The organism is Microbulbifer sp. YPW1 (assembly GCF_013367775.1).
Classification (GTDB): domain Bacteria; phylum Pseudomonadota; class Gammaproteobacteria; order Pseudomonadales; family Cellvibrionaceae; genus Microbulbifer.
Map to the genome: position 1 here is coordinate 1151784 of NZ_CP055157.1, position 57671 is coordinate 1209454.

48 protein-coding genes and 2 tRNA genes (2 of these 50 cut by a window edge) are annotated in these 57671 nt (G+C 61.0%); 25 read left to right on the forward strand and 25 right to left on the reverse strand.

What is annotated here, in order from left to right; all coding sequences use genetic code 11:
- On the reverse strand, positions 1-682 hold the 5' portion of the coding sequence (gene bioF, locus HUW35_RS04915) for an 8-amino-7-oxononanoate synthase (RefSeq protein ID WP_181254513.1). 521 nt of this gene lie to the left of the window's left edge; 682 of the gene's 1203 nt are visible here — the first part of the coding sequence; the start codon lies at positions 680-682; the stop codon falls past the left edge of the window.
- A 15-nt stretch (positions 683-697) separates the two neighbouring features.
- Positions 698-1765 (reverse strand): biotin synthase BioB, encoded by a 1068-nt coding sequence (bioB, locus tag HUW35_RS04920; RefSeq protein WP_181255543.1) that lies wholly within the window; start codon positions 1763-1765, stop codon positions 698-700.
- Between the two features lie 225 nt (positions 1766-1990).
- Between bioB and HUW35_RS04925 the strand changes: the two genes are divergently transcribed.
- Entirely contained in the window at positions 1991-2698 is a 708-nt protein-coding gene (locus HUW35_RS04925; protein WP_181254514.1) for a ComF family protein, read from the forward strand.
- 198 nt (positions 2699-2896) lie between these two features.
- On the forward strand, positions 2897-4042 hold the full coding sequence (locus HUW35_RS04930) for a beta-ketoacyl-ACP synthase III (RefSeq protein WP_219932650.1): 1146 nt from the start codon (positions 2897-2899) through the stop codon (positions 4040-4042).
- Positions 4043-4070: 28 nt separating this feature from the next.
- Here HUW35_RS04930 and HUW35_RS04935 read toward each other — a convergent pair whose 3' ends face one another.
- Positions 4071-5924 carry a winged helix-turn-helix domain-containing protein gene (locus HUW35_RS04935; RefSeq protein WP_181254515.1) on the reverse strand — a complete coding sequence of 618 codons (1854 nt, stop codon included), beginning with the start codon at positions 5922-5924 and terminating at the stop codon, positions 4071-4073.
- Positions 5925-6125: 201 nt separating this feature from the next.
- On the opposite strand from HUW35_RS04935, the gene HUW35_RS04940 reads away from it, so the two are divergent.
- The 4 genes from HUW35_RS04940 (at position 6126) to HUW35_RS04955 (ending at position 9384) form a co-directional block, all read left to right on the forward strand.
- Positions 6126-6464 (forward strand): DUF4242 domain-containing protein, encoded by a 339-nt coding sequence (locus HUW35_RS04940; protein WP_181254516.1) that lies wholly within the window; start codon positions 6126-6128, stop codon positions 6462-6464.
- 162 nt (positions 6465-6626) lie between these two features.
- Positions 6627-7613: a serine/threonine protein kinase gene (locus HUW35_RS04945; RefSeq protein WP_181254517.1), complete on the forward strand. Its 987-nt coding sequence runs from the start codon at positions 6627-6629 to the stop codon at positions 7611-7613.
- Between the two features lie 25 nt (positions 7614-7638).
- Positions 7639-8457 (forward strand): serine O-acetyltransferase, encoded by an 819-nt coding sequence (gene cysE, locus HUW35_RS04950; protein WP_181254518.1) that lies wholly within the window; start codon positions 7639-7641, stop codon positions 8455-8457.
- 63 nt (positions 8458-8520) lie between these two features.
- Positions 8521-9384, forward strand: a complete 864-nt coding sequence (locus tag HUW35_RS04955; RefSeq protein WP_181254519.1) for a GNAT family N-acetyltransferase — start codon at positions 8521-8523, stop codon at positions 9382-9384.
- A 29-nt stretch (positions 9385-9413) separates the two neighbouring features.
- On the opposite strand, the gene epmA is transcribed toward HUW35_RS04955, so the two are convergent.
- Positions 9414-10367 (reverse strand): EF-P lysine aminoacylase EpmA, encoded by a 954-nt coding sequence (gene epmA, locus HUW35_RS04960; RefSeq protein WP_181254520.1) that lies wholly within the window; start codon positions 10365-10367, stop codon positions 9414-9416.
- A gap of 270 nt (positions 10368-10637) precedes the next feature.
- Positions 10638-11210, reverse strand: coding sequence for an elongation factor P (gene efp / locus HUW35_RS04965; RefSeq protein ID WP_181254521.1), 573 nt, complete (start codon positions 11208-11210; stop codon positions 10638-10640).
- A 129-nt stretch (positions 11211-11339) separates the two neighbouring features.
- Between efp and epmB the strand changes: the two genes are divergently transcribed.
- The 7 genes from epmB to HUW35_RS05000 all read left to right on the forward strand — a co-directional run bounded on the left by epmB (position 11340) and on the right by HUW35_RS05000 (position 23811).
- Positions 11340-12389: an EF-P beta-lysylation protein EpmB gene (gene epmB, locus HUW35_RS04970; protein WP_181254522.1), complete on the forward strand. Its 1050-nt coding sequence runs from the start codon at positions 11340-11342 to the stop codon at positions 12387-12389.
- Positions 12390-12566: 177 nt separating this feature from the next.
- Complete coding sequence (locus tag HUW35_RS04975) at positions 12567-14480, forward strand: hypothetical protein (RefSeq protein ID WP_181254523.1); 1914 nt, start codon at positions 12567-12569, stop codon at positions 14478-14480.
- A 236-nt stretch (positions 14481-14716) separates the two neighbouring features.
- Complete coding sequence (locus HUW35_RS04980) at positions 14717-16801, forward strand: EAL domain-containing protein (RefSeq protein ID WP_181254524.1); 2085 nt, start codon at positions 14717-14719, stop codon at positions 16799-16801.
- Between the two features lie 238 nt (positions 16802-17039).
- A complete protein-coding gene (locus HUW35_RS04985) occupies positions 17040-19028 on the forward strand; it encodes a M1 family metallopeptidase (protein ID WP_219932651.1) in 1989 nt (662 codons plus the stop codon).
- 261 nt (positions 19029-19289) lie between these two features.
- Entirely contained in the window at positions 19290-20375 is a 1086-nt protein-coding gene (locus HUW35_RS04990; protein ID WP_181254525.1) for an efflux RND transporter periplasmic adaptor subunit, read from the forward strand.
- Positions 20372-23491, forward strand: coding sequence for an efflux RND transporter permease subunit (locus HUW35_RS04995; protein WP_181254526.1), 3120 nt, complete (start codon positions 20372-20374; stop codon positions 23489-23491). The genes HUW35_RS04990 and HUW35_RS04995 overlap by 4 nt, the downstream gene beginning before the upstream one ends.
- 143 nt (positions 23492-23634) lie before the next feature.
- Entirely contained in the window at positions 23635-23811 is a 177-nt protein-coding gene (locus HUW35_RS05000) for a hypothetical protein (RefSeq protein ID WP_181254527.1), read from the forward strand.
- A gap of 25 nt (positions 23812-23836) precedes the next feature.
- Here the strand turns inward: HUW35_RS05000 and serB are convergent, their stop codons facing one another.
- Positions 23837-24850 (reverse strand): phosphoserine phosphatase SerB, encoded by a 1014-nt coding sequence (serB, locus tag HUW35_RS05005; protein ID WP_181254528.1) that lies wholly within the window; start codon positions 24848-24850, stop codon positions 23837-23839.
- Between the two features lie 140 nt (positions 24851-24990).
- On the opposite strand from serB, the gene HUW35_RS05010 reads away from it, so the two are divergent.
- The 5 genes from HUW35_RS05010 (at position 24991) to HUW35_RS05030 (ending at position 28689) form a co-directional block, all read left to right on the forward strand.
- Positions 24991-26079 (forward strand): hypothetical protein, encoded by a 1089-nt coding sequence (locus HUW35_RS05010; RefSeq protein ID WP_181254529.1) that lies wholly within the window; start codon positions 24991-24993, stop codon positions 26077-26079.
- Between the two features lie 290 nt (positions 26080-26369).
- Complete coding sequence (locus HUW35_RS05015; RefSeq protein ID WP_181254530.1) at positions 26370-26639, forward strand: hypothetical protein; 270 nt, start codon at positions 26370-26372, stop codon at positions 26637-26639.
- Positions 26640-26739: 100 nt separating this feature from the next.
- Positions 26740-27126 (forward strand): hypothetical protein, encoded by a 387-nt coding sequence (locus tag HUW35_RS05020; protein WP_181254531.1) that lies wholly within the window; start codon positions 26740-26742, stop codon positions 27124-27126.
- 112 nt (positions 27127-27238) lie between these two features.
- Positions 27239-28027 carry a 3-hydroxybutyrate dehydrogenase gene (locus tag HUW35_RS05025; protein WP_255463503.1) on the forward strand — a complete coding sequence of 263 codons (789 nt, stop codon included), beginning with the start codon at positions 27239-27241 and terminating at the stop codon, positions 28025-28027.
- Positions 28012-28689, forward strand: coding sequence for a response regulator transcription factor (locus HUW35_RS05030; RefSeq protein WP_181254532.1), 678 nt, complete (start codon positions 28012-28014; stop codon positions 28687-28689). Before HUW35_RS05025 ends, HUW35_RS05030 begins: the two co-directional genes overlap by 16 nt.
- Positions 28690-28711: 22 nt before the next feature.
- On the opposite strand, the gene HUW35_RS05035 is transcribed toward HUW35_RS05030, so the two are convergent.
- Together HUW35_RS05035 and HUW35_RS05040 are read right to left on the reverse strand one after the other, a co-directional pair.
- Positions 28712-29524 (reverse strand): LytTR family DNA-binding domain-containing protein, encoded by an 813-nt coding sequence (locus HUW35_RS05035; RefSeq protein ID WP_181254533.1) that lies wholly within the window; start codon positions 29522-29524, stop codon positions 28712-28714.
- Positions 29525-29575: 51 nt separating this feature from the next.
- Complete coding sequence (locus HUW35_RS05040) at positions 29576-30664, reverse strand: sensor histidine kinase (protein WP_181254534.1); 1089 nt, start codon at positions 30662-30664, stop codon at positions 29576-29578.
- A gap of 132 nt (positions 30665-30796) precedes the next feature.
- Here HUW35_RS05040 and HUW35_RS05045 point away from each other — a divergent pair, with 132 nt between their 5' ends.
- Positions 30797-31255 (forward strand): EVE domain-containing protein, encoded by a 459-nt coding sequence (locus HUW35_RS05045; protein WP_181254535.1) that lies wholly within the window; start codon positions 30797-30799, stop codon positions 31253-31255.
- Between the two features lie 21 nt (positions 31256-31276).
- On the opposite strand, the gene HUW35_RS05050 is transcribed toward HUW35_RS05045, so the two are convergent.
- The 3 genes from HUW35_RS05050 to HUW35_RS05060 all read right to left on the reverse strand — a co-directional run bounded on the left by HUW35_RS05050 (position 31277) and on the right by HUW35_RS05060 (position 34052).
- On the reverse strand, positions 31277-31945 hold the full coding sequence (locus HUW35_RS05050) for a nitroreductase family protein (RefSeq protein ID WP_181254536.1): 669 nt from the start codon (positions 31943-31945) through the stop codon (positions 31277-31279).
- 1 nt (position 31946) lies between these two features.
- On the reverse strand, positions 31947-32150 hold the full coding sequence (locus HUW35_RS05055; protein ID WP_181254537.1) for a DUF3094 family protein: 204 nt from the start codon (positions 32148-32150) through the stop codon (positions 31947-31949).
- A gap of 120 nt (positions 32151-32270) precedes the next feature.
- Complete coding sequence (locus tag HUW35_RS05060) at positions 32271-34052, reverse strand: acyl-CoA dehydrogenase C-terminal domain-containing protein (protein ID WP_181254538.1); 1782 nt, start codon at positions 34050-34052, stop codon at positions 32271-32273.
- Positions 34053-34417: 365 nt separating this feature from the next.
- Here HUW35_RS05060 and HUW35_RS05065 point away from each other — a divergent pair, with 365 nt between their 5' ends.
- Both HUW35_RS05065 and HUW35_RS05070 read left to right on the forward strand, forming a co-directional pair.
- Entirely contained in the window at positions 34418-34999 is a 582-nt protein-coding gene (locus tag HUW35_RS05065; protein WP_181254539.1) for a hypothetical protein, read from the forward strand.
- 30 nt (positions 35000-35029) lie between these two features.
- Positions 35030-36577, forward strand: coding sequence for a S8 family serine peptidase (locus HUW35_RS05070; RefSeq protein WP_181254540.1), 1548 nt, complete (start codon positions 35030-35032; stop codon positions 36575-36577).
- Positions 36578-36708: 131 nt separating this feature from the next.
- Here HUW35_RS05070 and bioD read toward each other — a convergent pair whose 3' ends face one another.
- Positions 36709-37416: a dethiobiotin synthase gene (gene bioD, locus HUW35_RS05075; protein ID WP_181254541.1), complete on the reverse strand. Its 708-nt coding sequence runs from the start codon at positions 37414-37416 to the stop codon at positions 36709-36711.
- Positions 37417-37736: 320 nt separating this feature from the next.
- Between bioD and HUW35_RS05080 the strand changes: the two genes are divergently transcribed.
- Positions 37737-38228: a murein L,D-transpeptidase family protein gene (locus HUW35_RS05080; protein ID WP_078082676.1), complete on the forward strand. Its 492-nt coding sequence runs from the start codon at positions 37737-37739 to the stop codon at positions 38226-38228.
- Positions 38229-38646: 418 nt separating this feature from the next.
- Here HUW35_RS05080 and dnaB read toward each other — a convergent pair whose 3' ends face one another.
- The 5 genes from dnaB to rpsF all read right to left on the reverse strand — a co-directional run bounded on the left by dnaB (position 38647) and on the right by rpsF (position 42356).
- Positions 38647-40092 (reverse strand): replicative DNA helicase, encoded by a 1446-nt coding sequence (gene dnaB / locus HUW35_RS05085; protein WP_181254542.1) that lies wholly within the window; start codon positions 40090-40092, stop codon positions 38647-38649.
- Positions 40093-40287: 195 nt separating this feature from the next.
- Positions 40288-40734 carry a 50S ribosomal protein L9 gene (gene rplI, locus HUW35_RS05090; protein ID WP_181254543.1) on the reverse strand — a complete coding sequence of 149 codons (447 nt, stop codon included), beginning with the start codon at positions 40732-40734 and terminating at the stop codon, positions 40288-40290.
- 34 nt (positions 40735-40768) lie between these two features.
- Positions 40769-41593, reverse strand: coding sequence for a hypothetical protein (locus HUW35_RS05095; protein WP_255463504.1), 825 nt, complete (start codon positions 41591-41593; stop codon positions 40769-40771).
- Between the two features lie 70 nt (positions 41594-41663).
- Positions 41664-41894, reverse strand: a complete 231-nt coding sequence (gene rpsR, locus HUW35_RS05100) for a 30S ribosomal protein S18 (RefSeq protein WP_010133305.1) — start codon at positions 41892-41894, stop codon at positions 41664-41666.
- 12 nt (positions 41895-41906) lie between these two features.
- On the reverse strand, positions 41907-42356 hold the full coding sequence (gene rpsF / locus HUW35_RS05105) for a 30S ribosomal protein S6 (RefSeq protein WP_181254545.1): 450 nt from the start codon (positions 42354-42356) through the stop codon (positions 41907-41909).
- A gap of 305 nt (positions 42357-42661) precedes the next feature.
- Here rpsF and HUW35_RS05110 point away from each other — a divergent pair, with 305 nt between their 5' ends.
- The gene (locus HUW35_RS05110; RefSeq protein WP_181254546.1) at positions 42662-43372 is read left to right on the forward strand and encodes a 2OG-Fe(II) oxygenase; all 711 of its coding nucleotides are present in this window, start codon (positions 42662-42664) and stop codon (positions 43370-43372) included.
- 315 nt (positions 43373-43687) lie between these two features.
- Here HUW35_RS05110 and HUW35_RS05115 read toward each other — a convergent pair whose 3' ends face one another.
- From HUW35_RS05115 to rnr, 6 genes are all read right to left on the reverse strand, one after another.
- Positions 43688-45007, reverse strand: a complete 1320-nt coding sequence (locus HUW35_RS05115; RefSeq protein ID WP_181254547.1) for a tetratricopeptide repeat protein — start codon at positions 45005-45007, stop codon at positions 43688-43690.
- Positions 45008-45103: 96 nt separating this feature from the next.
- Positions 45104-45709 carry a hypothetical protein gene (locus HUW35_RS05120; protein WP_181254548.1) on the reverse strand — a complete coding sequence of 202 codons (606 nt, stop codon included), beginning with the start codon at positions 45707-45709 and terminating at the stop codon, positions 45104-45106.
- A 50-nt stretch (positions 45710-45759) separates the two neighbouring features.
- Positions 45760-46434, reverse strand: a complete 675-nt coding sequence (locus HUW35_RS05125) for an anti-sigma factor (protein WP_181254549.1) — start codon at positions 46432-46434, stop codon at positions 45760-45762.
- Between the two features lie 32 nt (positions 46435-46466).
- Positions 46467-47027, reverse strand: a complete 561-nt coding sequence (locus tag HUW35_RS05130) for an RNA polymerase sigma factor (protein WP_181254550.1) — start codon at positions 47025-47027, stop codon at positions 46467-46469.
- Positions 47028-47430: 403 nt separating this feature from the next.
- Positions 47431-48189: a 23S rRNA (guanosine(2251)-2'-O)-methyltransferase RlmB gene (gene rlmB, locus HUW35_RS05135; RefSeq protein ID WP_181254551.1), complete on the reverse strand. Its 759-nt coding sequence runs from the start codon at positions 48187-48189 to the stop codon at positions 47431-47433.
- Positions 48190-48192: 3 nt separating this feature from the next.
- On the reverse strand, positions 48193-51060 hold the full coding sequence (rnr, locus tag HUW35_RS05140) for a ribonuclease R (protein WP_181254552.1): 2868 nt from the start codon (positions 51058-51060) through the stop codon (positions 48193-48195).
- A 292-nt stretch (positions 51061-51352) separates the two neighbouring features.
- On the opposite strand from rnr, the gene HUW35_RS05145 reads away from it, so the two are divergent.
- Positions 51353-51439 (forward strand) — tRNA-Leu (locus HUW35_RS05145).
- Positions 51440-51684: 245 nt separating this feature from the next.
- Here the strand turns inward: HUW35_RS05145 and ppc are convergent.
- On the reverse strand, positions 51685-54342 hold the full coding sequence (gene ppc / locus HUW35_RS05150; protein WP_181254553.1) for a phosphoenolpyruvate carboxylase: 2658 nt from the start codon (positions 54340-54342) through the stop codon (positions 51685-51687).
- Positions 54343-54573: 231 nt separating this feature from the next.
- Between ppc and HUW35_RS05155 the strand changes: the two genes are divergently transcribed.
- Positions 54574-54660: transfer RNA gene (locus HUW35_RS05155), tRNA-Leu, on the forward strand.
- A 78-nt stretch (positions 54661-54738) separates the two neighbouring features.
- On the opposite strand, the gene HUW35_RS05160 is transcribed toward HUW35_RS05155, so the two are convergent.
- A protein-coding gene (locus HUW35_RS05160) for a filamentous hemagglutinin N-terminal domain-containing protein (protein ID WP_181254554.1) crosses the window boundary here: on the reverse strand, positions 54739-57671 show its end. Its footprint extends 7477 nt past the window's final position; the window shows 2933 of its 10410 coding nt (coding positions 7478-10410); its start codon lies off the right edge, out of view — the gene reads right to left on this strand; the stop codon is at positions 54739-54741.

The window sequence follows — 57671 nt, forward strand, 5'->3', positions numbered from 1 at the left end:
TGCCGGCACAGGGGAATTGCACACTGCCCATGGCGCCAAACCCGTGGGCTTCGTCCACCATCAACCAGGCGTCGTAGGTCTCGCACAGGCCAGCCATTTCTGCGAGGGGCGCCGTGTCACCGTCCATACTGTAGACCCCGTCCACCGCGAGCAGGATTTTTCCGCCGTCACCACACTGTGAACGGGCGCGCTGCAACTGTCGCTCCAGGGCATCGAGGTCGTTGTGGGCAAAGCGCAGATACTGCGCGCCGCACAGGCGGCCGCCATCGATCAGTGATGCGTGATTCAACCGATCCTGCACCACAAAATCACCGCGCCCCACCAGGGCACCGATTACCCCCACATTGGCCATATAGCCACTGCCAAACAACAGCGCCGCTTCGCGGCCGGTGAGCTCGGCAATTTTCTGCTGCAGTTGCTGGTGGATCTCTAGGTGGCCATTCACCAGGTGGGAGGCGGTGGCACCGGCACCGAGCTCGGCGCCGCGCTGCTGCGCACGGATGACCTCCGGGTGCGCTGCGAGCCCCAGGTAGTCGTTGCTGCTGAAGGTAATCAGTTCACGGCCATCCACCACCGCGGCCGGATTGGGTGCCGCGGCGAGGATCTTGTGCTCGCGATACAGCTGCTGCGCCCGACGCTCGTCGAGGCGCTGCTGTACGTAGGATTGGAGACTCGTGGTCAAAACCGCTGACCGGGGTTACGCCTTGGCGGCGTCGTAAAAGAAGGGATCGTTCTGCTGCTCGGTGATCTGCGCCTGCAGGTCCGCCTCTACCGAAGCTTCGTCCTGGTACTGCTGGTATTCCTCCGGCTTGATACCGAGGCGCGCAAACAACTGCATGTCCTTGTTGGCTTCCGGGTTGCCGGTGGTGAGCAGTTTTTCCCCGTAAAAAATGGAGTTGGCACCGGCGAGGAATGCGAGGGATTGCATCTCGTCGTTCATGGACTCGCGACCCGCAGACAGGCGCACATGGGATTTCGGCATCATGATGCGGGCCACGGCAATACAGCGGATAAATTCAAACGGGTCCAGGTCTTCGTTTTCTGCCAGCGGAGTACCGGCCACTTTCACCAGCATATTGATGGGCACGGATTCCGGATGGTCCGGCAGGTTTGCCAGCTGCATCAACAGCCCGGCGCGATCCTTTTCTCCTTCACCCAGACCGATGATGCCACCGGCACACACCTTCATACCCGCCGCGCGTACATTGCCGAGGGTGGTCAGGCGATCTTCATAGGTACGGGTGGTAATGATCTCGCCGTAGTATTCCGGGGAGGTATCGAGGTTGTGGTTGTAGTAGTCCAGACCGGCGTCCGCCAGGTCCTTGGCCTGCTCGTCGGTGAGCATCCCCAGGGTCATACAGGTCTCCAGGCCCAGCGCCTTGACCTCTTTAACCATCTGGGTGACATAGGGCATGTCTTTTTTCTTCGGTGAGCGCCAGGCGGCGCCCATGCAGAAGCGGGTGGCGCCACCGGCCTTGGCCGCGCGGGCTTCTTCCACCACCTTTTCCACCTTCATCAGCTTTTCGCGCTCGAGACCGGTGTCGTAGCGGGCACTCTGCGGGCAGTAGGTACAATCTTCCGGGCAGGCGCCGGTCTTGATGGAGCAGAGGGTGCTCACCTGTACCCGGTTGGCGTCAAAGTGCTGGCGATGCACCTGCTGGGCAGTAAACAGCAGGTCATTGAACGGCAGCGCGAACAGGTCCAGGACCTGCTGGCGGCTCCAGTCATGGCGCACCTCGCCGTAAACGGAAGTGGCTTGGGGCATTTGCGGGTTGGCAGTCACAGGAATTACTCTCCTCGGGGGCGCGGGAACGGATTGGTTGCGGCGCCGGGATCGGTTGTACAACCGGGTTTCCATCAAGGCAGCCAGTTTAGCGGGGGCCATTTGGCTGTCAACCAACAGAACCGTTTCAGGTTTACAGGTCCCGACGACCGGGAATGGCCGCACACGGAGAAATACGTGCGGCCGGGAGAATCAGGGAGGAGAAGAATGGTCATGCGTCTGCTGGGGCAGCTTCTGGAGCGTTCGATAGATCGCCAGCTGGCGGTGTGCGTCCTGTGCCGCAGCGGCGGGGATATCGACGCCGGAATCTGCGCCCCGTGCCGCAGGGATCTACCAGCCCTTGGCCACGCCTGTGCCAGCTGTGCACTGCCCCTGCCAAATCCCGCCGATCGCCACTGCCCCCGCTGCCTGCAAAAGCCACCGCCACAATTCTCCAGCCGCACCTGCTGGTACTACGCCTACCCGGTGGCACAGCTGATCCAGCGCTTCAAATACCAGCGGGACCTGGCCGCCGGACGCACCCTTGCCGAACTGGCTGCGCAACAGCTAGATCCGGGATCGGAACGGCCAGACCTGCTGGTAGCCGTGCCACTGCACTGGCGCAAACAGCTCTCCCGGGGTTACAACCAGGCGCAACTGATCGCCGAAACCCTGGGTCACCACTGGCGTACTCCTGTGGATAACCGCGCCCTGCGCAAGGTCACTGCCACTGGCAACCAGCAGGAATTACGCCGCAGCGAGCGCCTGAAGAACCTGTCCGACAGCTTTAACGCCACTCCGGCGGTCAGCGGCCTGCATATCGGCCTGGTGGACGATGTCATCACCACCGGCGCCACCGTGGAAGTGGCCGCCCGGGCCCTGTGCTCAGCGGGGGCAATCCGCGTTAGCGTTTACGCGCTGGCCAGAACCCCCTAACACTCAGCCAATCCTCCCCGATGACCGAACGGTACTGCCGTGCCTGTTTGTAGACCGGCATGACCACTATCGGCACAATAGTCGCCCTTTTTGGCGGCTGCGCAAAAATCCACCGGCTGCTAACGTTATAAAAGAAGTCCACCTGATCCGGCCGCGCGCCTCCACAGGTGAACAGCACAGGATGATGGGATAGTGAACATGAGTGAATTCCAAATGCCCCGCGGCATCGTGATCAGCGGCACCGGACTGTGGACGCCACCGGACGCCATCAGCAATGAAGAGCTGGTACAGGCGCTCAATACCTTTGCGGAAAAGTACAACCGTGAAAACGCCGATGCGATCGAGTCCGGCGAGCTACAGGCGAAGCCCTATTCCTCCGCAGAATTTATCGAGAAAGCATCCGGTATCAAAAGCCGCTACGTAATCAGTAAAGAGGGCATCCTCGACCCAGAGCGCATGCGTCCCTATCTGCCGGAGCGCGCCGATGACGAGCTGTGCCTGCAGGCGGAGATGGGTCTGAAGGCGGCAAAACTGGCGCTGGAAAAAGCCAACAAGAAACCGGAAGACATCGACGCAGTAATCGTCGGCGCCTCCTATCTGCAGCGCGCCTATCCGGCCATCGCCATCGAGATTCAGGGCGCACTGGGTATTGACGGCTTCGCGTTTGACATGGAAGTGGCCTGCTCCTCCGCCACCTTTGCCCTGCAGCGCGCGGTGGATGCCATCAGCTCTGGCTCCGCCAAAGCGGTGCTGGTGATCAACCCGGAGCTGGCATCGCCTCAGGTGGACTTCACCGATCGCGACAGCCACTTTATTTTCGGTGATGTGGCAGTCGCCACGGTGGTGGAGCGCAGGGACACCTGCAACGCGGATAACGCCTGGGAGATTCTCGGCACCAAGGCGAAGACCGTGTTCTCCAACAATATCCGCTCCAACGTTAGCTATACCTCGCGTGCGGCAGACGTGGATCCTTTTGGCGAGGGCAAACTGTTCCGCCAGAACGGCCGCAAGGTATTCAAGGAAGTGTGCCCGATGGCGGCAGCACATCTGGAAAGCCAGGTGCAGGAACTGGGCTTCGAACCCAACGCGGTTGACCGCTGGTGGCTGCACCAGGCGAATATCAATATGAACCTGTTGATCGCGAAAAAGCTTATTGGCGACGACGCCACCCCAGAGCGGGCGCCGATCGTACTGGACGAGTACGCGAATACCGGCTGTGCCGGATCGGTGATCGCCTTCAATCTCAACAGCGACGACCTGCCGGTGGGCAGCAAGGGTGTGATCTGCTCTTTCGGCGCAGGTTACTCCATCGGCAGCCTGGCGCTGGAAAAGATCACCGTCTGAAAAGCGTAAACCTCTCGCCTCCGGCTGATCAATGGCCGGAGGCCACCTGCTCGGCGAGCGGCGTGTAGGCAGCGGTTTCGCGGAAGTCCGCCAGCTGCGGGTCCACGTTCAGAAACACCATAGAATGGGAATTCTGCGCAGCCGCCCGCTGCAGCCAATGAGCTACCGCCGACAGATCCCCGAGGGCCAGATAGGCCTTTGCCATTTCGTAGGATGGGATATACCCGTCCCCAGACTCGAGTCCGGCGAGCAGCGCGCTCGCCTCTGCGGCCTGGCCACCGAGAGCCAGCACCCGCGCCAGGGATGCCACGCCGATCGCACTCCCCTGTGAGCGGGATACATTTTCCTGCAGGGAAGCCTTGGCACCATCGAGGTCGCCCATGGCTTCCAGGGTCCAGCCGCGCCACAGATAAACCAGCTCGAAATCCGGATCCAGTTCCTGCGCCAGCGCCAGCTGTTCCAGTGCCATATCGTATTGCCCCGCGTGATACAGCACCCAGCCCAGCGCGGCATTGGCAATCAAAGACAGGGGATCGAGCTCCGTGGCCCTGCGCATTTCCCGCTCCGCCTCGCCAAAACGACCGGCGGCCACCAGCAGGTTGGCATACCATTGATGCGCCTTGGAGGAATCCGGTTTGAACGCAATCGCCTGCAGAAAATGGGATTCGGCCTGCTTCAGGTCCCAGTCGTAATACAGGGCCACGTAGCCCAGGTTGGCCTCTGCCGACGCATTGGCAGGATCCAACTGCAGTGTCCGGCGGGCTGCACCGCGCGCGCGGGTGAATGCCTCCGACGGCGCCAGGTAATCGTAGAAACCCAACACCGCGAGGGCATCCGCCAACCCCGCCCAGGCCGGCGCATAGTCAGGCGCCATGGCAATGGATTGCTCAAAATAATCCACCGCGGCAAGCAGGCCACTTTGCGAACGCTTGTGCCAGTAGAAGCGCCCCTTGAGGTAGTTATCGTAGGCCGCCGGGGGAATCCGGCTTACCGTTGCGTTGCGCTCGCCTGCGCCGTGCAACTCCCCCGCCAGTGCCCCGGCAATCTCCTGTGCGATCTCTTCCTGCACCGCAAAGATATTGGTCAGTTCCCGCTGGTAGCTGCGCGACCACAACTGATAACCATCGCGGGCATCGACCAACCGCACATTGATACGCAGCTGCTCCCCGTCCCTGCGCACACTGCCTTCCACCAGCGCATCGGTCCCCAGCCGCTGGCCGATATTGCGCGCATCCAGCTCGGTGCCGCGCAGCGCGAAGGACGAAGTCCGCGACACCACCCGCAACCCCTTGAACCCGGATAAGCGACTGAGCAGGTCGTCCGCCAGCCCGTCGCTGAAATAATCCCGCTGGTTGTTCTCGCTGGCATTCACGAATGGCATCACCGCAACGGAGCTGAGGGGTGCGCGCTCTACAGGAGGCGACAGCAAGTGAGGAAGTTGCGAATAGAGCAACAGCGACAGGCTCCCCAACAGCACGATGCACAGTCCCGCTAGGGCCAGGGGGCGGATTTGTTTGCGAGGTTGCGCGGGCGCGGTTTCCACCAGCGCCTCCATCGGCTGCGCCACGGAGATCACCGGCGCAATAAAGCGATAGCCTTTTTTCGGTACCGTCTCGATAAAGCGGGAGCTGCGTGCGGAATCATTGAGCGCCTGGCGCAACTTGCGCACCAGGGTATTGAGGTTGTCATCCAGCAAGCCACTGGTGTCTTGCGGCCAGAAGTGCTGGAACAAGGCTTCCCGGGTCATCAGTTCACCGGGGTGGGTTGCCAGCAGGACGAGGAGACGCAGCGGCAATTCCTGCACATTCACCGGCCTGCCGCGCCGGGCGAGCACAGGCTGATCGCAGTCGAGTTCAAATTCTCCGAATTGCAGCGTCGTCATACACCACCCGAACCGGGCCCTCAGGGATTTCCGCGCCCGTGGCGCGGTTCATGTGTACCGCTAAGCCTTTGATTTAACGGCATTCCCCAGTTCAGGTAAAGATCAGGCGCAATTCATTGCCGGTCGCTCACCGCACTGCTTGGATACCTCCCAGGCCACCGGCGGACCTCGGTGGTCACTCAACCAACGGAGAAAATGACCATGGGACGTTCCATTTTTACTGCCGTATTACTGCTGTGCAGCCTGGCCACTTTTGCGGCCGAAAACCACCAGTACATCATCGAGCGCACTATCCCCGGGGCACAGAAACTGACCGCGGAAGAACTCAAATCCATCTCGCAGAAATCCCGCGCAGTACTCGAATCCCTGGGGCCGGAAATCCAGTGGCAGCAGAGCTATGTCGCGGAAGACAAGTTCTACTGCGTGTACCAGGCCCCGAACAAAGAAATCATCGCCAAGCACGCCAAGCTGGGCGGTTTTCCCGCGGACAAGATCGTTGAAGTGAGTGGAATTATCGGGCCGCAGACCGCGGCGGATTGAACTCGCCTGACCGTCCCGGGGCGCCGCGCGCTCCGGGAGCCTTGCCCCCCAAGCTGTTCCAGCCCCGCCCTGTGGATATTGCCGTTTGGCGGCACCGGGCAACCGCGTTAGCATAGCGCCCCCTTATGACCAGAGCTTTGCGAAGCTTAGCGGAGCGCAGCCATGACCGAATCGTCACACCCTTACGACGCACTGACCCCGGATCGGGTAATCGACTGCGTGGAGAGTGTTGGGCTGCTGTCCGACGCCCGAATATTTCCTCTGAACAGCTACGAGAACCGCGTCTACCAGGTGGGAATTGACGAGGCGCAACCGCTGATCGCCAAGTTCTACCGCCCCGGGCGCTGGAGCGACGCGCAGATCCGCGAGGAACACCAGTTCTCGCTGGAACTGGCCGCGGCCGAGGTGCCAGTGGTCGCGCCGCTGGAAATCAACGGCGACACCCTGCACTCGGCGCACGGCTTCCGCTTTGCCCTGTTTCCCCGCCGCGGCGGGCGCCAGGTGGAGCTGGATAATTTTGATCACCTGGAACAGGTGGGCACCATGCTCGGGCGGATTCACGCCATCGGTGCGACGCGGCCTTTTCAACACCGCGCGGAACTGTCACTGCAGCGGTTTGCCATCGACAGCCGGGAGTTCATTCTCAGCGGCGACTTCCTTCCTCGGGAGAATGTAGAGGCCTACGCCACCACCACCGCGCACCTGATTGAACAGATTGCGCCGGTACTGGAGCAGGACTGGAAGCAAATCCGCCTGCACGGCGACTGCCACAGCGGCAACTTCCTGTGGCGGGACGAAACGCCGTGGTTTGTAGACCTGGACGACTGTATCAATGGCCCGGCGATCCAGGATCTGTGGATGCTGATCTCCGGTGACCGCGCGGAACAGACCGCCTATCTCGACGCGGTGGTGGAAGGCTACGAGACCTTCTACCCTTTTGATCCGGCCCAGCTGCAACTGGTGGAGCCCCTGCGCTGCCTGCGCCAGATGCACCACGCGGCCTGGCTGGCACGGCGCTGGGAGGACCCGGCATTCCCCATTGCCTTCCCCTGGTTCAATACCCCGCGCTACTGGGCGGAACATATTCTGGCCCTCCGGGAACAGCAATCAGCGCTGCAGGAGCCAACGCTCACCCTCGGCGCCGTGTGATCCACAGCAAAGGAAATTTATTCAGATGGAAAAGCTAAAGCCCCGAGTGGACCAGGACGAGCTGTGGAGTGGCATTCGCAAGGATGTGTCGGTGCAGGTGGAACGGGAACCGATTCTCGCGAGCTTCCTGCACGCGACCATTCTCAACCACAACACGCTGGAATCTGCGCTCAGCTTCCACCTCGCCAACAAACTCGACAGCCCGGTAGCCCCTGCGCTGCTGATTCGCGAAGTCATCGACGAAGCCCTGGAAGCGGATCCGGGTATCGGCGCTGCTGCCCGCGCAGACCTGGCCGCAGTAGAGCAACGCGACAGCGCCTGCCACTCCCTGTACGAACCCTTCCTGTACTTCAAGGGATTCCATGCCCTGCAAGCGTGGCGCGTCGCCCACTGGCTGTGGCAACAGAACCGCCGCTCCCTGTCCCTGTTTGTGCAGCACCGTATTTCCGTGGTGTTCGGCGTGGATATCCACCCGGCAGCGCAGCTCGGCCAGGGCATCCTGCTGGACCACGCCACCGGGATCGTGATCGGCGAGACCGCGGTGGTGGAGGACAATGTTTCCATCATGCAGTCCGTCACCCTCGGCGGCACCGGCAAGGAATCCGGCGACCGCCACCCGAAAGTGCGCTGCGGCGTATTGATCGGCGCCGGCAGCAAAATCCTCGGCAATATCGAAATCGGCCGCTGCTCACAGATCGCGTCCGGCAGCGTGGTACTGAAAGCCGTACCTGAGAAAGCGCTGGTGGCAGGCGTGCCCGCCAAGGTCATCGGCACCGCCAGCTGCGACCAGCCGGCGCTGTCCATGAACCAATGTGCCCTGTCCCAGGTGGATCGTTTGCGCTGATTCTGCTGTCACAGGTTGCGAACAATAGATACGGCCATCAACCGGCAGGACTATTCTGTAACCATGAAATACAGTCTCAGCGCGAAAAATCTCGTTTGCCGCAACCTGGAAAACAAAGCCGGGTACTGCGCAGACCTCCTGAACCCCAAACAGAGCAAGGAAATCACCGGCCTGCTGCGCACCGACAGTGGGCTGCTTAGCAGCCGCTTCAACCAGGTGGTCAGCAACTCGGTGATGCAGCCGCGTATCCTGCAGCGCTTTGTGGTGGACTACTTTGCGGAGCGGCACAGCCCCTTTTCCCTGTGGCACTGCGCCAGCAAGCCCCTAGATGACGAGGCCCTCGCCGAGCTGCACCTGATACGCAAGGCGCCGCAGATCGCCATGGCGTCGGAAGTAAAACAGCTAGCCGCGGAAGAAGTGCAACTGGAAGGGTTGGAAATCAAGGCGGTCACCACCGCGGACGGCATCCTCGCCTACGGCGACCTGATAGTTGCCATGCAGGGCAACCCGCGCGAAAACGCGCAGATCAAGAAATTCTACCAGCAGCTCTCCGAGCTCCCGGAACACAAGCACAGCCGCCTAAAACTGTTCCTCGGCGAATACCAGGGCACCCCCGTCGCCACCGGTTGCCTGTTTTCCTCCCCCGATTCCCTCGGCTTCTACGACCTCGGCACCCTGGCAGAACACCGCGGCCGCGGTATCGGCAGGGCCATGTTCCAGCATCTGGTCAACGAAGTGACCCACAGCCACCACAAGCACGTGGTGGCCCTGGTCGGCGAGGATCAACAGGATCTGTGGCTGAACGCCGGCTTCTATGCCGTGGGCGAAGTAGCCCACTACGAATTCACGCCGGAGCGCGGCAGCGCGCATATCCCGAACGGTCCAGCGGAAAACAGCGACCTGAGCGACGGCCGCAAGAGCGCATAGTCCAGATCATATAACCCAGAGCGCGTCGCTCAGGCGCGCTCGATGGGAAAGGCAATCACCTCGTCGATCCGGCTGGCGCCGCTGGCCAGCATCAACAACCGATCCACCCCCAGCGCCACCCCCGCGCAATCCGGCATGCCCGCCTCGAGCGCCTCTACCAGGCGCTCCTCAAACGGATGGACCGGCTTGTGGTTATCCTCCCGATAGCGGTGATCCGCCTCAAAGCGACGCAGCTGCTCCGGTGCATCGGTCAATTCCCAGTAACCATTGGCCAGCTCCATACCACCCACATAGGCCTCGAACCGCCGCGCCACCGGCACTCCAAGCTCGTCGTCCTCCACCCGCGCCAGCGCCGCCTGGGTCGCGGGAAAATCGTAAACCAGCGAAATCCCCTCCCCCATATTTGGCTCGATATGGTGACTCATCAACAGATCGAGACACTCATCCCGCCCCGCCGGCTCAAACGACAACTCCAGCACCTTCGCCACCGTCGCCTTCAGCTCCTCAAAAGACGCCCGGTGCGGGTCCACGTCCAGGTGCTGCAGAAACAGCGCGCGATAACTGTACGAGCGCACTTTTGAAATCCGCAGCAGCCAGGACAACAGCTCCCCCACCTCGATCATCAAGCGGTGGTCATCCCAGCCCACCCGGTACCACTCCAGCATGGTGAACTCGGGATTGTGCCGCCCTCCCGCCTCGCCATTGCGGAACGCCTTGCCCAGGTAATAACAATCCCCCATCCCCGCCGCCAGCAGACGCTTCAGGCCAAATTCCGGGCTGGTCGCCAGATACGCGGCGTTACCGCTGCAATCGGCAACAATCGAGTCGATATGCGGGTCGCTGGTGGCGCGACGGGAAAGAGTGGGCACCTCCATCTCCAGCACCTGGCGTTCGCTGAAGAAACGACGGATATCCGCGAGCAGGGTGGCACGGCGGCGGAGGTTTTCCAGGGGGGCGGTGGGGCGCCAGTTGGATTCAGACATTGAGGGTAGCGTCGTAATCGATAGATGATGAGTTTAGTCGCCAGCAGGCACGTATTCAGAACTGAAGGCAAAGCGCTGGGTGCAGCTTTTCGAAAGCGTCAGCGGCATGGACGCCGCTGACGCAGCGTACAGGGATGTATTCACAGCGGTTTCGAAAAGCTGCACCCAGTGCTTTGCCGCCAGGGGCTCAGAAGACCGGAGCCCACGGGGCGCAACGAAAAAGGGCGAATACAGAAGTATCCGCCCTTGAGATCAGCAATCCAGGAAAGATCAGTCTTCCTTGGCGCGCCCCAGGTATTCACCGGTACGGGTGTCGACCTTGATGGTCTCGCCGATTTCCAGGAACAGCGGCACCTTCACCACGGCACCGGTGGACAGGGTCGCCGGCTTGTTGCCACCCTGGGCAGTATCACCGCGCAGGCCAGGATCGGTATCGGTGATTTCCAGAATCACATGATTCGGCGGGGTCACCGCCAGCGGTGCACCGTTGTACAGAGTCACGACACAAATGTCCTGCTCCTTCAGCCACTTGGCCGCATCGCCAACCGCCTTCGCATCCGCCTGATGCTGTTCGAAAGTCTCCGGCTCCATGAAATGGAAGAACTCGCCATCGTTGTAGAGATATTCCATATCCCGGTCCATCACATCCGCAGACTCCAGGCTCTCACCGGAACGGAAAGTGCGTTCCCAGACCCGGCCGGTCTTCAGGTTGCGCAGCTTCACACGGTTGAACGCCTGGCCCTTACCGGGCTTCACGAACTCATTCTCCACAATGGAGCAAGGGTCGCCGTCCAGCATTACCTTCAGACCGCCTTTGAATTCGTTAGTGGAATAACTAGCCATGAGTTCCTCGAAATATCAGCATTGAGCCGTCAAATTGATTAAACTTCGCGCGCCCCTCACCGGGATACGGGCAAACATACCCGTCACAACAGCAGTACCGCCGCCGACCGCGCCAAAAAACAGCCGCATATGATACAGCACCGCCAGCCCACCCGTGAAATCACCGCAACGGAAATCGCGACCGACAGCCCGCAGCCGTCCGTCGAACGCCGCTGGCAGGAAGAGATGTCGGACCTGGTCAGCGACCCGCAGGAACTGCTCGAACTGCTGCAGCTGGACCAGCAACAGCTGCCACAACTGAAAGCGGCCGGGGAACTGTTCCAGTTGCGGGTACCGCGCCCCTATCTCAGCCGAATCCGTCCCGGCGACCCACAGGACCCGCTGCTGTTGCAAGTATTGCCCAGTGCGCGAGAACTGCAGCCCACTCCCGGGTTCAGCGACGACCCACTGCAGGAAGCTGCTGCCAACCCGGTACCCGGTGTGGTCCACAAATACCGCGGGCGCCTGCTGCTGATCACCGCCGGCCAGTGCGCCGTCAACTGCCGCTATTGCTTCCGCCGCGCCTTCCCCTACAGCGACAACCACCTGAACCGCAGCCAGTGGCAACAGGCGCTGGACTATATCCGCGGCCAGCAGGATCTTAGGGAAGTCATTCTCAGTGGCGGCGACCCGCTGGTGATGAGCGACAAACAGCTCGGCTGGCTCGCGGGCGAACTGGCAGCAATCCCCCACCTGGACAAACTGCGCATCCACACCCGCCTGCCGATTGTGGCACCGTCCCGGGTCAACCGGGAATTCCTCGACTGGTTTACCGGCAGTCACCTGAAACCGGTGCTGGTGCTGCACTGCAACCACGCCAACGAAATCGATGGGGCGGTGCGCAACGCCCTCGGCCAGCTCAGGGCAGCCGGGGTCACCCTGCTCAACCAGTCGGTACTGCTGAAAGGTGTCAACGACAGCGAGCAGGCCCTCGCGGACCTGTCCGAGACCCTGTTCGACGCCGGGGTACTGCCCTATTACCTGCACCAGCTCGACCGCGTGCAGGGCGCCGCCCACTTCGAGGTAAGCGATGCCCGCGCCCGTGCGCTGGTCGAGCAATTGCGCCAGCGACTGCCCGGGTATCTGGTGCCGAAACTGGTGCGCGAAATACCCGCAGAAAAATCCAAAACTCCGCTTTGAGGCGACCCGCCTGAATGGCCGGGAGCCAGCCCTAAAGAGCTAATACGCGCTAAGAACGCGAACTTTCTCGGATTTTATTGCAAAATAACCGACACTTTCGTCACCTATTTCAACCGGCACGTTTGTGCAAACTGCAGCGCCTCGTATACTGCAGGGAGTCAAACCCCGGTTATTGTGATGCAGGAAGCAGAAGAAAAAACAATCGGGCAGCAAGCCCGGTCCGGCAGTGAAGCCAAGCGGACACCCGCCAGTACTCAACCCCCATATCGCAGCCCCGCAGAGCCACTAGCGGACGGCCTTCGCTCACCCGGTGAAACGGATCGGCCGGCGTCGCCGACGAATGGCCCCGCATCGGCCAAAATCCTCGACCAGCTCTCCCCGGGCGCACGGGACCTGGATGCACTCACCTGCGGTTGCTACAACCACCGCCAGCTGAAACGCTGGCTGCAAAGCTACCTGAAACAAAACGCACCGGAGCAATCATTCCAGCGCAACGCGGGCACCCTGCGCAGCCTGCTGGCCGAAATCACCCGCTGGACCGCACCCGCCAGAATCCGCCTGGCCTCCCTTGAGGTCCTGCGGCCGGTAATCGCCAGCCACGCCAGCGAGTTATCCCTGTTGCAGCTCGCCCGGGATCGCAGCGGCAGTGTCGTGCAAACCCCGGATCAACGACGGGACCTGCTCACCGCCGTCATTCTCTACCAGCACCTCGCCCAGGCCTACAGCAGTATCTGTGTACAGCTCCTGTCCGAACCCCATACCCTGTTTTACCGCCGCCGCCTGGCGCGGGTACTGCACCGGGGTATCGACAGTTACCGGCGCCTGATCCAGATCAGCAGTCACTTTTATCTGGCGCCACCCAAGGGCAGCTGGGCACGCATACAGCGCCTGGTCGCCTTGGCAAGGGAACAAAAACTGGATCAGCGGCGGGTGCTGGACCCGCTGGCCGCCGACAGGCCCACGGCACAAAACAACGGCAGCGCGGCATCACTGACCTCACACCGCTGGGTAAAGCTCACCCAGCCCTATCTGCACAGCGCACTGTTCGCCAGTGCCAATCCACTGCAGCTTACCGTCGAGGAGCAACTGCAGTTGTGGTTGTGCTGTGCCCGCTGGGCCAACGGCGCGCGCCTGCTGGAGCGGGTCACCCCCTCCCTGAAAACACTACTCGCCAGCCTGCGCCTGGATCAGCCACCGATCCCGTCGGTGCGCTTGCAGCACAGCAATGTGGATATGAAGTACTTTTCCGCTCCGCTGGGCTGGACCATCGACCTGAGCAATCCACTGCGGCAACTCCAGCGCCGGCTGCATCGCCCCGGCGCGATTTCGCCAGATGTACTGCACCGGGTTCAGGACACCTGGGCGGGGGGGAAATCCCGTGAAACAAAGCGCACTCCGGTCAATATCCGCTGCGAGGTCGTTACCGGGCTCAGCGCCATCGGGCACCACCTCAAAAACGGCGGTGATGAAGCCCCGGAGCTGGCCAACACCTTCGCCGCGCCCGCGGCAGACAGCCTGGTCATGGAAGTGGATACCATTGATTTCCGCACCGGACGGCCACTGAAGGACTACGAGGTTTCGCTGCACGATCAATCCTCCCGCGCATTACCCAGCGCCCCTTCGGTATCCCGTAAAAGCAATTCTGACGGCGTGCAGAAGCGTTATCAGCCCATCCCCGCCACCCTGCTCAACAGCAGTGCCAGCGGTGCGGGCCTCAGAATGCCGCCCGACTGCCGCGGTCGCCTGAAGACCGGCGACCTGATTGCGCTGCGCGTCAAGGATCACTGGGAGCTGGCGCTGGTGCGCTGGCAGTTCGGACTGCCGGACCAGTGCCGCAGCGGGGTTGAATTGCTGGGTGGCCATACCAGCGCGGTGCGCGTGCGCCGCTACTCCCGCGACGGCCGTCGCACCGATCCCATGGTTGGCCTGCTTACCGGCCACACCGGACAGGCCGCGGAACTGATACTGCCAGCGCCCCTGTTTCAGCCCGGCGATACCGTCGACATCATCAACGCCGGGCAGACGCGATCGGTTACCCTGCACAAGCAGACACTCGCCACCGGCAGCTTCTCGATTTTCGAGTTTTCCTGAGGTAGTCCGCGCGAGAACCGTCAATTTTCTGCGACTTCCGAAAAGTGTGTGATCCAGTGCCGACTTTGCACTTGTTAATGCGGATTTACGCGGCCTACACTATCCGGTTCGCGGCCTCCCGGATTGGCTGACGGTTGTCCGGCAATCGCCAGTGGAGTCCCAAGTACGGCATGGAAGCGGTATAACAAACGACAGAATTACATAACGCCGCCGCGACGCAGTACAACAGGAATACAATGAGCAGCGAAAACACCATCCGCCTTCTTTTGATCAATGACGCTCCCGGCGAATCCCAGCGACTGGTGAGCATGCTGCACAACGCAGGCCGCCCCAATCGGGCCCAGCACGTCGCCAGCGAGGCAGCCCTCACCAAGCTCCTGCAGGAGCACGTATGGGATCTGCTGATCGCCGCCGAGCAGAGCAAACAGCTCGAAGCCGCCACCGCAATCCGCACCATCAACAAACTGCAGAAAGACGTCCCCGCCATCCTGCTCACGGAGCGCACAGGCTCCCAGCCGGTAGTGGAAGGCCTCAAGGCCGGCGCCCGCGATGTGGTCACCGTCGATGAAGACCAGCACCTTCTGCTGGTCATCCAGCGCGAACTCGCGGCCCTGGAAGAACGCCGCCAGGCGCGTCTGCACGATCGCCGCTACAACGCCACGCTAAACCGCGCCAAGGAACTGCTCGACAGCTCCAAAGATGCCATCGCCTATATCTCCGATGGCCTCATCGTCTATGCGAACGATTCTTTCGCCGAGCGCTTCGGTTACAGCGATCGCGACGATGTGGAATACCAGCCACTGATCGACATGCTCACCGAGGGCGAACAGCCCGACGCGCGGGAGTTCCTGCGCCAGTGCGCCATCAACAACAACGAGGTGGAAGCCCAGGTGTGGCAGTTCACCGCCAAAACCGCCGGTGGCACCCCGCTGCCCACCAAGGCCGAGGTGCTGTCCACCGTCTATGACGACGAGCGCTGCCTGCAGGTGCGCATCGCCGCCAGCAGTGGCAACACCGAAGAACTGGAAGCACAGCTGAGCGAGGCCAAGAACCGCGACGCGGCAACCGGCCTGTATAACCGGCAGCGCTTCGTACAGCTGCTGAACAGTGCCATCCAGTCCGCCGCTGGCTCCCAGCGCACCGGTGGCCTGATGCTGATTCAGATCGACCGTTTCGAAGAATCCGTACAGCAACTGGTGGGTGTCGCCGGCGCCGATCAGCTGCACAAGAAATTCGCTGAACTGCTGCAAAGCAGTGTCCGCCGCGGCGATGTGGTCGCCCGCTACGGTGAGGACAGCTACTGCCTGCTGATGCCGGAAACCACCCCGGACAGTGCCGAAGGGCGCTCCCGGGAACTGCTGCAGAAAATCGCCGATACCATTTTTGAAGGCGGCGGCAAAACCCTGCATATCACTGCCTCCATCGGCATCTCCCTGCTGAGCGAAACCTCCGGTAATGCCGACAAGGTGCTGGAACAGTCGAGCAAGGCCCTCGAACAGGCGGTGAAAAAAGACGGCGGCAATGGTTTCGCCCTCTACGAACCGGACAGCGACCAGCAGGGCGACGCCAACACTTATCACCGCGCCCGGGTTGTCCAGGCGCTGGAAGCCGGCAACCTCAAGCTGCTGTACCAGCCGATCCTCAGCCTGCAGGGCAGCGGCGAGAAGATGTACGAGGTGCTTGTGCGCCTGGTGGACGGCAAGGAAGAACTCTCACCGATCACTTTCCTTGAAGCCCTTGGCGATGCCGGCCTGTCCTCGAAAATGGATCGCTGGATCATCCTCAATGCCATCAAGGCCGCCGCCGCGCAGCGCGCCAAGGATCAGGAAGTCTCCACACTGATCCACCTCACTGCGGCGTCCCTCAAGGACACCAGCCTGCCGGCGTGGCTCGGCGTTGCCTTCAAGGCCGCCAAGGTGCCGCCCAATGCTGTCACTTTCCAGCTGCGCGCCGAAGACATCAACAGCAACCTCCACGCCGCCCGCGACTTCGCCAAGCAGGTGCAGGGAATGGGCTGTCGGGTTGCGGTGTGCCACTTCGGCACTGGCCTCAGCCCGTTCAAGGCGCTGGAGCATGTAAAAGTGGACATCGCCAAGATCGATGCCTCGTTTGTGCGCGAAGTACAGGATGAAGGGGTCGACAGCGAAGCGCTGGTGAATCTCGTCGGCCAGCTCAAGGAAATCGACACCCGGGTAATCGTTCCCCACGTGGAGCAGGCAAGCATGCTGCCCACCCTGTGGCAGACCGGCACGGACTACATCCAAGGCTATTACGTACAGCCGCCCGGGGATGAAATGGACTTTGACTTCAGCCTCGACTGATAAACCTACTGGGCAGCATTGCGCTACGAGAAAGCAACACAAGCCTATCCACGGCTCACCTTTCTGACACAAGAGTGTTTTGGAAAGGTGAGCAGATTCAGCAAGCCTTCCGGTTTCGACCTAATCTGGAAGCAATACAGAAATCCGATTTCCCCGCCGCCCCCTCAATTGGGTATTCTGTGCCGCGAAGAATTTACCCAGTTCTGATGTTTAAAATAAAACAATCACGGAGCCTTCCATGCTGCCCCAATTGTTCACCCCCAACCTCGGCCGCCTGATCGGCGCCGGACTGCTCGCCTGCAGCCTCGTTACACTGAGTGCGTGCAGCAAGAATGAAGATACGGCAAACGGTGAAAACACCGCAGACATTCCCGAGAGCGCCACCGAATACACACCGGAGAACCTGGAAAAAGACACCCCGCTCGCGGATAACGCCGAGCCGGAATCCGGTGTCGACTACCACTCCTTTGCCAATACCAGCGATTACCTCGTCAAACACCTGGATCTCGACCTCACCGCCGACTTCGACAACAAGATCCTGAAGGGCGAGGCCATCCTCGACATCAAGCGCCAGACCGCCAAGAATCCGCCGCTGATTCTCGACACTCGCGAGCTGGACGTTACCGCAGTGCGCGCGGGCATCGGCGATTCCCTGCAGCCGGTCAAGTTCAGCATGGGCAAGAAAGACCCGCACCTGGGCACCCCGCTGAAAATTCAGCTGCCCAAGGGCGCCAACCGGGTCGCGATCCAGTACCAGACCTCTCCCGGCGCCTCCGGGGTACAGTGGCTGGAGCCGCAGCAGACCGCGGGCAAGAAACACCCGTTCCTGTTTACCCAGGCCCAGGCCATCCACGCGCGCAGCTTCATTCCCCTGCAGGACTCCCCGCAGGTGCGCATGACCTACGAGGCCACCATCCGCACCCCGGAAGAACTGCGCGCCGTGATGAGCGCGAACAACGACCCGGAAGCGGAACTGGACGGTGTGTTCGAGTTTGAAATGCCCCAGGCCATTCCGTCCTACCTGATCGCCATCGGCATCGGCAACCTGGACTTCAAAGCCATGGGCGAGCGCACCGGCGTCTACGCCGAGCCGGAACTGCTGGAAGCCGCGGCCAAGGAGTTCGAAGACACCGAGTCCATGCTCGAGGTCACCGAGGAGAACTTCGGTCCCTACCGCTGGGACCGCTATGACCTGCTGATCCTGCCCCCCAGCTTCCCCTTCGGCGGCATGGAAAACCCGCGCCTGAGCTTTATCACCCCTACGGTAATTGCCGGTGACAAGAGCCTGGTGGCCCTGATTGCCCACGAGCTGGCCCACTCCTGGTCCGGCAACCTGATCACCAATGCCAGCTGGCGAGACCTGTGGCTGAACGAAGGTTTCACCACCTACCTCACCAACCGCATCATGCAGTTTGTGTACGGTGACAAGCGCTACCAGATGGAAATGGCTCTGGGTTACGACGACCTGAAGGCCGACCTGGACGACCGTGAAGACAAAGACGAGATCATGGCCATTGACCTGCGCGGCCGCGATCCCGATGAAGTCTTCTCCAATATCCCCTACGAAAAAGGCTCCCTGTTCCTGTACGAACTGGAGCAGAAAGTGGGCCGCGAGAACTTCGACAAGTTCCTGATGGAGTACTTCAACCACTTCGCGTTCCAGAGCATCACCACGGAAGATTTCGTGAAATACCTGGATGAGACCCTGCTCAAGCAGTACCCGGACCAGCTGGACCGCGCGCGTATCCAGGAGTGGATCTTCGAGCCTGGCATCCCGGAAGGCGCACCGCACCCGCAGTCCGATGCCTTCACCAAACTGGACCCAGTGCGCGAGCAGTGGCTGAACGGTGAGATCAAGGCGGGCGATATCGACACCAAGGACTGGACCTTCCACCAGTGGAAGTACTTCCTCGACGGTATGCCGGAGAAGCTCAGCGACGATCAGCTGAAGGCGCTGGACGAGGCATTCGACCTGACCCAGTCCAAAAACAACGAGATCGCCTTCAGCTGGCTGATGATTGCCGTGCGCAATGACTATGAACCGGCCAACGCGCGCCTGGAAAACTTCCTGGTGAGCATCGGCCGCAACAAGTTCCTGCGCCCGCTGTATCGCAATATGGTGGAAAACGGCAAAACCGACGAGGCCAAACGCATCTTCGAGAAAGCCAAGCCGGGCTATCACCCGCTGACCGTGAAAGTGAACAGCAAGATCATCTACGGCGACTGATCACTGGTGTAATCCTGAACACTCCCCGTCGGGCAATCCCGGGGAGTGTGCGGTTCATCGCTTTGCCTCCCGGCCCCAGCACACCGGGAGGCAAATTTATGTAAATATTCTCGCCCTTTCGTCCCCATCATTTAATCTGGCGTAATTGTTGCTTCGGCAATCTGTTCTGCATATGTCGACGTATTCCTTGCGATCGACGTATTTACAGCTGGCCGAGCGGCAGCCCAGCGAAATTCAGATATCCAGGTATTTCACGAACCCATGAACTCCATCGGCGTATTCGGTCCAGGCATTAGTCGTCTTGTGTGTGCAAAATTCGCACTCCTTGCCACCCTCATTTTCCCCACCACACTTCTCGCCCAGGGCGGCCCCGACAAGGCACCGGTGCCAGTGCGCGTCGCGAATGTAGAGCTTGAGCAGATCTCCAACCCGGTGGAAGCACTGGGTACCGCCAAGGCCTGGGAGTTTGTGTCCCTGCGCGCGGGCGTAACCGAACATATCAGCCGTATCGCGTTTGAGAGCGGGCAGCGGGTCAAGGCCGGGGATGTGCTGGTGGAGCTCAGCCACGGCGAGGAGCTGGCGGAACTGGCCGGCGCCCGCGCTACCCTGCAGCGCTATGAGCGGGATGCGAAGCGCCTGCGCGGCCTGGTGGGTAAAAACCTCAGCACCCGCGAACAGCTCGAGGCGGTGGAAACCCAGGTGGCGGAGACCCGCGCCCTGATCGACGGCCTGCAGGCGCGCATCGACGACCGCATTATCCGCGCGCCGTTTGACGGCCAGCTCGGGCTGCGCAATATCAGTGTGGGCAGCCTCGCCACCCCCACCACGGAGCTCACTACCATCCAGGAAATCGATCGCCTGAAACTGGATTTCACCGTGCCGGAGCGACAGCTGTCGGCGATCAGCGGCGGCATGAAAGTTGAAGCTGTAAGCCAGGCCCACCCCAAGCGGGTGTTCAACGGCGAGGTGATGATTGTGGAAGCGCGGGTGGACCCGCAGACCCGCGCGTTTACCGTACGCGGCCGCCTCGACAATCCCGACGGCCAGCTCAAGCCCGGCATGCTGCTGCGAGTGCGTATCATCAGCAACCCGCGCGAGGCACTGACCGTTCCCGAGGCGGCGCTGGTACCGCTTGCTGGAGACCAGTCTGTATACGTGGTCAAGAAAACCGAGGGCGGGCATATGGTGCAGCGTCGCGAGGTGGAGATCGGCCACCGCTACCGGGGCAAGGTGGAAGTGCTGTCCGGTCTCTCCCAAGGTGAGCGGGTCGTAACCCGCGGCACCCTGCATATCCGCGACGGCCAGCCCGTTTCCGTACAGGCGGAAAATGGAGCGGCCAACCAATGATCATCAGTGATACGGCGGTCAAACGCCCGGTCTTTGCACTGGTACTGTCGCTGCTGCTGGTGGTGTTCGGTCTGATCAGTTTCGACCGCCTGGCGCTGCGGGAATACCCGGATATCGACCCGCCCATCGTGTCCATCGACACCAACTACCCAGGGGCTTCCGCGGATATTGTGGAGACCCGTATCACCCGCCTGATCGAGGATCGCATCGCCGGGATCGAGGGCATCAAGACGGTCACCTCGTCGAGCACCGACGGGCGCTCGCGGATTTCCATCGAGTTTAACATCAACCGGGACGTGGACGGTGCGGCCAACGATATTCGCGACCGGGTTTCCGGGGTGATGAACAACCTGCCGGTGGAAGCGGATCCCCCCGAAATTGAAAAAGTCGACAGCAGCGACGACGTGGTGATCTGGCTGAACCTCACCTCCGACCGCCTCACCGTGCCGGAGCTCACCGACTACGCCAACCGCTACCTCGTGGACCGCTTCTCGGTACTCGACGGCGTGGCCCGGGTGCGGGTCGGCGGTGCCAAAGACTTCGCCATGCGTATCTGGCTGGATCGCGGCGCCATGACCGCACACAACGTTACCAGCGCCGATATCGAACAGGCCCTGCGTGCGGAAAACCGCGAGCTTCCGGCGGGCTATCTGGAATCCAGTGATCGCCAGTTCACCCTGCGCCTGCAGCGTCAGTTCCAGAGCGCCGAGGACTTTGCGCGCCTCGCCATTGCCACCGGTGACAGTGGCCATGTGGTGCGTCTCGGTGATGTAGCGCGGGTAGAACTGGGTTCCGCCGAGGACCGCTCCACCTTCCGCGGCAATGGCGAGCCCATGGTAGGTATCGGCATTACCCGACAGTCCACCGGCAATATTGTGGCGGTGGCGGAAGCGGCCAAGGCGGAGATGGAGAGGGTCAACAAGACTCTGCCGGACGGCATGCGCCTGAGCCAGAGTTACGATGCCTCGGTGTTTGTGTCTGAGGCGATCAAGGAGGTGTACACCACGCTCGTTATCGCGGTGATCCTGGTGACCCTGGTGATCTACCTGTTCCTGGGCAACTGGCGCGCGACCCTGGTGCCGGCGGTGACGGTGCCGGTGTCCCTGATCGCCACCTCCATTCTGCTGTATGCCTTCGGTTTCAGTATCAACCTGCTCACCCTGCTGGCGCTGGTACTGGCCATTGGCCTGGTAGTGGACGACGCCATCGTCGTGCTGGAAAACATCTTCCGGCGCATGGACGAATACGGCGAGCCGCCGTTACTGGCCGCCTACCGCGGCGCGCGCGAGGTAGGTTTTGCGGTGGTCGCCACCACCCTGGTGCTGGTGGCGGTGTTTGTGCCGATTACATTCCTTGAGGGGGATATCGGCCGGCTGTTCTCCGAATTCGCGCTGACCATGTCGGCGGCGGTGATCTTTTCCTCCATCACCGCACTGACCCTGTCACCCATGCTGGCGGCGAAACTGATCCGCCCCAACGACGAGCATAATGCGGCCACCCGCTTTATGGATAACGCGCTGGCCCGCATCCAGCGCCGCTACCGGGGCGGGCTCGATTTTATTCTGCGTAAACACTGGGTCGCCGGCTGTGTTTTTCTGGCGGTGATGGCATTCGCCGCGCTGTCATTCCGCCTGATTCCCACCGAGTACGCACCGCGGGAAGACCGCGGTTCCTTCTTCCTGCTGGTCAACGGCCCCGAGGGCGCCAGCTACCAGTACATGCAGGAGTATATGGACACCATCGAGGCGCGGCTGATGCCACTGGTGGAAAAGGGCTATGTAAACCGCCTGCTGGTGCGCTCACCGCGCTCCTTTGGCACCTCCGCCACCTTCAATACGGGCATGGTGATTTTCACCCTCGCCCCCTGGGGAGAGCGTCCCTCGGGGTTTGAGTTGATGAACCAGGTGCGCGCGGCGGTGAGTGACCTGAGCGGGGTGCGCGCCTTTCCGGTGATGCGCCAGAGTTTCGGCGGTGGCCTGGGTAAACCGGTGCAATTTGTCGTCGGTGGCGGCAGCTACGCGCAGCTGACCGAGTGGCGGGACCAGCTGAACGCCGCGATTGAGAAATCCAACCCGGGCCTGCTGGGTGTGGACTGGGACTACAAGGAAACCCAGCCACAGCTGCGCATCAATGTGGATTACGAGCGCGCCGCGGATCTCGGTGTACAGGTCAGTGATGTGGGCACCACCCTGCAGACCATGTTTGGTTCCCTGCGCGCCACCACCTTTATCAACAACGGGGAAGAGTACGACGTGATCCTCGAGGGCGAGCGCGAACTGCAGCGCACGCCGGACAGCCTGGAAAACCTGTACGTGCGCTCCTCGACCACCGGCGAGCTGGTCCCCCTGCAGAGCCTGGTGGAAATCAGCGAGTATGCAGACTCGCCACAGCTGCAACGCTACAACCGGGTGCGCTCCATCACCCTCGACGCCAACCTGGCGGACGGGCTGGTACTGGGCGAGGCGCTGGCCTACCTGAACCAGCTGGTGGATGAAAATATCGAAGGCTCACCGGTAATCGACTACAAGGGCCAGTCGAAGAGCTTCCAGGATTCCGGCAACACCATCCTGTTCGCCATCCTGCTGGGTGCGCTGGTGGTATTCCTGGTGCTCGCCGCGCAGTTCGAGAGCTTCATCCATCCGCTGGTGATCATGTTCACCGTGCCCCTGGCGATGGCCGGCGCATTGCTGGGCCTGCTGCTTACCAATCAGTCGCTGAACATCTACAGCCAGGTGGGACTGATCATGCTGGTGGGGCTGGCGGCCAAGAACGGGATTCTGATCGTGGAATTCGCCAACCAGCTGCGGGACCGCGGCGTGGAGTTTGGCGAGGCCCTGCGCCAGGCCGCCGAGACCCGGCTGCGGCCGATCCTGATGACCGGCATCACCACCGCCGCGGGCTCGCTGCCACTGCTGCTGTCCTCCGGCGCCGGCTCGGAGACCCGCGCGGTAATCGGTACCGTGGTGCTGTTCGGCGTGCTGGCGGCGACCCTGTTCACGGTGTACATCGTGCCGGTGGCCTACGACGTGCTGGCACGCCGCACCGGTTCGCCGGGTCAGGTAGCGCGGGATGTGGCAGAACTGGATTCGCAGTACCCCGTCACGAAACAGGATTGATTGGCGGGAGAATTTGCGCCGGGCTATTCATACCGGCGCAATTTACATAATCTTCACAAATTCAGCGCAACTTTTTCTCGCTAGCGCTCGTCTAACTGGCAGGAAACGGAAAGTTGCTATCAAATCGCAGACAGGGAACCCTCATGGGCAAGCGAATATTCGCCGTCATCGCACTGATCACACTGGCAATGGTTATGGCCGCCTGTGAGCGACAGACGTCCTGCTACCGGGACGGCAACCGCGAGCGCAAGCCGCCGATGCCGTTTGCCGCCCTGGACAGCGAGCTGGGCCCCACTCTGGCACTGATCCAGTCCTTCTAAAGCGGGGCAAATACATCCCGCCAGTTTACTCCGCCAGTAACTCCTCGATCTGGCGGTCATTCAGGCCAAACAGATACAGCGCCGCATCCAGCCCAAAGTCATCGATCGCCTGCGGCGCTTCCGCGCGCACCTTGGGCTTGGCGTGAAAGGCAATACCCAGCGCCCCCAGTGACAGCATCGGCAGGTCGTTGGCCCCATCTCCCACCGCAATCACCTGATCCAGTGACAGGTGCATCTCCTCGGCAATTTCCTGCAGCAAATGGGCCTTGCGCGCGCCGTCCACGATCGGGTCGATCACGCCACCGGTCAGCGCCCCGTCTTCGAACTCCAGCTGGTTGGCGTGGATCACATCCACCGCCAGATGATTGTCTTTCAGGTAACCGGCGAAATAGGTGAAGCCGCCGGACAGAATGGCGGTTTTACATCCCAGCGCACGCAGCGCACGCAGCAGTCGCGGCGCACCGGGCATAATCGGTAACTTGGGGGCAATTTCCGCCAGGCGCTCCTCGGTAAAGCCCTGCAGCAATCCCATGCGCTTGCGGAAACTCTGCTGGAAATCGAGCTCGCCGCGCATGGCCGCGAGAGTAATCTCTGCCACCTGTTCCCCCACGCCGGCAATCTTGGCCAGCTCATCGATGACCTCCGCCTGGATCAGCGTCGAATCCATGTCAAAACAGGCAAGCCGCGGTGTGCGCTGGGTACTGCCGGCCTGCAGTGTCAGTTCCACCCCCAGCGCTGCGGCCAGCTCCAGCAGAGCCTTGCGTGCGCTGTCGAACTCCAGGTTCGCATCCAGCTGCAGGCGAAGCGCGGTGCGCTCCGCACTACAAGCGAGAATATCCAGCCCGCTCACCGCCCAGCCGCGCTCGCCCAGGAATGTCTTCAACTGCGCGAGCTGTGTCTCCTGCACCTGCTCCGCGAGCAGGGTGAGGCACCAGGGCGCGGTCACTGCGGAGGGGGAATCCGGCATGCTTTCGCCTGCTGATAGTGAGAAAACCTGCTGGCAGAGAGCGGCGAGGGCGGAGTAAGTTGGTGCTTCCATGGCTGTTTCTTATCGACTCTGATGGGGCGCTCGAGCGGCTCGATCGCGGGGAAAAGGCCGCGCATTATAGCCCGGCGCCTTTTTTCGCTGAAGAAGTGGGATAAAATCAGCCCCTGTATCGCCAGCGAATCCATAACAAGATGAAAAACCTGCTCGCCAGCCTGTCCGAATTCACCAGCAACCTGCCCCAGCGGCTTGCCGGACTCCCCCGCAACCGGCAGCGCCAGCTGCTGGCGGCCGCCATCTGGCTGACCCTCGCCGGCTTCTGCCTGGCAACCCTGGGCCACGCCTACGGCCGGCAACAGTCCGATGCCGTCGCCCGCGACCGGGCCAGCGCGGAGGCGGCGGCCAAGCTACTGGCGAGCCAGAGCCTGGAACAGATCGTGGCCGGCGACCGCATCAGCCTGCAGATGCTGGCCCAGCAGGCCCTGGCTCTGCCCGCGGTGCGCGGGGTGACCATCCAGGATGTGGACTCCAGTCCGCTGGCCCAGGCCGGCGATCGCAACCGCGGCGAGATGATTACCGAACCGGTGGTACTGCACGACAGCCTGGCCGGCAGTGTGGCTCTGAATATCCAGCCCGGCGCCTCGGTCGCCTACCCCTGGGCGAGCCTGTTACTGTGCCTGATCTTCGCGCTGCCCTTCAGTGCGGCCTGTGCCCTCGCGGCCAGCCAGATCCGCCCGCAGTCGTCGCGCAAACCCCTGATCGTCCCCAAGGCCAAACCCAAGCCGCCGCCGGAAGTGACCGCCGGCCTGTACCTGCGCCCCCTGAACTGGGCCCAACTGGGCAACCAGCTCTCGCGCAGCGCCATGGATAGCCTGCAGAACGAGCTCGTGCAGCGACTCCAGTTGCTGACCCGCATTTACGACGCGCGCACGCTGCCCAGCGCCGGCCCGACGGTGGGCCTCGGCTTTGCCGGCGACGACGCGGCCTTTCGCGCGGTCTGCGCGGGACTGCTGCTGCGGGGACTGCAACAATCCAGCCGCGCCACCGGCCTGCAACTGGCACTGGCGGTACTGCCCACCAAGCCGGAGCAGTTCGATTTCGCTGGCGAACAGTTGCTGAGCCAGTCCCGCGGGCTGGCGCTGCATCCGCAGCTGCAGGACGACGATTCCCTCGCCGACCGCATTCAGTGCCATACCACCAGCTGGGGCGCAGAAGTGACCGGGCTCAATCCCAAGCTGCAGCAACTACTGGACAATCAGCTGCAGCAGCTGGTCTCCGCCTAACCAGCGCACTTCCGAACCTGTCACAGCGCCCGCCCGTAAACTCGGCGGGCTCCGGGCGCTCGCAACGCTCACGACACCCCCTGCCAGCCTTCCCGTTCTGCAAATCTCTTCTATCCGGCCCACCCCTAATTACTTATTGGTTGTTGATATTCATCGCAACGGGTCGTGATCGGGCTTCCGCGACCCTTAAATAACTTCCACTTGGGTTTCGGTTTGGCGTCGGCACATTTCGGCCAGCGACCGGATCGAAAATAAGAAGGTTCACCCGCCCTTGCGGCGTGGAGGTTTTCATGAAGTGCACATTCGCAGGACTGGCCAGCGGGCTCGGCGCAGTAGCCCTACTGACCCTGTCCGGCTGTTCCAGCATGGAGGATATGACCGATACCACAACGGCTATCAACCGAACCAATGAGGGACCCGGCTACTACTCGGTCAAAGGCCGTTACTACCACTGCCACCAGAACGGGCACTGTCACAACGCCCGGCATTCCGATTACTACATTCGCGGCGGTAGTTACTACCAGTCGATGCCTCGACACCGCGTGAATCAGCCCCGCTGAACCTTCTCAACTCTCTGGTTAAACACCAGACCCAGTAAACCGGTATCCACGGTGGATCGGCACCCTGGCAACCCTTTGCTTGCCCCCTCGGAGGTCTCTCATGAAGAGCATTGTCAAAAAAGGCCTGTTGGCCGCAACCGTATTCGGCACCCTGACCCTGGGCGCCTGTGTTTCCGACGGCTATTACAGTTCTGGTAGTACGGGTTACTCCACCTATCCCTACTCCCGCCCCTATGTGTACCCGTCCGGCAGCGTGTCCTTTTACTACTCATCGCCGCGCTACTATCGGTACGGCCATCCCCGTTACTATCGCGGCGGTTACTACCGTCATCACGGTCGCCACTACTACAACCGTCCCGGCTATCGTCCGCCCCACGGTCACCATCGTCCCGGCCGCCCCGGCTATCGCCCGAACCGTCCCGGACATCGCCCCGGACATGGCGGTGGACACCATCGTCACAGTGGTGGCGGACATCGTCGCCGCTAACCCCGGCCAGCTGACCAGGGTATGAGCCCGACTCATACCTTGGTCATACAGACCCGCAACTCCCGCCGCTGCTAGGATTTATCCAAAGAATAAGCATCTGCGGGAGTTCGCTGTGCAGCAGAAGAATCAATCACACGCAGTCCTGATCACCGGCTCCACCAGCGGTATCGGACTCGCCATCGCCCACTGTTTCGCGCGGGCAGGTCACCACGTGATGTTGCACGGCCTAGCCGACGACGAAACCGCACGCACCCTGTGCAACGAGTTTGCCGATTACCCCGGCAAGGTGGGCTTCAGCAGCGCGGATATCTCCAGTGAAGCCGGCTGCGCACAGCTGGTGGCTGACACCCGCGAAGCCATTGGCAATCCCTCGGTGTTGATCAACAACGCCGGTATCCAGCACACCGCACCCGCCCATGAGTTCCCCGCGGAGAAGTGGCACCAGATTCTGTCAATCAACCTCAGCGCCGGCTTTTTCCTCAGCCGCGACCTGCTGCCGGCGATGCGCGCCAGTGGCTGGGGGCGCATTATCAATATCGCGTCGGTCCACGGCCTGGTGGCCTCGGAGCACAAGTCGGCCTACTGCGCGGCCAAGCACGGCCTGGTGGGCCTGACCAAGGTGCTCGCACTGGAAAACGCCGACTGCAATATCACCGCCAACGCCATCTGTCCGGGCTGGGTGGAAACGCCGCTGATCCAGCCGCAAATCGAAAATATTGCCCGCACCCAGCAGGTGGACCTGGAAACCGCGCGCACCGAACTGGTGGGGGCCAAGCAACCAATGGCACGGGCCACCAATCCACAAGCGATCGGTGAACTGGCACTGTACCTGTGCGGGGAATTCGCCGGCACCATTACCGGGGCGGCACTGCCGGTGGACGGTGGATGGAGCGCACAGTAGTATCCATTGCACCCGATTCATTTATCCTTCAGGGTGCTGCCGTGAACTATCAATTGCTGATCGCCGACGACCACCCGCTGTATCGCGATGCGCTGGCGACCACACTTACGCCACATTTTCCCAACGCGGAATTACTGCAAAGCGAGGATCTGGATTCCACCCTGCAGCGGCTCGATCAGTCGGAAGTCGATCTGCTGCTGCTCGACCTGAACATGCCCGGTAGTGAGGGCTTCAGTGGCCTGGCGCGTATCCGCAACGATTTCCCTGCGGTGCCGGTGGTGGTGGTTTCCGGCAGTGACCGGCACGCGGTGATCCAGCAGGCCGCCGGGCTCGGCGCCAGTGGTTTTCTCTCCAAAACCGCGCGGCCGGATGAAATCCTCCAATGCATCGAGTGTGTACTGGCTGGGGATCAGTGGTTTAGCGAAGAGGCGCTGCAGGCAGAAAGCGAGAGTGCGCTGGCGGAAAAACTGAACCAGCTTACCCCGCAGCAATTGAAGATTTTCCAGATGATAGCCCAGGGCATGCTGAACAAGCAGATTGCCTACGATCTGGATATCACCGAACCCACGGTCAAAAGCCATGTGACCGCGATTCTGCGCAAGCTCGAGCTGCGCGATCGCAAACAACTGATCCGCGAGGCCCAGGCGCTGATCCAGATCTGACAGCACCGGCCCACTGCACACATCAGATAAAGTGCTGCACCTTGTTCTTGTAACTGCGGCTCATCTTCAGACGCTCACCGTTATTCAGCACCAGGTGATACTCACCGTTGATGTGCGCACAGATCTCACGCACCCGCTTCAGGTTGACGATGGTGGAGCGGTGGATGCGCTGAAATACTTTCGGGTCCAGCTGCTGCTCCAACTCCTTCATGGTGATGCGCATGACATGTGTCTCGCCGTTGGCGTGCACGCACATGTAGTCACCGGCAGCATCGATCCAGTCGATCTCCCGCGCCGGCACCAGGGTGATTTTGCCGGAATCCTTGATCGCGATTTTTTCCGGGTAACGACTGCTGCCCAACTCTCCCGCTGCCAGCTTGACCTCCAGAGACTCCGGGGATTCCTGGGTCAGGTCTGCCACGGCCTCAAGTAACTGCTCGCGCTGCGCGGCCAGGTTTTCACTGCCGAGCTTGTCGCGCACCCGCTGCAGCGCGCGGTCCAGACGATCCTCCTCAATGGGCTTCAACACGTAATCCACCGCGTTCACCTCGAATGCCTCTACGGCGTACTGGTCGTAGGCGGTTACGAAAACAATCTGGGGGATTTCATCTTTCGGCAACAGCTGTACCAGCTCCAGCCCGGTCACTCCCGGCATCTGGATATCCAGGAATGCGACGTCTGGCTTGAGCCGTTCGATCTGCTCTTTCGCCTCGCGGCCGTTGCCACACTCGGCCACCACTTCGACACCACCCAGGTTTTCCAGGCGCAGTCGCAGGCCGCGTCGGGCCAGGGGCTCATCGTCCACAATAATGACTTTCAGACTGTCGCTACTCACCGCTTATCACTCCGTTCATGCCTATCCTTCCCCTGTACTGTGCCGCTGCTATCAGTCCCGTTCAAATGGAATCCGCAGATGTACCGCCAGACCGCCTTCCGGGCGATTGCAAAAGCGGGTCTTCTGCTCGACACCGTACAGTGCCTGCAGGCGCTCGCAGGTATTGCGGATACCCACGCCGCTACCTCTGCCCAGCTGTGCCAATTCCGCCTCCGGAACACCGGGGCCGTTGTCGCTGATCTCAAGCAACAGCTCACCGGCAAACACCCGCGCCTTGATGGTGATCTGACCACCCCACTCGCGCTGGGAGATACCGTATTTGATGGCGTTCTCGACGATTGGTTGCAGCAACAGGCTGGGAACCAGCGCTTCGGGCGCATCGCCATCGAGATCCACATTCACCTGCAGGCGATCGGCAAAGCGTACCTTCTCGATATCCAGGTACAGCATCAGCGCCTCGACCTCTTTCGCCAGAGTCACCTTCTGCATCGGATCGTTGTCCAGGGAATGGCGCAGGAACTGGGACAGGCGCGTCACCATGCTGTTCGCCGTCTTGCCATCCTGCTCCAGGATCAGGGTGGAGATGGCGTTCAGGGTGTTGAACAGGAAGTGCGGATTGAGCTGGTAGCGCAGCATCTTCAACTGCGACTGGTGCGCAATGGACTCGGCCTTCAGGGCCTTTTCCTGCTGCAACAGGGAAGCCTGATAGTACTTGATCCCGTAGTAAAGTGCCGTCCAGGTCATGTAGATCAGGAAGGAATAGGAAAACCAGTAGACTGCCAGCACCACCGGGTGCTCATCGCTCTCCCGCCCGTACAGCCACAGGGAGCCGCCAAACTTGATCGCCGCCCACAGCGCCGCACCCACAACGATGACGCCAAGTGTGCCTAGCAGACGCTGTGCCGGCTGCTGGTTCCACAGGCGCTGGAAACCCCGCCGCATCCCCTCGGAGATCGCGATACCGGATGCGGTAGCCACGGCGATATACCCGGTGTACAGCCAGTGGTTCTCGACCCAGAAAAAGCCGCCGATAAACGTCAACAGCGTATAGCCGGCCCAGCCACTCCACTGCAACGCCCGGTACTGGTTGCGTTCGGACCCCAGCCATTCGGACAGCCAATTGAAAACAGAAGTACCCATAAATCTCCAAAATGCGCAGAAAGTGCGCCAATCTGGGAAAATAGACTAAATGACGTTGGCCGTGGACGAAATACCACCAAACGCAACAATCTGACGGACTGCCGCAGAAAGCGGCTGAGGAAGAGGTGCAGGATGAATTACTGGCTATTCAAGTCAGAACCGGACGAATACAGCCTCGCGGATCTCAAGAACGAACCGGGCCAGACCGGCCGCTGGGACGGTATCCGCAACTACCAGGCGCGCAATTTCCTGCGGGATGCGGTACAGGAGGGAGATGGTGTGCTCTTCTACCACAGCGCCTGCAAGGTGCCCGCTGTCGTCGGCACCGCCCGGGTGGTGAAGACCGCCTACCCCGATCCGGCCCAGTTTGACCCGGAGAGCAAATACTTCGACATCAAAGCCAGCACGGATAAACCGCGCTGGTTCTGTGTGGATATCCAGTGGCAGAGCGAATTCGCCCGCCCGGTGCCGCTGAAACAGATCAAGCAGGACCTGGCACTGGCGGAGATGGTGCTGGTAAAGCAGGGGCGTCTGTCGATCCAGCCGGTAACCCCGGATCAGTGGCAGGCACTGGTCCAACTCGGAAAATAGTCCCGATTCAGCCCCAGGTCTTCAGAGAAATTCCGCGATCTGGTCAAGCGGCTTTTTGCTAATTGCTGGAACCCGGGCGCCCTCCGCCGGCAAGCCGGCCACGACAATCATGTAAGGACGCTCATTCGCAGGGCGCCCTAGGATGCTGTTGAGAAACTTCATCGGGCTCGGGGTATGGGTGAGCGTGGCCACACCCGCATTGTGTAGTGCGGCCAGCAACATGCCGGTGGCGATGCCCACGGATTCGGCGGTGTAGTAATTTTTGCGCTGCTCGCCCTGCTCCCCTTCGGAAAATTTCTTAAGGAAAATCACGATCAGGTAGGGCGCGGTTTCCAGGAAAGGCTTCTGCGCATCGGTGCCCAGGGGCGCAAGGGCGTCCAGCCACTCCTCCGAAGCGCGCCGCTCATAGAACTCCCGCTCTTCGGCCTCCGCCGCCAGCCGGATTTCCCGCTTTAGCGCCGCAGATTCCACCACGCAAAAGTGCCACGGCTGCATGTTCGCGCCGCTGGGCGCGCTGCCGGCGGTGCGTACGGCGTCCTCAATCACAGCCCGGGGGACCGGTACGGCGGAAAAGTCCCGCACCGAGCGGCGCTGTTTCATCAGGTGATAAAACGCCCTGGCCCGCGCCGTCATGGAATCGCCATCGAGCCGCTCAAACTTCAGCGGCGTAAAACCTTCAGCATGGGACATATCAAACGACACCCTTGGTGCGCGCAATTACCAGGCTGAGCAGGGACAGTGCGGTGAGCACCACCAGTATCACCCCGAGCAGCAGGAACGGGCGGAAAGGTTTGCGCTCGACATCGTTGTAACCGCTTTTCAGGTAGGTATCGACCTTGGCCTGGTCTTCGTCGGAAAGCTTTTTTGGCGGGACTGTGGAGTCTTGTTCAGACATGAGGATCTGACCTCAAGGTTATTATTGTGATACCCCGAGTCTAGAAGAATCCCCACAACGAAAAAAGCCCCGCGGAGCGGGGCCTGATCGGCAGATCAATTCATCATGTTCTTTCTTGGCTTAGAACAACGCTTCTTCGAGATCCATCAGGGTCTCGCTGCCGGCGAGCACGCTGTTGGCCAGCGCGGTGGCCTGGGGCAGCAGGCGAGCGAAGAAGAAGCGCGCGGTCTTGACCTGGGTGCGGTAGAAGTCGTCCGCGTCGGCCTGCGGGGCCGCAACGCTCACCACTTTGGCCCACATGTAGGCGTAAGCCACGTAGCCGAACAGGTGCAGGTATTCCACGGAAGCCGCGCCCGGTGCATTGGGGTCGGTTTTCGCCGCCTCAATAACCGCCGCGGTAACCTCTTTCAGGCGCTGCAGCTCTGCGCCGAGCGGCTGGATGAATTCCGCCAGAGCTTCGTTATCCCCGTTGGCATCGATAAATGCCTGTACATCGGCGGCGAACAGATCGAAGAAGGCGCCGCCGTTGGCGACGGTCTTGCGACCGATCAGGTCCAGCGCCTGGATACCGTTGGTGCCCTCGTAGATCTGGGTGATGCGCACGTCGCGCACCAGCTGCTCCTGCCCCCACTCGCGGATATAGCCGTGGCCACCGAATACCTGCTGGCCAAGTACGGTGCACTCGAGCCCTTTATCGGTAAAGAACGCCTTGGCTACCGGGGTCAACAGCGCCACCAGTGCTTCAGCGTGTTTCTTCTCCTCGCCCTCGCCGAATTTGGCCAGGTCGAGCCACTTGGCGACGTAGGTGGACAGCGCACGGCCCCCGCCAATCAATGCCTTCTGGGTCAGCAGCATGCGGCGTACATCGGGGTGCACGATGATCGGGTCAGCTGCTTTTTCCGGCAGCTTGGCACCTTCCGGAGAGCGACTCTGTACGCGGTCGCGGGCGTATTCGATGGCGCTCTGGTAAGAGCGCTCGGAAGCACCGAGGCCCTGGATACCCACACCCAGGCGCTCGTAGTTCATCATGGTGAACATGGCGGCGAGGCCCTTGTTCAGCTCGCCAACCAGCCAACCCTTGGCGCCGTCGAAGTTCATCGCACAGGTGGATGAAGCCTTGATGCCCATCTTGTGCTCGATGGAACCGCAGCTTACGGCATTGCGCTCACCCAGGGTGCCGTCATCGTTGACCATGATCTTGGGCACCAGGAACAGGGAAATCCCCTTCGGCCCCTTGGGTGCATCCGGCAACTTGGCCAGCACCAGGTGAATGATATTTTCAGACAGGTCGTGCTCGCCGCCGGTAATGAAGATCTTGGAACCGGTAATGCTGTAGCTACCGTCTTCCTGAGGCTCCGCCTTGGTGCGGATGATGCCGAGATCGGTGCCGGCATGCGGCTCGGTCAGGTCCATGGCGCCGGCCCAGGTGCCGGCATACATGTTCGGCAGGTACTTCTGCTTAAGCTCTTCGCTGGCGTGCGCATCGATCGCCAGACAGGCACCGTTGGTCAGCACCGGATACAGGGCGAAGGAGATATTGGCGGAGCAGATCATTTCCTCTACCTGGGCGCCCAGCATCTTCGGCATACCCATACCGCCGAATTCCGGGTTGCCCACCAGCGCACCCCAGCCACCTTCGCAGTAGGTGGCGTAAGCTTCAGGGAAACCTTTCGGGGTGGTCACCACGCCGTCGTTCCAGTGGCAGCCCTCTTCATCGCCGGTGCGGTTGATCGGGTCGAGGGTATTCGCGGCCAACTTGGCCATCTCTTCGAGGATGGCATCGGCGGTTTCGCGGTCGGCGGTCTCTGCCAGAGCCGGTAGACGCGCCCACAGCTTATCGGCCTCAAAAACCTCGTGCAGCAGGAAGTTCATCTCGCGCAACGGCGCCTTGTATTCAGCCATTTTCTCGCCTCATTTTACGAATCTGGTCAATCTGGCGGTGAATTCAATCACCCGTTTCAAACATATGTTTGAATTTAGGGTCAAGCTTCCATTTTGTCAACGCGGCGACCAGCCAGCCTTACCGGAAAAACAAAAACTGCGCCTGTCAAGTTATATATGGGACAGATACTGGTTAATTTGACCATGACCAAATAGTCAGTTCTCCCGGGTAATTTTATTGAGGCGCGCCCGTCATGGCGCGTCATTTGGTTACAGTTGCAACCTTTCTCGCAGATGATTTATCCGGAAAGGCTGCCTGTTGACAGGCAAACGTGATCACATTCACGAATTTATAAAATAAAAATCCGTAAAGGAGCCATATCGTAATGAGACTTCCAGCTCTCAAAACCAGTACCACACTACTCGCCATCACCCTGGCTACTGCCGGCTGCGTCAAGATGGACGGCAAGGTCAACGGCGGCGGCACCATGAATTCCATGGGTGGCGCCGGCAAAGCAGTCATGACCTTCAACGCCGAGCGCTGTGACGAACAACCGGTTAAAGGGCAGGTGAACTTCCAGGATAAAACCGCCATCGATTGGGAAAACGACGGTGGGGTTAGTTTTCGCGCCAACGTGGTGGAGGCGGGTTTATGTGGAGAAGATATTGAATTTAGCGGGGACGCAGCGCTGGCCTGTGACCAGAGGTGCGGCCCCGGTGAATTCGAGGTGGCCTTCGAATACGACTCCACCAACCCGCAACTGCCCGGCGAGGGCACCGGTGTCGCCTGTCTGGTCGACTGGGGTGAGGGTGTCAATGCGTCCTACCGCATCAATGGCATGGCCAGCATCAGTGTCGATACCGGCCCATTCTCCAGCTATGCCAATCGCGGCGCGCTGAGCGGCAACGTGCAAACCCAGGAATGCCCTTCCACGAAAAACGATAAAAACGACGAAGAAAACGGCTGATCGCCCGCAAAAGAATAAAAAGGTGAATTCATGAAATTACACAACACGCTGCTCGCCGCGGCCATCACTGCCGCCATGAGCGCTCCCACCCTCGCGGCCGACACCATGCGCATGGTTCTGGAATACAAGCCAGGACAGGGCGACGCGGTCAAAACTGCACTGGAAGGCCGCGGCATTACCGTGCACCGCGAACTGAAGCGCTTCGACAGCCTGGCGCTGGAGATGACCAAAGAACAGTTCGTCGCCATGAAAGATGTCTCCGGCATCATCGGTATTTATGCAGACACCCCACGCGAGATGCTCGACACCGGCGGCATGGGTGAGATCTCGCCCTTCGGCATTGCCCAGACCCAGGCCGACCAGCTCAACTACGCTGGCGGCACCAAGGTGTGCATCATCGACTCCGGTTACGACTACGGCCACCCGGACCTGCCCGCATCGGCGGTAACAGGCGAAGAAGACGGCCTGGCTGGCCCCTGGAACCAGGATGGCAATGGCCACGGCACCCATGTCGCCGGCACCATTGCCGCGCTGGGCGGTAACGGCGAGGGCGTTGTCGGCGTCAACGATGACGGCAATATCCAGCTACACATCGTGCGCGTCTTTGACGACGAAGGTGGCTTTGCCTACGCCTCCAGCCTGGCGGGTGCGATCAGCGACTGTGCCGACGCCGGTGCCAACGTGATTTCCATGAGCCTCGGTGGAGCACTGGAAAACCCGATTGAAGAGCGCGCCATCAATCAGGCCGCGCGCGACGGCGTGCTGATGATCGCCGCGGCGGGTAACGACGGCGTCGCATGGCACTCCTACCCCGCTTCCTACGACGCAGTCATGTCTGTCGCGGCGGTAGACGGCGGCGGCAACCACGCCTCCTTCTCCCAGCGCACTGCGCAGGTGGAAATCGCCGCTCCCGGCGTGAGCACCCTGTCCACCGTGCCCCGCGGCACCGGCGAAACCGGCGTGGGCGCAGTTTCCCAGAACGGCGCCTCGTTTGAGTCCATCCCCATGGTAGGCGGCACCATTGGCACGGTCAGCGCTCCGCTGGCAAATTGCGGCATCGGCGATAGCGCCTGCGAGGACGCGAGCGGCAAGATCTGCGTAATTGAGCGCGGCGCGATCAGCTTCGGTGACAAGGTTGCCAACTGTGAAGCAGGTGGCGGCATCGGTGCCATCGTTTACAACAACGCACCGGGCATCTTCGGCGGCGACCTGGGCACCACCAGCGATCTGGTTGCGGTCTCCCTCAGCCAGGAAGACGGTGAAGCACTGGAAATGGATATGGAGGCCACCATCTCCATCGAGCCAATGGCGGACTACGACTACAAGTCAGGCACCTCCATGGCCACCCCGCACGTTTCCGGTATCGCCGCGAAAGTGTGGAGCCACTTCCCGCAGTGCAGCGCCAACGACATCCGCCTGGCCCTGCGTGCTTCCGCAGCCGACCTGGGTGAACCGGGTTACGACTACAACACCGGCTGGGGCCTGGTGCAGACCAAGGCGGCCTTCGACTACCTGGCGGCCAACGGCTGTAAATCGCCGAACAACATCCTGCGTGGCGGCGACGGCAGCGCGCACTGAGCCCTGCAGACTGTGTTTAGAGTGTAAAACCGTGAGTGGTTTAAGGGGCCACACCGAATCCCCATAACCAGCGCCACGGACGGCGCGATTCTGGCAGCCTTTTCAGGCTGCCTTTTTTGTTTGTGAGAAACTCAGTTTTCGCCACTGGCCGGCAACAACGGGGCGAGATCCAGATGCGCCGCGCCATTGCGGTAATCGCCCTGTTCATCGTGGGGAACCACGCCCAGGCAGGGCGCAGGCAGCAGTGCGTTCAGGGTCATCAGGTTCTGCTCCGCGCGCGGCATGTCTTCCATCGGCCCTCGGGCAAAGTTCGCCACCCAGCCCGCCAGCGGCAGCCCATCGCGATGGATCGCTTCGGCGGTGAGCAGAGCGTGGTTGATACAGCCCAGCTCCATATTCACCACCAGTATCACCGGCAGCTCCAGCTCCTTCGGGAGGTCCGAGAGGAACATGCGCGGCGCCAGCGGTACACGCCAGCCACCGGCGCCCTCAATCAGCACCAGATCCGCCTTGCCACTCATCACGCCGCGACAGATACCGACAAGACGGGAGGGATCGAGCCGCTTGCCCGCTTCCATCGCCGCAATATGCGGCGCCACCGCCGGCTCCAGGGCCACGGGGTTGACCTGCTGGTATTCCAGCTCCTGGGTCATCGCTTCCATCAAGGTCAGCGCATCACTGTTGCGCAGGCCCTCCGGCGTCGACTCGCAGCCGGACGCCACCGGCTTCACCGCCGCCGTCTGCAGCCCGCGCGCACGCGCCGCTTCGAGCAGTGCTGCGGTGATATAGGTTTTACCGACTTCGGTGTTGGTACCGGTCACAAAAAACGTACTGGTCACGGAATCTTCCTCGGTGTGTTCGGTCTTTTTTATTTGACGCCTCTTTAAACGTGGCCTACTTGGTGATAAATTGACCACTCAGAGCATTAATCATACAACCCACTTCGCCATAAAGCGGTTCGGGTTAGGATAATTGCCTAACAAATGCCCCGAACCTGGTTCGGGGCGACAGCGAAGGACAGCGCTGTCATAACGCTATTGCGTTACATAGTCGCACCGCGCAACCAGATTTCACGCCGCACTGCCGGCCGCTATCGGAAGCGCGAGAGTAAGGATGCTGACTGTTTAGCCCCGGAATGTCACAACTACCGATGAGAGCCATGCGATATTTAAAACTCAGTCTGATTGCCCTTCTCCTGACGCCGACCCTGGTTTTCGCCAAGATCAAACCAGTGGATGAGGTCGTGGTGTATAAATCCAAGCACCTGATGCAGCTGAAACGCAACGGCAAGGTTGTGAAAAGCTACAAGGTGGTGTTCGGCAAAAACCCGGTGGGCCACAAACAGTACGAGGGTGACTCGCGCACGCCGGAAGGCCGCTACACCCTGAACTGGAAAAAGAAGAACAGCACTTACTATCGCGCCATTCAGGTTTCCTACCCGAACGCGACTGACCGCGCACGGGCGAAAAAGCTGGGCCGCAGCCCGGGCGGTGCGATCATGATCCACGGCCAGAAACCGCACTGGAAAGGTATCGAAGAGTACCTGACCCGTATGAACTGGACCGATGGCTGTATCGCCGTAACCAACCCGCAGATGGATGAGATCTGGGCGATGGTCGATACCGGTACGCCGATTGAGATTTTTCCGTAATCATCTTACCTACAGCGTATAGAAGCTTGAATTGAAGGCCGGGGGCTGGGGCGAGTTTTTCGAACCGTCGTCGCCATGGATGGCGGCGCCGGAGCGTACATGGATGTACTCGCAGCGATTCGAAAAACTCGTCCCAGCGCCCGGCCGCTACTGCGCCTGCTTCAAAGCGCTGAGCCGCTGCAAACCAGCCAGAGCCCCGACTACCACCTACCTTTCGCGCTTCGCTACAACGCCTTGGCGGCGAATCACTGGGTGCGGGTTTTCAGGAGCGCTGTGAACCCATCCCTGGGCGCTTCGGCACAAACATCCTGTTTGTGACGATCCTGAAAACCCGCACCCAGCACTTCGCCTTAATATCTAAACACGCTACTTCGAAACTAATTTGGTCGGCACATACCTTCTGGCCTGCGCCTCCGGCTTAGTGCTCTTCCTGATAGTACTCCGGCGCCAGGTCATCAAACCGCGTGTACTTGCCCACAAACGCCGCGCGGCAGGTGCCGATCTCACCGTTACGCTGCTTGCCGATAATCAATTCCGCCAAGCCCTTATCCGGGCTGTCCTCGTTGTAATACTCGTCGCGGTAGATAAACAGGATCACATCCGCATCCTGCTCGATCGCACCGGATTCCCGCAGGTCCGAGTTCATCGGCCGCTTGTTCGGGCGCTGCTCCACCCCCCGGTTCAACTGCGACAACGCGATCACCGGACACTCGTATTCTTTCGCCAGCGCCTTCAGAGAGCGCGAGATCTCGGAAATTTCCTGGGTACGTCCCTCGGTGCTGCCCTTCACCTGCATCAGCTGCAGGTAATCCACCATCACCATCGCCGGCATTGCGCGGCGCTCCGCCTCTTCCCGGCTCAGCTTAGGATCTGCCTGCATCAGTTTGTTGGTATGGTCGCGCACCGTGCGCTTGACCCGCGCGCGCACCTCAGATGGTGACAGGCCCGGGGTGTCGTCGATATACAGCCCCTTGCCCTTCATCTTCTGCACCGCGCTGGACAGCTTGGGCCAGTCCTCTTCCTGCAGCTTGCCGTTACGGATACGGCCCTGGTCGATCTTGCCGATAGACGACAACATCCGCATCACCAGACTGTCGGACGGCATCTCCATACTGAATACCAGGGTGGGTTTTTCCTGGCTGAGCATGGCCGCTTCCACGAAGTTCAGGGCCAGCGCGGTTTTACCCATCGATGGACGGGCGGCGAGGATAATCATCTCGCCCGGCTGCCAGCCGGAGGTACGCTGATCCAGCTCGGTGAGACCGGTGCTGAGCCCGGTGAGATCGCCCTCGGACTTGAACAGCTCGTCAATGCGCTCGACGGTTTTCTTCAGCAGCGTATCCACGCCGACAAAACCGCCCTCTTTGGCGCGACCTTCGGCGATCTCTGCTACACGGCGCTCCGCCATCTGCAGCAGGTCAGCGGAGCCGAGGCCGCCGGGATTGAAACTGGTACGGCTGATTTCACCGGCGGCGGCGATCAGCTGCCGCAGCATGGAGCGCTCGCGCACGATCTTGGCGTAGGCCACGATGTTGGCCGCGGACGGGGTGTTTTCGGCCAGTTCCGCCAGATAGGCGGGGCCACCAATGTCTGCCAGCAGGTCGCGATTGGCGAGCCCCTCGGCAAGGGTAACGATGTCCAGCGGCTGCTCGCCGCCGGACAGCTCCAGCATCACACCGAAGATAATCCGGTGGCTGGCGACAAAGAAATCTTCCGCACTCAATTGCTCTGCAACCGCATCCAGGCGGCTGGCATCGAGCATCAGGCCACCCAGTACCGACTGTTCCGCCTCCACCGAATGAGGCAGCGGCGAACTGGACTGGGACTCCTGGGTATCTTCTTCTGGCGGGACGTATTCGTTCATGTTGTGGAGTAGCTACTGGTTTTCCGGGCGCAGAAAGGATTTACCGGACTCAGAAACAAGTCAGGCGCTGGCTTTCCACCGTCAGCCTATGGCCCACAGGGAAAATCCAGCGCCTGATTGTAGCGCGCCTCGGGCCGGAACGGGTAAAAGCGTTCCATCCCGAGCGCGCTAAGGCGTGCAGGAAGCAGCAGAAGCTTATTCGGCTTCTACAACAACCTTCACAGCGGTGATCACGTCGGCGTGCAGCTGTACGTCTACGTCGTACTCGCCCACTTCGCGCAGCGCACCTTCCGGCAGTTTCACTTCGGCTTTCTCAACGGCAACGCCAGCAGCGGTGATCGCTTCGGCGATGTCGCGAGTACCGATGGAGCCGAACAGCTTACCTTCGTCGCCAGCATTGGCAGCGATGGTTACCACGACGCCTTCCAGCTGGGCAGCGCGGCCTTCAGCTTCGCTTACTTTTGCAGCAGCAGCTGCTTCCAGTTCAGCGCGCTTGGCTTCGAACTCAGCAACGTTCGCTGCGTTGGCCAGTACGGCTTTACCGGTAGGCAGCAGGAAGTTGCGGCCGAAACCGGCTTTTACTTCAACGCGGTCGCCCACGTTGCCCAGTTTGCCTACTTTGTCGAGCAGAATAACTTCCATCTCGGAACCCTCAGTTTCAGTTCTTGTGCGCCGCTCAGCGTTTGTCGCTCGAGCGCGCGCGAATATCAATCCAGCTATCTATCAGGGCCAGTCCACACAGGAACCCTGCCAGTGGCAGCGCGGCGATCACCAGCATCACATACATGGCAATCAGCGGGCCGCGCCCCCAGCCCTTGCGGGCCACCAGCCAGTGGATCAGGCAGATACCCGCCACCATGATGGGGAAGGCAGCTACCGCGCCCCAGAACACAAAGTGCTCACTGACGAGGCAGTATATCCACAGCAGCATTCCTGCGGCGGCAACAGGCAGAGGCATACGCAGTGCGTGCATCTCTTCCCGGAAACCGCCGGGGTTGTACAGCAGCGCCTGCCACCAGCGCCCCAGCACCAGGGCCAGGGTAGCGCTGATCACCGATACCCAGGTCAGGTATCCGGTGGCCTGCGCCTCGCTGGCAAATGCCTTGCTCAGCTGCTGTGCCTCCGGGGTGGACGCCCCACCGGCTGCCTCATTGACCGCCTGGATCAGGTTGTCCAGCACACCGCCGGTGACTTGTGAGGACACCAAAATGCCCACACTGGTCGCGACGGTAAGCGCCACCAGCGCCCAGCTCCAGGCGCGAGTAGCACGCAGAACCAGCGCACCGGCCAGTACCCCCACAAAGTGGGTGATTGCCATACCGGCCATCAGCGGGGACATGTACCCCGCACCAGCGGCGGCAACCACCGGCAGCAACGCCCAGGCCAGAACAAACAGGCCGTCGCCACTGCCGCGGCGCAACCCCACCAGTGCAAGCACGGCGGGGCTGATCAGCGGAATGCCCACCAGAGTGAGGATCACCGCGCGTACGCGCGATCGCATGGCAAATTCAGCGATAGCGCGCACTAGATAGCTTCTCTTTTAAAACAATGCTTACGAAGCAAAGCGCAGCTTAGGCTTCGTGGCTGTCCGTGTACGGCAGCAGTGCAATGTAACGCGCACGCTTGACCGCGGTGGCCAGCTGACGCTGATACTTGGCTTTGGTGCCAGTGATACGGCTCGGTACGATTTTGCCAGTTTCAGAAACGTAGGCTTTCAGGGTATCGAGATCTTTGTAGTCGATACGCTTGACGCCTTCGGCGGTGAAACGGCAGAACTTACGACGACGGAAAAAACGTGCCATCTGACTATCCCCTTACTCTTCGTCTTCAGTTTGTTCGGAAGACTGGTCTTCCTCGGCGCCGCGGGAAGAAGACTCTTCCTTCTCGGCGCGCTCGCGACGCTCAGAGCGTTCTGCGCGCGCAGCTTTGCGCTCGCGGGACTCTTTCTCGGCCTTCATGATCGGGCTTTCTTCGGTGATGGCTTCGTCTTCGCGAATCACCAGGTTACGCAGCACCGCGTCGTTGTACTTGAAGTTGGTGGTCAGTTCCGCCAGCGCTTCTTCAGTACATTCAACGTTCAGCAGGATGTAGTGAGCCTTGTGGATCTTGTTGATCGGGTATGCCAGACGGCGACGGCCCCAGTCTTCCAGACGGTGAACTGCACCGCCGCTCTCTTTGATGGTCGCAGTGTAGCGCTCGACCATGCCGGGCACCTGCTCGCTCTGGTCCGGGTGAACCAGGAATACAATTTCGTAATGACGCATTTTTGCTCCTTACGGGTTAACACAGCCTCCTGGCGTGCCCCTGCGTAATTGCAGCGACTGCCCGGTGAGGCAAGGAGTACGCAATGGCAACCCAGACGGGTGCATTGCGGGCGGCGTATTCTATGCGCACCGCCAACTGGTTGCAAGTTGATCGATCCGTTCGGTACCCGCCAGTCAGCGCCCCGACCGAAACTGACTGAACTGGCATGTTCAGTACTCACTAAGCGCACCCTTCTTTATGAGGGACGCTCCGCGCCAGCCGTCTCCACATAACGAGATATAGCAACTGCCGGGGAGGGCACGCAATGGATCCGATGATCGTTCAGTTCGATGATGCCGCACCTGCTGACTACTGCAGCGATTTGATCGAGCGTTTCCGGGCATCTCCCGAACGCTCTGCGGGCCGCACCGGCTCTGGCGTGGACACCAGCAAAAAGCAAAGCTTGGATCTTTTTATCTCCGCACAGTCCGACTGGCGCGATGAATGTGAACAGCTGGACAACCTGGTGTACCAGGCACTGATGGGCTACTGCCGCCGCTACCCGCACCTGCTGACCGGTGCGATATCCCCGACCATTGCGGACGCGTCCGGCAACGGCGTGCGCAATCTCGCGGCGGAGGACATCGCCGGGCTAAACGAACAACAGATGCGGCAATTGGTCACCGGCATATTCCGCCTCGATGGCATCAATATGCAGCATTACACCCGAGGCAGTGGGGGCTACCACCACTGGCACTCGGAGCACTACCCGCACCCAAGCGACCCGGGGCAAAAGTCGCTGCACCGGGTTTTGTTCTGGCTGCTGTATCTGAACGATGTGGAACAAGGTGGCGAAACAGAGTTTTTCTACCAGGGCGCAAAGATAAAGCCCCGACAAGGCCGACTGATACTCTCCCCTTGCAGCTTTACCCATACACACCGCGGCAATGTCCCGGTGTCTGATGACAAGTACATCCTGACGTCCTGGGTGATGTACCGCCCGGCACCAGAGCTTTACGGCCAATCGGCAGCGTAGAAGGCCGGCACACAAGATAAAAAAGCATCCAAGAAAACAACATGATTGACGCCGGAGTCACAAATTTATCGACTGCGGGTTGAGGGGGTGCACGGGTCGCACGTCTAACCACTACAGGGTCGCAAAATAACGGGAACAACAATAATTACGACTGAACAATCCCAGTAACAATAACAATAATCTGCAGGGACCGAAGAATAACAATCAGGACTCAATGCCAGAGGGGCCCCAAGGCCCCTCAACTTTCTTTTCCCAGCCTCTCCGACACCCCGCTAAACACGCCGCGCTTTCACATCCTCCGCAAGCGCTCCTGATTCAGAATACGTAACGAACGCTCAGGCTGGCTTCGGTTTTGTCGTAGCTGTAGATATCAAAGTTTTCGTCATTGTCCGTGCGAATGATCCTGGCTTCCAGTTGCAGTCGCGGCAGCAGTTGCACCTCCGCCCCTATCCAGCTGCGCAGACGGTTTCCATCCCTTGCCTGACTCTTGAACTCCCCATCGCTGTCCTGCAGCCGGTTATTGCCACGATAATGGCTAAGGCGGTAATGGCTACCGGCATTGAGCGCCCACCCCGGCGCAAGTGGCAACTCGGCTTCAACTCCGAACGTCTGGCGGCGTGGTGAATAGCTGTAAAAGCCGTCATCCACGGTGGTCAGGTCTTCCCGACTGTCCAGATCCAGGCGATACAGTAGATCGACATCCAGCGTGGCCAGGGGGGCCGCCCAACGCGCCTCAAAACGCTGCCGCCAACCATCGAGGTAACGATAATTCTCGGCACCATTGAAATAGCTCGGCAGGTAGGCAAGGGTCAGTACGCCGCTATCAAAAGATTGCTGCATACGGCCCACCATACGCAACTCGTTGGTGACTGAATCCCCACCAAGGGAAGCGGCCTCCGCCAAACCACCGAGCTCCAGCAGCCATCCCTGCCAGGGGATATGCCTTGAGACCCCCAGATTAAAACTGGACAGGTTCAGGCTCTCCAGATCACTGTAGCGACGGCCGAAGGCAAACCCGTGCAAGCGCCAGCCATTCTCGGCAGTGCCCTGCAAGCGGTACTGGCCCCAGGCAAACAATTCCGTGTAGGTGTCTTCGCCCACCGAGTCATCGGTGAGTAGCTCGTTCTGCAGAGAGTAGGCGTTACTGTCATAGCCGGACGTCAGGCTGAGCAATGCCAGGCCGCGCCCCTCCTCTGCTGCTGCCGGTTCCGCCCCTGGCGCCTGTGCCAGTGCGCTAAGACGTGCCAGCGCAAGGCGGCGCAACTTGGGTGACGCGCTATCGGTGAGTGTGCGGTAGTAACCCACTGCAGATACCGGGCGCCCCTGCTTTTCCGCCATCAGCCCCAGCTGCAGGCGCGCCACCTCCCCCCACTCCGGGTCATCCAAAAGCTGCCGGAACTGGGCCTGCGCAGCCTGGTAGCGTCGCAGTTTGAAAAGCGTCACCCCCAGATTGTAGGTCAGGCTGGCCTCCTGCTGCCCTCCCTGTCGGGCCTGTTCAAAATGCGCCAGCGCGCGCTCATAATCTCCATCCTTGAAAGCTGCAGTGCCATTGGCAAAAGGTTCCTCAGCACCTGCAGGCGCTGCTACTGCAGCCCACCAGAGCAACCCGGTTAGCAACTTTGGCGTCAACTCCATTTCCCATACCTCCAAACACAACAGGCCGGACGCAATGCGCCCAGCCTCTAAAAAGAATCACTCAATAACAGGTTTCACCTGCTACCTCCGCAACCGTTAGCCTTCTACGGCGACATCTGCCGCCGCCGCGGGATCCATATCCAAGACCCCCTCAAGCAGCCCCTCGAGATCTACCGGCAAGCGGTCTTTAACGTCCTGCGGCAGGTTGTCGATGATCGCCTGCACATCCGCCATCGAACCTTCGTAATCAGCTCCGCTGAGCGCATTTTTCAGGGCCTCTTCAGCTGCCTCACGGGCAGCGGCAGCATTTTCCTGTGCGCTCAGGGCAGCCGCATTGGCATTGGCAATCGCGGCTTCACTCTGCGCCATGGCATCGGCAACCAGAGCAGCAATTTCTTCTGCCTTCAATTTGCCAGCGGCGCGCAGCTCGGCTTGCGCCTCTTCCGCATCGGCATTACCAGCGGCAATCGCAGCATTGGCTTTTGCCAGCCCTTCTGCGGCGGCTTCCACGGCGATATCGCTGGACACTTCCGGCAGCTCGATCACATTGATCGCGTCTTCTGCCGTCGCTTCAGCATCGACCACGGAAACATCCACATCTAGATCAGCATTGACTTCAACATCATTTGCCAGCGCCTTACCGCTGATGGGGGCGGCGACAATCAGGCCCAGAGCCATCCATGTTTTCAAAGTTTTCATCATTCAACCTCATTTGTGTCTTTCAATATTGTGTTTGGAGAGCGCAATTGGTGTCAGATAGTCTGCGGTTCCAGCACTGCGTGCTGGCTTTCAGACCAACCCGCGCCCGAAGGCAGGTCAACCGGCACATAAAACTCTTTGTGAGCACCCTGATGCTCGATACGAATTAAAATCTCAGTGCGCTGCCCGTTGCGCACGCGCACCGGCAAAGTAAGTCGGTTTGCCCCCGCGTTCAGGTCGGCTCGCCAGCGCAGCTCGCGCTGGTCGCCATAACCTTCCAGAGCAAGGTTTTCCGGCAGCGACACACTAATCATCGCGCCCGGCATGGCGCGCGTGGTATCGACAGAAACATTCACCGGCAATGTTGTCCGCACCCCGCTATCCGCTACTGCCATCTCACTGCTCAAAGGGGCTATTTCTGGCCCGGATGGCTGCCGATGCTGGAAGGTCGCAAAAACAGCCAGGACTAAGCTGGCCGCGGTGGCAAGCTGCCATCCCCGCACCCGGGCTCGCTCCTGGTTGCGCGCTTTCGGCAATGCGGCAGCGAGCACACGCGCTTCAAAGTGCTCACTGGGCTCTGGCGCCGGCATGGTGCGCAGCAGGTTGATCAGACGGAGTTCTTCGGCATACTCGCGGCAAGTGCTACAGCGGTGCAGATGCTTTAGCAGCGCGCCGTTGTTTTCCCGCTGCATCAATTCCAGCTCGCGGCGAGCCTGACAGCAATTCATTGTTTTCTCCTCGAAAGCTCTACGCTTACCCCTTAACACGCAGCAATCGCCTTAACAGTTCCCGGCTCCAGCACTAATCTCAGCTTTTTACGCGCCCGGTGCAGGCGGGATTTCACGGTGCCAACATTAATGTCTAGAATTTCTGCCACTTCCAATGCGGTATACCCCTCGACATCGTGCAGCAAAACAACATCCCGCCACGACTCGTCCAGTTCGACCAATGCACGATTCAACAATCTCTGTAGTTCGAGCTGGTGATAATGGTTGCGATCGTCCTGCAATTGCTCCTGAAAATAGGCGTCATCACTGATACAGGGCGCAGACTCGTCGATGGGTGAGGTGGCGCGGCGCCGGTACAGATCCACATAGCGGCGATATAGCACCTTGACCAGCCACGGACCGAGCTTGTCAACCGCATCTAATTCTTCGGTGCGGGGAAACAGGTGAGTCAGTACATCCTGTACAAGGTCTTCAGCGTCCCGCCGATCCTGTGTCCAGCGATAGGCCATGCGGTGCATCAGGCGCAAATGCGGACGCACCAGCGCGGTAAAGCGGTCTTCCTTCGCCGCCCGCCCACGAAAAAATTCGATCAAGGACACCCTGCTACCCCATTTGTCATTAGCTCACCCAACCATCCCCAAGGCTCAGGTCTCCGAGCCCCTGTTATCCTGCTTGCCCCCGTTAACACGCAGGCCACCGGCAAAAGGTTCCCGCAAACATAGCGCGATTGATGTCAGTGTCGAGGAGGAGAGCTGGGGCGGGGAAAGAAGGACGCCAGAAATGGCAAAAACCGGCACGAGGTTTCGCCAGCCGGGACTGCCAGAGGAAATTTGCGCTCGCGTTCGCCCCGGCTAGAGTGCGGAATCGGGGCATCGGCGAGGCCGCCACCCCTCAGCGGTGCGCGGTTGGAATCCCGGCCACAGCGGGATCCCCCCAAATGGGGAGATCCGACGAGTAGGGGAAGACGGGATGACGACGGTGAAGACGAGAGAGGGATTAGCTCGCGGAACGCTGACGCACCGCTTCAAACAGGCACACGCCGGTGGCGACCGAAACATTGAGACTGCTGACCTCCCCCGCCATGGGAATATTTATCAGGTGATCGCAGTTCTCCCGGGTCAGGCGACGCATGCCCGGCCCCTCGGCCCCCATTACCAGCGCAAGGGGCCCCGTCAGCGAAGCCTGGTAAATATTCTGCTGCGCTTCACCGGCAGCTCCGTAAATCCAAACGCCGGCCTGCTGCAGCATCTGCAGGGTGCGCGCCAGATTGGTGACGGTGACAAATGGCAATACCTCTGCCGCACCGCAGGCGACCTTGCGCGCGATCGGGGTCAGTCCCGCGGCCTTGTCTTTCGGCGCAATCACCGCGTGCACCCCGGCGGCCTCGGCGGAGCGCAGACAGGCACCCAGGTTATGGGGGTCGGTCACGCCATCCAGCACCAGCAGGAAAGGCGCCTCACCTTTTTCATCCAGCTGCGCCAGCAGTGATTTCAGGAACTGCTCGTCGTAGATGCGGGTATCACCCACACAGACCGCCACCGCGCCCTGGTGATTGCCGTCGTCACCGACTTTTTCATCCAGCGCGCGCCGATCCACAAAGCGGATCGCGATCTCATTCTGCTCTGCCTGGCGAATGATTTTTTGCAGCTTTTGATCCTTGCGCCCGCGCAACAGGAGAAGCTCCTGTACCTGCTGCGGAGTACTTTTCAACAGCGCCTGCACCGCGTGCAGGCCGTATACCAAATGTTGTGCCACGGCTTATTTCTTCCCGCCCGGTTTCTTGGACATTTTCTTCTTCAGCTTTTTCTTGGCTGCTTTTTTTGCCGCACGTTTCGCAGCCTCGGCTTTGTCCGCCTTCTGCGCTGCCTTGCGTGCCGCTACCGAGGGCCGCTTGCCACCTTTGCGCGGCGGCGTTTTTTTCGGCTTTCGCTTTTTCGGCAACGCCTCTTCGGCCACTTCCCCTTCCACAGGCTGCTCAACAGACGGCGGCACTATTTCCGATTCATCACTGCCTACCTTGCGCTTGCGAATCGGGCGCGGCTCATCCGCCCCGTCTTCTGGCTGGCTTTTCTTTTTGAGACCGGCGCCCCAGGGGCTGGCTTTTTTGTCTTCCACACTGAAATCCGATTTTCCGCGACGCTGTCGCTCTTTCTGAAACTCAACGGCCATTTCCATGGCCCGACCACTCACTGACGTAGGCTCTTCGCCCTTGCGCAACTTCGGTGCTTTTGGCGCCTTTGCTTTCGCTGGTGTTGCTGGTGTTTCCTCGGCCCGTTCCGGCTTCTTGTCCGCTTTGGGCTTTCTGTATTTAGGGTTCTGGTAGCTGGGGCGCGGATGCAGTTCGACAAAGGTGAAGTCCACCTTGCGCTCCTCCAGATCGACCCGCGCCACCTGCACGGTGACGCCATCCCCGAGATGGAATCTGGTGCCACTGCGCTCGCCCACCAGTCGCTGCTGGGCCTGCTCGAAGTGGTAGTAGTCCTTGGGCAGGGCAGTGACGTGTATCAGCCCCTCCACGTACAAGTCATCCAGCTCCACAAACAGTCCGAAACCGGTCACCGCACTGATCACACCGCGGTAAACCTCGCCCACATGGTCCTGCAGGTACTCGCACTTGAGCCAGCTGACCACATCGCGGGTGGCGTCGTCGGCGCGGCGCTCGGTCATGGAGCAGTGTTCTCCCAGCTCCACCATGGCGACGGTGCTGTAGGGTAGGATTTCCTCTCGCTCCAGCGCGTGCGCGCCGGGCGCTTGGCGCACCTTCTTTGCCACCGGCGCGGGGTTGGCGCTGCCGTTCCTCACCAACCAGCGCAACCCGCGGTGTAACAGCAGGTCCGGGTAGCGACGGATTGGCGAGGTGAAATGGGCGTAGGCGCGGTAGTCGAGGCCAAAATGACCGCGGTTTTCCGGCTGGTACACCGCCTGGTTCATGGAGCGCAGTAACATGGTCTGGATGATGTGGAAGTCCGGGCGTCCGTCGACCTGTTGCAGCAGGGCCTGGTAATCGCTGGGCTGCGGCTCGCTGCCGCCCTCCAGACGCAATCCCAGTTCGCCGAGATATTCGCGCAGGTTCTCCAGGCGCTCCTGCTTGGGGATGTCGTGCACCCGGTACAGAGCGGGCAGTTCCGCCACTTCCATCAGCTCCGCCGCACACACGTTGGCAGCGAGCATGCACTCCTCGATCATCTTGTGCGCATCGTTGCGCTGCACCGGCACGATGCGCTCGATTTTGCGCGTGGCATCGAACAGAATGCGGGTTTCCGTGGTTTCAAAATCGATCGCACCGCGACGATCGCGGGCGCCACGCAGGGCGGTGTACAGATCGTGCAGGTTGTCGATATGCGGTACCAGCGCGGCAAACTGTTTGCGAATGCCGCTATCGCGATTGTCCCGCTCCTCCACCATCTCCCCCACCTGGGTATAGGTGAAGCGCGCGTGACTGCGCATCAGCCCCTCGAAGAACTGGTAACCGAGAATATTGCCGGACTGGTCGATGCGCATCTCGCACACCATACACAGGCGATCCACCTCCGGATTCAGGGAGCAGAGACCGTTGGAGAGTTTCTCCGGCAGCATCGGCACCACAAAGTCCGGGAAATAGACCGAGTTGCCGCGCTGATGGGCCTCGACGTCCAGCGGGGTACCCACTTCCACGTAGTGGGACACATCGGCGATCGCAACCAGCAGCTTCCAGTTGCCGTCCGGCAACGCCTCACAGAATACGGCGTCGTCAAAATCGCGGGCATCTTCACCATCGATGGTGACCAGCGGCAGCTGGCGCAGGTCGATACGCGCCTTCTTGTCCTCTTCCAGCACCTCGTCGGCAATGCCTTCCACCTGTGCCAGCACTGCCGCCGGCCAGGTGTGGGGAATTCCGTAGTTGCGGATGGCAACATCGATTTCCATGCCGGGGGCAAGATGGTCACCGAGTATCTCGGCCACTTCCCCGTGAGGCAGGGTGTTGCGTCCCGGCTGGGCGGTAATATTGACCACCACATACTGGCCACTCTTGGCGTCGGCGCACTTGCCTTCCGGCACCATCACATCGAGGGTCATGCGCGGGTTGTCCGGGCGCACGAAACAGATGCCATCCTCGCGGTAGATCCGCCCGGCCAGCTGATGGGTGTTGTGCTTGATCACGCGCACCACGGCGCCTTCGCGCTTGCCGCGGAAACCGCCGGGGGTTTCCCGCACCAGCACCTCATCGCCATCGAACACCTTGCGCATCTGGCGGTGGGACAGGAACAGGTCGTCACTGCCATCGCCGGGAGACACAAAGCCAAAGCCGTCGCGGTGACCGATAACGCGGCCGCGCACCAGGCTCATTTTGTCGAGCACGCCGAAATCCCCGGCGCGGTTGCTGGCGATCTGCCCATCCCGGGACATGGCAATCAGGCGACGGCGCACACCTTCGCGACGATCCTCGTCGTCGATGGAAAGCAGGTCCGCTACCGCCTCCCAGGCCAACGGACCCGGCTGCTGCTCGAGCAGATCCAGCAGGAACTCGCGGCTGGGCACGGGCTTTTCATATTTTTCGGCCTCGCGTTCAGCGTGCGGATCGGCTGTCGGTCCAGCGCTGTCAGCGGGGGATGAGTTTGGTTTGTCTTGATTCAAAACAGCTTCCATTGTTCTGCGGTTGACCGCGCAAGCCTGCCCGGCCCCGGCTTACACCCGGCGCAGTGGTATGAGTGGGTACAACAAGAAGTGGCGAATGCCGGGAGCGACCGCAGGCCACTCATAACGTTGCACATTGCCGCGAGTATAAGCGATTTAAGGGTAATTCCCGACCCGTTTTGCGACTCTCCTACCCAGCCATCGCCCCGCCCTGCGGCAGGCGGCGCAAAAAGCTGCAAAAAACGTTGACACCCCCCGGGGGAATCCCTATAGTGCGCGTCCTCAGCGGAGCACACCGCTGTTTGCCCAGGTGGCGGAATTGGTAGACGCGCTAGCTTCAGGTGCTAGTGGCCTTACGGTCGTGGAAGTTCAAGTCTTCTCCTGGGCACCATCTTCAAAAAAGGGGCCGACTCGCAAGAGTCGGCCCCTTTTTGTTTTGCCCCTCACCCAACCAAAAGCGATCCCCTCTGGTTGGCGGAAGCCACACTGTCCGAGCGAAGGTGGCGATAGCGGGAACAGCCTTGTGAAACCTTCAAAAACAGGATGTTTTTGCAGAGCCCCCAGGGATGGTTTCACGGCGTGTTTCACAAGGCTGTTCCCGGTAGCGGCACCGCCACCGAACCTGAAACCGGGGGATTACCCCGTATTCCGCATCCCCGCCGCAATACCCGCAATCGTCACCATCAGGGCACTCTCCAGCACCGGATCTTCCTCGCGGGTGCGCAGGCGCGCCATCAGCTCTGCCTGCAGCAGGTGCAGCGGATCGGTGTAGGGGTCGCGGACACGGATTGACCAGCGCATTACCGGGTTGTTATCCAGCAGGCTCTCGCGGCCGGTGAGCTCACTCAGGGCGGCGACGGTGCGCGCCAGGCGGCTGCGCAGCTCAACGCCCAGGCGCTGCAGCTCCGGATCGTCGGTGAGACGCTCTTCGTACCACAGGGCCACGCGGGTATCAGACTTAGCCAGCACCATTTCCAGCATATCCACCACGGTGTGGAAGAAGGGCCACTCCTCGCTCATGGTGCGCAGGGTTTCCGGCGCATTTTCCAGGCCGGTTTCCAGCGCCGCACCGGTACCCAGCCACGCCGGCAACATCAGGCGCATCTGCGTCCAGGCAAACACCCAGGGAATCGCCCGCAGGGTCTCCACTCCACCACCGGGCTTGCGCCGCGCCGGGCGACTGCCGAGGGCGAGACGGCTCAGCTCGGTTTCCGGGGTAACCGTACGCAGGTAGGACACCAGCGCCGGATCATCCTGCACCACTTCGCGATAGGCACGCACGGAGGCCTGGGTCAGGCGATCCATTTCCGCACGCCACTCCGGGCGCGGCTCCGCCGGCGGCAGCAGTGTGGCCTCCAGCGTGGCGGCGACATACTGCTCCAGGTTGTACGCGGCCACTGACGGGCGCCCGTACTTGAAGCGGATCATCTCGCCCTGCTCGGTGACGCGAATACGGCCCGCGACCGATCCCGGTGGCTGCGACAGCAGCGCCATACGGGTGGGAGAGCCACCGCGGGAAATGGAGCCGCCGCGACCGTGGAACAGGGTCAGCGGAATACCGCGCTCGCGGAAGATACCGGTGAGCGCCTCCTGGGCGCGGAACTGAGCCCAGGCGGCACCGAGGAAGCCGGCGTCCTTGGCGGAATCGGAATAACCGATCATTACTTCCTGCCCGGCCTTTACCCGCTCGCGATAGAAAGGAATCTCCAGCAGCGCACTCATGGTGTCGCAGGCATTGTTGAGGTCGTCGAGGGTCTCAAACAGCGGCACCACGCGCATGGGCTCGCGCACACCGGCAATTTTCTGCAACAGCATGACCGCGAGCACATCGGAGGAGGTCCGCGCCATGGAGATCACATAGGCACCCAAGCCCTCCGACCCCTGCTCTGCAATGACCTTGCAGGTGTCCAGCACCTCGCGCACCTCGTCGGTACAGAATTCGCTCTCAAAGAAGGCGCCATTCACCAGCGGGCGGCGACTCTCCAGCTCCCCCAGCAGGAACTTCTGTTTCACCTTTTCCCCCCAGCTTACGTAGCTGCCGAGATCCAGGAAGCGGGTGATGGCATCCACCACATCGGCGTGGCGGGTGGACTCCTGGCGGATATCCAGACGCAACAGGGTGATGCCGAAACAGTTCAGCCTGCGCAGGGTGTCTTTCAGCTGGCCGTCGGCGATGGCGGCAAGACCCACCGCGCGCAGGGAGCGATCGATCAGGCTCAACTCCACATGCAGCTCACTGCCGCTCGCATAGATCTCGCCCTGGGGCTCGTCGCCACCGTTGACCCGCGCCTCCATCAATGCGCGGGTGTTGCGCAGGCGATCGCGCACCTCCCGCAGCAACAGGCGGTAGGGCTCCTGGCTGGGACCGGTGCGCGCCAGCAGTTCGTCACTGGCGCGGTGCATGGACAGATCCGCGAGCAGGTTTTCCACATCCCGCAGATACAGGTCCGCCGCCATCCAGCGAGCCAGAGTCAACACCTGACGGGTAACTTTTGCGGTAACGTTGGGGTTGCCGTCGCGGTCGCCGCCCATCCAGGACGCGAAACGGATCGGCACCCAGTCGGACGGCAGCGGCTCGAGCCCCGCCAGGGCAAGCTCACCCTCGATTTCCCGCATTCCCTGAGGCACCGCCTGCCACAGGGACTGCTCGATGGTGGCAAACCCCCACTTGGCCTCATCGACCGGGGTCGGGCGCTCGCGACGGATTTCGTCGGTGCACCAGGCAGACAGAATCTGCTCCCGCAGCAGGCGACGCTGATGTTCCGCCTCTTCCGGGGTGCAGTCCGGACGATCCAGGCCGGTAAGCAGGTCTGCCATCTGGTCGTATTTGCGAATCAGGGTGCGGCGAGTCACTTCAGTCGGGTGCGCGGTCATTACCAGCTCCACGGACAGGCCCGACAGCACCTCGCGCACCCGCTCCGGGCTCACATCGGCTTTCTTCAGCTCCTCCAGCACCTGACGCAGGCCGCGGTCGGTATCCGGATCGCCCGGGAAGCGCTCGTGCTGGCGATGCAGGCGCTCGCGGTGGCGCTGCTCGGCAATATTCGCCAGGTTCAGGAACTGGCTGAAGGCGCGCGCCACCTCCAACAGGGTGTCGTCATCCAGGGGATCCAGCAGTTCCCGTAGTTTTCCTACAGGCATCTCGCCCTGACCGCGACTCTCCACCGCCACCTGGCGAATGGTCTCTACGGTGTCGAACAGGGCGTCACCGGCCTGCGTGCGCAACACGCTGCCCAACTCCTCCCCCAAAAGGCGAACATCTTCCCTCAGCGGGGCATTTTGATCTTGATCCACGGAATTCCTCCCTCTTACCGGAACAAAAAGTGGCACTATTTTTACATATTTCAACTTCGAGATTGATGCCCGGCACAACATTTTTGTAAAAAAACTACAAAACGGTTGCGGAGAGCCTCTCGAGGAGCCCGATTCGCGCGATACCGACCGCACCCAACAGTCACACCTGACAATTGACTCCCGCCAGAAAAACGCTATAGTGCGCAGCCTCGACGGAACGCACCGTCGAAAGCCCAGGTGGCGGAATTGGTAGACGCGCTAGCTTCAGGTGCTAGTGGCCTTACGGTCGTGGAAGTTCAAGTCTTCTCCTGGGCACCATATCCAAAAAAAAGGCCGACTCGAAAGAGTCGGCCTTTTTTATTGCGCGCCGGGGCCAGGCCCCGGCCGGCGGCAAGGTTATCTACCACCTACCGCCGCGGAAGCCTCGCGCCGACGCTTCTCTTCTTCGTCGTCATCCATGGGTACCAGCTCTCCGCCCTGCAGCCGCACTTCCGGCAGGTTCAGTACGTCCACACCCAGGCTGTAGGGTGCCACTTCACTGAAGATACCCGGGTCCAGCTGCGCGATATCATCCACCGGGTTCTGCACCGCAGACTTCAACCCCTGGGTGGTCTCATTACTGGCGATGGAAACGCCTTTGTTACCGATCGCGGTAAACAGTGGCATCTGTCCCTCGAACGCCGGCTCGTAATAGAAGAGCGAGACGATATCCACAGACTCGGTGACATTGAACCGCAACGGATTGATCACCGTACCGATATTGCCCCAGCGCTGCTGCTCGGTACCGATCACGGCGGTACCCGCAGTAATGTGGGTGTCGCGGAAGCTCTCGGCAGTCAGCAGGCCAAAATTGGCGCTGGCCAGGGACAGATTGCCGCGGCCCACGTTGATCTGGCCGATAACCAGATCGTCGGCTTCCACAATCGATACATCGATATTCCCGCCGCTGGTACGCAGTGACAGGGACTCGACATCGGAGTTGATATCCAGGTCACCGGCCAGGGTCAGATCGGCGTTGCTGGCCTTGAGTGAGCCACCGATGGTTTCTGTGGTGCTGCTGACCAGGACGACGTCGCCACTGCCGTCGTATTCCAGCGCCATATCGCCACTATTAAATTCGACGCCTGCTGTACCGCCATCGCTGGTGAAGTCCATCTGCTGGCTGGAAACCAGATCCAGACCGCCCGCGCTATCCTGCAGTGACTCGAAACCACTGAAGGTGAATTCTCCCACCTGGTTTTGCGCGCTTGAATCACCGGTGATCTGCCACTGCTGCTGCGCTGCCAGTTGCATCTGTAGCTGATCGCTACCGGAACCACCGGAAAGCTGTGCAGGCTGGCTGCCCGCCATTATCTGCAGAACATCGTCACCGGCACCCAGCAGCAGACTATCCAGCAGTGTGCCACCCATGATCACGGCGTCATTACCGGCCCCGGTATCCAGCAAAGCCAGGGATCCGCCATCCAGGTTGAACGTATCGGCACCGTCGCCAGCAACGATCTGCTCAAACCCGCTGAAGGCCACCGAGGACTGCGCATCCGAGACACTGCCGCCACTGGCACCCAGGGTCCAACTCATATCGGCATCAAAACCGTACAGTGTGTCGCTACCGCTGTCCGCGGTGATCGAGTCCACACCGGCAAAGGTGACCCCGCCCATTTGCAGGCTCTGCGGGCCGCTCATCAGGTAATCGGCGCCGAATGAGGGGCCGCTATAGGCACCGGTATTTTCCACCTGCTCCAGGTTTTCAAACAGCACGGTTATGGCGTCGACGGTGGCGATCGCGGCACCTTCAACCAGCGCAGAATTCTGCTCGAGCGAATTCCAGCTAGCCCCATCAGCGCTGACGGTATCCGCACCTCCGGCGGCATCGACACTGCCAATACCGTCGAAACCGATACCTGCGACACTAATACCGCCGTCGCTTGCGAGACTGAACGCATCCGCTGCAGAGGTCCCGAGCAGGGAATCATCGCCGCCGTTACCGACCACCTGATTGATACCACTGAAGTCGATGCCCTCGACACTCAGCGCACCGGACTCGCCCGCGAGTGCAAACTGCTCATCCGCGCTGGTGCCGCTCAGGCTGGCGCTATCCGTTACCACCCGATCGATACCATTGAAGGTCACGCCATTGGCGGATACCCCCGCACCGCTGACCAGCTGCCAGTTACCGGCATCACTCACCACCTCGTTATCCCCTTCGCCGCCGGCGAACACTTCCGCGACGCTGTCAAACAGCAGGCCAAACACGGAGATTTCGCTGCTGTCGGCACTCAGCGCAAAGCTTTCGGAGGCCGTGTTTTGCGCGGCATCGATGATCGCGGACTGGGTGGAGACCTGTTCGATCCCGTTAAAAGTCACACCTGCAGCGCTGGCGCTACCCGTGCCACTTCCCAGGGTCCAGCGCTCACCGCTAGTGCTCGTTACCTGATCGGCGCCGGCTCCCGCATTCACCTGGGTTACATCGGCAAAGTCGATACCTGATGCCTGCAGGCCGCCATCGTTAGCCAGTGCGTAGAGGGTGTCAGTGTCCGCACCGTCGAGGATGCCATTACCGCCGCTCGCCTGCTCCACTTGACTGAAGGCAATAGCTGCATGGGACACAGAGCCGGATTCCGCACCCAACTGCCAGCCGCTGTCGGCAGTACCGACAATGGCATCGGAGCCGCCTGCGCCAGTCACCGAGGACACATCGCTAAATGTCATGCCCAGGCTGGAGAGCGCACCGGTACCGGTCACCGCAAATTGGTCATCGCCGCTAGTGCCGGTCAATGCCCCGGTAGCCGTCACCACACCGACCCCGGTGATACTGATATCGCCACTGGTCACCGCGTTGGTGCCGTTCAGAGTTACACCGCTCCAGGCCTCCAGCTCAGTCACGCCATCTTCCAGTGCCAGGCCCTGCAGGCCGCTGAACGTAGAGGCGCCGGAAGCGACTGTGCCACTGGCAGTGATACGCGCACTCTCCTGCCCGCTAACTTCGAGGCTCGCCCCCTGCCCCACGTAGCTTTCCACTTCACTGAACTGAATCCCGTCGTGGGAAACACTGTTGTCCCCGGCCAGCGCGTACCCCTGGCCCGCGCGGGAGATCACTTCGTCATCTTCGCCACTGCCGGCGGAGACGGTGTCCAGATTCCGGAAGGCCATGCCATTAACGGTGAGGGCGCCACTGCCCGACAGTACAAACTGTTCGGCGCTGGCGCTACCAACCAGGGCGGAGGTGCTCACACTGTCGATGCCGGTAAAGGCCATCTCACTGCTGCTGAACGCGCCATCCGCCCCCGCCAGCTCGACACTGGAAATAGTACTGACATCATCGCTGCCAA

What these genes read in the sequence shown, in the direction of transcription:
- bioB (WP_181255543.1), bottom strand. Translation starts at nt 1,765, where the DNA reads ATGCCCCAAGCCACTTCCGTTTACGGCGAGGTGCGCCATGACTGGAGC.
- HUW35_RS04925 (WP_181254514.1), top strand. Translation starts at nt 1,991, where the DNA reads ATGGTCATGCGTCTGCTGGGGCAGCTTCTGGAGCGTTCGATAGATCGC.
- HUW35_RS04930 (WP_219932650.1), top strand. Translation starts at nt 2,897, where the DNA reads ATGAGTGAATTCCAAATGCCCCGCGGCATCGTGATCAGCGGCACCGGA.
- HUW35_RS04935 (WP_181254515.1), bottom strand. Translation starts at nt 5,924, where the DNA reads ATGACGACGCTGCAATTCGGAGAATTTGAACTCGACTGCGATCAGCCT.
- HUW35_RS04940 (WP_181254516.1), top strand. Translation starts at nt 6,126, where the DNA reads ATGGGACGTTCCATTTTTACTGCCGTATTACTGCTGTGCAGCCTGGCC.
- HUW35_RS04945 (WP_181254517.1), top strand. Translation starts at nt 6,627, where the DNA reads ATGACCGAATCGTCACACCCTTACGACGCACTGACCCCGGATCGGGTA.
- cysE (WP_181254518.1), top strand. Translation starts at nt 7,639, where the DNA reads ATGGAAAAGCTAAAGCCCCGAGTGGACCAGGACGAGCTGTGGAGTGGC.
- HUW35_RS04955 (WP_181254519.1), top strand. Translation starts at nt 8,521, where the DNA reads ATGAAATACAGTCTCAGCGCGAAAAATCTCGTTTGCCGCAACCTGGAA.
- epmA (WP_181254520.1), bottom strand. Translation starts at nt 10,367, where the DNA reads ATGTCTGAATCCAACTGGCGCCCCACCGCCCCCCTGGAAAACCTCCGC.
- efp (WP_181254521.1), bottom strand. Translation starts at nt 11,210, where the DNA reads ATGGCTAGTTATTCCACTAACGAATTCAAAGGCGGTCTGAAGGTAATG.
- epmB (WP_181254522.1), top strand. Translation starts at nt 11,340, where the DNA reads ATGATACAGCACCGCCAGCCCACCCGTGAAATCACCGCAACGGAAATC.
- HUW35_RS04975 (WP_181254523.1), top strand. Translation starts at nt 12,567, where the DNA reads ATGCAGGAAGCAGAAGAAAAAACAATCGGGCAGCAAGCCCGGTCCGGC.
- HUW35_RS04980 (WP_181254524.1), top strand. Translation starts at nt 14,717, where the DNA reads ATGAGCAGCGAAAACACCATCCGCCTTCTTTTGATCAATGACGCTCCC.
- HUW35_RS04985 (WP_219932651.1), top strand. Translation starts at nt 17,040, where the DNA reads ATGCTGCCCCAATTGTTCACCCCCAACCTCGGCCGCCTGATCGGCGCC.
- HUW35_RS04990 (WP_181254525.1), top strand. Translation starts at nt 19,290, where the DNA reads ATGAACTCCATCGGCGTATTCGGTCCAGGCATTAGTCGTCTTGTGTGT.
- HUW35_RS04995 (WP_181254526.1), top strand. Translation starts at nt 20,372, where the DNA reads ATGATCATCAGTGATACGGCGGTCAAACGCCCGGTCTTTGCACTGGTA.
- HUW35_RS05000 (WP_181254527.1), top strand. Translation starts at nt 23,635, where the DNA reads ATGGGCAAGCGAATATTCGCCGTCATCGCACTGATCACACTGGCAATG.
- serB (WP_181254528.1), bottom strand. Translation starts at nt 24,850, where the DNA reads ATGGAAGCACCAACTTACTCCGCCCTCGCCGCTCTCTGCCAGCAGGTT.
- HUW35_RS05010 (WP_181254529.1), top strand. Translation starts at nt 24,991, where the DNA reads ATGAAAAACCTGCTCGCCAGCCTGTCCGAATTCACCAGCAACCTGCCC.
- HUW35_RS05015 (WP_181254530.1), top strand. Translation starts at nt 26,370, where the DNA reads ATGAAGTGCACATTCGCAGGACTGGCCAGCGGGCTCGGCGCAGTAGCC.
- HUW35_RS05020 (WP_181254531.1), top strand. Translation starts at nt 26,740, where the DNA reads ATGAAGAGCATTGTCAAAAAAGGCCTGTTGGCCGCAACCGTATTCGGC.
- HUW35_RS05030 (WP_181254532.1), top strand. Translation starts at nt 28,012, where the DNA reads ATGGAGCGCACAGTAGTATCCATTGCACCCGATTCATTTATCCTTCAG.
- HUW35_RS05040 (WP_181254534.1), bottom strand. Translation starts at nt 30,664, where the DNA reads ATGGGTACTTCTGTTTTCAATTGGCTGTCCGAATGGCTGGGGTCCGAA.
- HUW35_RS05045 (WP_181254535.1), top strand. Translation starts at nt 30,797, where the DNA reads ATGAATTACTGGCTATTCAAGTCAGAACCGGACGAATACAGCCTCGCG.
- HUW35_RS05050 (WP_181254536.1), bottom strand. Translation starts at nt 31,945, where the DNA reads ATGTCCCATGCTGAAGGTTTTACGCCGCTGAAGTTTGAGCGGCTCGAT.
- HUW35_RS05055 (WP_181254537.1), bottom strand. Translation starts at nt 32,150, where the DNA reads ATGTCTGAACAAGACTCCACAGTCCCGCCAAAAAAGCTTTCCGACGAA.
- HUW35_RS05060 (WP_181254538.1), bottom strand. Translation starts at nt 34,052, where the DNA reads ATGGCTGAATACAAGGCGCCGTTGCGCGAGATGAACTTCCTGCTGCAC.
- HUW35_RS05065 (WP_181254539.1), top strand. Translation starts at nt 34,418, where the DNA reads ATGAGACTTCCAGCTCTCAAAACCAGTACCACACTACTCGCCATCACC.
- HUW35_RS05070 (WP_181254540.1), top strand. Translation starts at nt 35,030, where the DNA reads ATGAAATTACACAACACGCTGCTCGCCGCGGCCATCACTGCCGCCATG.
- HUW35_RS05080 (WP_078082676.1), top strand. Translation starts at nt 37,737, where the DNA reads ATGCGATATTTAAAACTCAGTCTGATTGCCCTTCTCCTGACGCCGACC.
- dnaB (WP_181254542.1), bottom strand. Translation starts at nt 40,092, where the DNA reads ATGAACGAATACGTCCCGCCAGAAGAAGATACCCAGGAGTCCCAGTCC.
- rplI (WP_181254543.1), bottom strand. Translation starts at nt 40,734, where the DNA reads ATGGAAGTTATTCTGCTCGACAAAGTAGGCAAACTGGGCAACGTGGGC.
- HUW35_RS05095 (WP_255463504.1), bottom strand. Translation starts at nt 41,593, where the DNA reads ATGCGATCGCGCGTACGCGCGGTGATCCTCACTCTGGTGGGCATTCCG.
- rpsR (WP_010133305.1), bottom strand. Translation starts at nt 41,894, where the DNA reads ATGGCACGTTTTTTCCGTCGTCGTAAGTTCTGCCGTTTCACCGCCGAA.
- rpsF (WP_181254545.1), bottom strand. Translation starts at nt 42,356, where the DNA reads ATGCGTCATTACGAAATTGTATTCCTGGTTCACCCGGACCAGAGCGAG.
- HUW35_RS05110 (WP_181254546.1), top strand. Translation starts at nt 42,662, where the DNA reads ATGGATCCGATGATCGTTCAGTTCGATGATGCCGCACCTGCTGACTAC.
- HUW35_RS05115 (WP_181254547.1), bottom strand. Translation starts at nt 45,007, where the DNA reads ATGGAGTTGACGCCAAAGTTGCTAACCGGGTTGCTCTGGTGGGCTGCA.
- HUW35_RS05120 (WP_181254548.1), bottom strand. Translation starts at nt 45,709, where the DNA reads ATGATGAAAACTTTGAAAACATGGATGGCTCTGGGCCTGATTGTCGCC.
- HUW35_RS05125 (WP_181254549.1), bottom strand. Translation starts at nt 46,434, where the DNA reads ATGAATTGCTGTCAGGCTCGCCGCGAGCTGGAATTGATGCAGCGGGAA.
- rnr (WP_181254552.1), bottom strand. Translation starts at nt 51,060, where the DNA reads ATGGAAGCTGTTTTGAATCAAGACAAACCAAACTCATCCCCCGCTGAC.